The sequence below is a fragment of the Caballeronia sp. SL2Y3 genome (assembly GCF_022879575.1).
Classification (GTDB): Bacteria; Pseudomonadota; Gammaproteobacteria; order Burkholderiales; family Burkholderiaceae; genus Caballeronia.
The window spans coordinates 455507-509344 of the sequence record NZ_CP084263.1 but is presented as its reverse complement, the minus strand read 5'-3'; the positions used below and the strand labels follow the sequence as shown (position 1 = coordinate 509344).

Genomic DNA, 53838 nt, shown 5'->3' with positions numbered 1-53838 from the left:
GCGATGAGCGTCCGCCGCGCAACCGCCCACGGATTGCTGTCGCCATCACCATGCACGACAGCAATCCCCCGCCAGCCAATCACCTCTTCTCCGGCAACGCATAAGCAATCACATAATCCCCGAGCTTGGTCAAAAACGACCCATGCCCGCCGGCCGCGATCAGCACGTACTGCTTGCCGTTCGCCTCATACGTCATCGGCGTCGCCTGTCCGCCTGCCGGCAGACGCGCGTGCCACAGCTCCTCGCCGGTATCGGTGCTGAACGCGCGCAGATAATCGTCCGAGGTCGCGCCGATAAAGAACACGTGACCCGCCGTCGTCATCGGGCCGCCGAGCATCGGCATGCCCATCTTGAACGGGAGCGGGATAGGCGATGCATCGCGCGTCGTGCCGATGCGCTTCTTCCAGATCACCTTGTTTGTCTCCAGATCGAGCGCCGACACATAGCCCCAGGCCGGCTGCTTGCAAGGCAGGCGCAGCGGCGAGAGGAACGGGTTCAGCGTCACGCCGAACGGCACGCCGTACTGCGGCTGAATGCCCGTCTCCGCGCCGGTGCCCGACTGTCCGGCCTGCGGCGGCTCCATCGGATTGTTCGGCCCGCGCGGAATCAGCTTCGAAACGAACGGCAGCGCGATCGGATTCGCAATCGCAATGCGGCGGTCCGTATCGACGGCAAGACCGCCCCATTCGAACATGCCCAGATTGCCCGGGAACACGAGCGTGCCCTGCTCAGACGGCGGCGTAAACGGCCCCTCATAGCGCAGCCGATGAAAGATCACGCGGCACACGAGCTGGTCGTACATCGTTGCGCCCCACATGTCCGCGCCCGTCAGGTTCTTCTGCGGCCGGTAGGTGAGCTGCGAGAACGGCTGCGTCGGCGACAGGCGATCGCCCTGTGCCGCGCCCTGCGGCACCGGCTGCTCGGGCGCGGGAACGATCGGCTTGCCCGTGCGGCGGTCGAGCACGAAGATGTTGCCCGTCTTTGCCGGCGCATAGATCGCGGGAACGATGTTGCCGTTCGAATCCTTGATATCCGCGATGGTCGGCTGCGCGGGCAAGTCCATGTCCCACAGGTCATGGTGCACCGTCTGATAGAACCACGCGAGCTTGCCGGTCGATGCATGCAGCGCCAGCAAGCCGCTTGCATAACGTTCCTGTTCGGCCGTGCGATTGCCGCCCCAGATGTCCGGCGTCGAGACGCCCATCGGCAGATACACGATGTCGAGCTGCGCATCGTAGGCGGCGGGCGCCCACGAGTTCGGCGAATTCATCGTGTAGCTATGCTGATCGCTCGGGATCGCGTTCGGGTCGCGTGCGCCCGGATCGAACGCCCAGAGCAGCTTGCCCGTGTCCACGTCGAAGCCGCGAATCACGCCCGACGGCTCGCGCGTGCCGTAGTTGTCCGTGACCGATCCGGCCATGACGATGACCTTCGACGTGATGATCGGCGGCGAGGTCGGCTCGTACATGCCCGGCGTCTTCACCGGCTGCAGATGCTGCAAGTCGAGCATGCCATTGGCGGCAAAGCCCGCGCAACGCTGGCCGGTCGCGGCATCGAGTTCGAACAGACGCCCGTCGTTCACCGGAAGGATCACGCGGCGCGCGCACGCCGGCAGCGACGACAGGCTGTTCGTCTGACGCGCCTCTGCGACCGCAGGCGTCTCATAGTAGGAGACGCCTCGACAAGTGACGTGCTGGAAGCTCGGGTCCGGCTTCAGCTCCGGATTGAAGCGCCATTTCTCCTTGCCGGTGGCGCCGTCCAGCGCAATCGCGTTCTGGTGCGGCGTGCAGAAAAAGAGCGTGCCGTCGACGGCAAGCGGCGTGACCTCATCGGTGATTTCGAGCGGATCGTGCGGGCCTTTCATGTCGCCCGTGCGGAAGGTCCACGCTTCTTGCAGATTGCCGACGTTCTTGTCGTTGATCTGCGAAAGCGGCGAATAGCGCGTGCCGTGCTGCGAATTGCCGTAAGCGAGCCAGTCGCCCGGACGGCCGCCGCTCGCGGCAGGCGCAGCCGAACTATTCGACGCCTGCGCGCTCACCGTGCCGCTGACCTCTTGCGGATCGTTGAACGCGGCGTACACGAGCGCGATGCCGGCTAGAACGAGCGCCACGCCGAGCGCGAGGCCGCCCCGGCGCACCGGGTTCATATACAGACGATACGTGAAGGGCAGCAGCAGCCAGATGCCGACGATGACGAGCACGTCCAGACGCGGCGCGAGCGCCCAGAAGTCGAAGCCCGCTTCGGCGACCGCCCATATCAGCGTGCCGAACAGCAGCACCGCGTACACGATCAGCGCGAGCGTATTGCGCCGCCAGATGAGCCACGCGACCGCGAGCATGAGAATGCCCGCGACGACGTAATACGGCGAGCCTCCGATGGCGACGAGCCATATGCCGACGCCGCCGAGATAAAGACCCGACAACGCGAGAAACAGCACGGTCAGCCATTTGACGACGGGCGACGGCGATCGCGTGTTCGATGGCGACGACGGGCCGGCGGGCGACCGCGCTGGCGGCGAGTTCGTATTCATTCAACACCTCTGCTTAGGGCACCTTCAGGGACATGCGACGCAAACTGCGCCTGACATCGAACCTTCATCCGATGCCAGGCGCTATACGCGCTACGCGACGCAGTGCAGCAATTTATGCGCCATCGCCGTCCTTCGATCCCGGCGCGAGGATGTTCGGCAGCACCGGATTCTCCGGCTGCGTATAACGCTCTTCGACGGCCTTTCGAATGGCTTCGATGCTCTCCTTCGCCGAAAGGCCATCGTTGGCTTCGACGGCTTGCGCCTCGTCCGCCAGCGACGTATCGCCGATCACGTCGCGGAACCACGTCGAATAGTCGCCCTGGCGCAGATGGAACATCCAGGTGTCCTCATCGACGCCTTCGGCGAGTTCGAGAAAGAGCACGAGATTGTGCGCGCGCAGGTTCAGCTTGTCGTCGGGGCCGCGAAAGTAGAAGCTGCGCTCCGGAATCAGCATGCCTTCCGCATACTTGCGCACATGACGGCGGCGCTGCGTTTTCGCGGGCTCGACATGCACGACGACCGGCTCGCCCCAGCCGCCGCCGTCCGCCTCGCGACGCCACACGAGCGCCTGGCCGGGCTTGATGTCGTCGGGCAGCGCGGCGGGCGCATCGTGGCCCGCCGCGCGCGCGAACTCTTCGAGCGAAGTCTGCGCGCCCGGCCCCGCGCCGATGAACACCGTTACGCGATCCAGAAGACGCGGCGAAAGCTGCTCCGGATGCACGGTGACGAAGAGCGCGGGCGCGAGTTGATCCGGCAACACTTCGTCGGCCGGGTTGATGCTCGCGGGAAAGAAGTGATGCGCTTCGTCGAAGAGCATCCAGTGCGGGCGGCCGGTGAGCGCGCGCGACTTCTGCATGTGCGCGAGCACGCTCGCGCAGTACGCGGGCCGGTCCGCGAACGTGACGCGCATGAGGTTCACGAGCACGGACTGGCTCGGCTGATGCAAAAGCCGCGTGACGTCGTCGGCTTTCGGCGCGGTCTCGGCATCGCCGATGGGCAGCGCGTTCTCGAAGGTGTCGAAGTCGCCCTCGGGGTCGAGCGCGCAGAACTGGTAGCCGGCCGCGACGAGCCGCTCCATCAGGCCGGTGATGAGCGTGGACTTGCCCCCGCCGGATTGCCCCGCGATCAGCGCGACGGTCCGTTGCGGCGCGAGCGTTTCAGGCTCGCCTCCTTCCTGCTGCGAAGCGCCGTTGACGCGCTCTCCGAGCAGCACGTTGCGCCGCGTCACGCGCTCGCTCGCGGCGGCGAGATCGTCGGCGAGAATCGCGTCGATCAGTTCGGTCACGCCCGCGCCGCATTCGCTCTTCAGCACGATATCCGCATGCGACTTGAGCGCGGGAATCGCGTTGCTCACCGCCGCCGACATCTCGCACGCATCGAGCAGCGGGTGATCGTTCTGCGCGTCGCCGACGCCCACCGCATTGCGCGGCGACAGCGAGAGCTCATCGAGCGCCGCGAGCAGGCCGCTCGCCTTGCTGACGCCCGGCGCGAGCACCATCACCGCGTCGCCGTTATAGACGACGTGCAGATCCAGTCCGAGATCGCGGATGGCGGCGTGCGCCTGTTCGTCGTAAGGCCGCACGGTGGCGACGAGCGTCTGGCTCACACCGAGATGGCGCACGCCGGCCTTCTTCATCGCCTCGACGAACACGGGCGGCGGTGGCGGCGCGAGCAGCTTGCGCTCGCGCGTGACGGGCGAATAGATCACGCCGCCGTTTTCCGCGACGATCAGCGTGAAGCGGTCGACGCGGTCGCACAACGTGAGCAGATCGTCGAGCTCGCGGCCCGTGACGAGGATCATGTGACGCCCCGACGCGCGCAGGCGGTCGATGGCGTCCCACGTAGCCTCGGAGACGCGGCCGTTCTCGGCGAGCGTGTTGTCGTAATCGCTGGCAAGCACCATGAATCGCATGCGCGTGTCCTCTCGTTAGGCATCCTGCTCGACGAGCGACGGCGGCGTGCAACGGGCCGCGCGGGCATCGACGAGACGCTGGTAAACATCGACGTAATCGCGCGCCATGCGCTCCGCCGTGAAGCGCCGCTCGAAGGTTTCGCGGCAGCGGCGGCGATCGATCTCCGGCAGACGCGCGAGCGCTTCCACTGCTTCGTCCTCGTTGCGCACGACGAAGCCGTTCACGCCATCCTCGATGATCTCCGGCACCGAGCCGCGCCCGAACGCGATCACAGGTGTGCCGCACGCGAGCGCCTCGATCATCACGAGGCCGAACGGCTCCGGCCAGTCGATCGGAAAGAGCAGCGCGCGCGCTTGCCCGATGATGCGGCTCTTGCCCGCATCGTCTTGCTCGCCGACGTATTCGATCAGCGGCGCTTCGACGAGCGGCTCCACCGCGCTTTCGAAATACGGGCGGTCGGCTTCATCCACTTTCGCGGCGATCTTGAGCGGCATGCCCGCGCGACGCGCAATGCGAATGGCCGCATCCGGTCCCTTGGCCGGCGCGATCCGTCCGACGAACGCGAGATGTTCGCCCGCGCGTTCATGGAACGGATAGAGCGTGTCCGGCAAGCCGTGATACACGGTGCCCGCCCACGCGAGCCAAGGCAGCGGCGCGCGCTGCGCGTTCGAGATGGACACGAGCGGGATATCGGCGAAGCGGCGGTACATGGGTTCGAGCCCGGGCACGTCGAGCCGCCAGTGCAGCGTCGTCACATGCGCGCACTGCATGCGGCGCGCGAACGGAAAGCTCTGGTAATCCGTGTGGAAATGCACGATGTCGAAATGCTTCGACGCGGCGACCACGTCTTCGAGCATCGCAAAGTGAAAGGCTTGCGGATCGGCGGTGTCTTCGACGAGCCGCACCGCGCAGTCGCTTCCCGCGACGAGCTTCGCGCTCGTGCGCGAGTCCGCGCTCGCGAAAAGCGTCACGTCGTGACCCAATGCCACGAGTTCTTCGCTGAGATAGGACACGATCCGTTCGATGCCGCCGTAACGCCGGGGCGGCACGCTTTCATAGAGCGTCGAGACTTGAGCGATGCGCATGGTGGTTCGTGTGAATGGTTAGGCTTCCAGCGCGTCGGTGTCGGCAGCGGTGATGAAGGCGTCCGCGCTCGTACGGCTTTGAAGCAGATTGTGATAGACCGCGAGATAGTCGCGCGCCATGCGTTCGGACGAGAAGCGCTGCTCGAACGTCTTGCGGCAGCGCGCGCGGTCTATTGCGCCAATCTCGCGAACGGCGCGCACGGCTTCGTCCACATCGTCGACGATGAAGCCGTTCACGCCATGCTCGATGACTTCGGGCACGGCGCCGCGCCTGAACGCGACGACCGGCGTGCCAGAGGCCATCGCCTCGATCATCACGAGGCCGAACGGTTCTTCCCAGTCGATAGGAAAGACGAGCGCACGTGCGTTCGCGAAGAGCGCGCGGCGCGTCTCGCCGCCCACTTCGCCGAGATATTCGACAAAGGACTCCGATTCCGCGATAAGCGGCCAGATCGTCTCCTTGAAGTACGCGCGCTCGCCGGGATGCACCGCAGCGGCGATCTTCAGCGGCAGCCCCGCGCGACGCGCGATCTCGATGGCGCGATCGATGCGCTTCTCCGGCATCACGCGGCCGACGAAGAGCAGATAGTCGCCGCCTTCGCGCGAATAACGCATCTCATCGAGCGCGAGGCCGTGATGCACGGTGGCCCGCCAGTTCGCGTGCGGCGCGCCGCGGCGCTGGCTGTCGGAGATCGAGACGAGCGGCGCATTCGCAAAGGTCTCGAAGAGCGGACCATGATCCGCAGGAAGCAGACGCCCGTGCATGGTCGTGAGCGATGCGCACGCGAGGAAGCGCTGCATCGGCAGATGAATGGGCTCGGTGTGAAAGTGAATCACATCGAACTGCGATGAACGTTCGATGACAGCTTCGAGCTGGCGCAGATGATGGCTCGTCGTATCCCACACGCGTTCGTCGCGCCAGAGCGCCGTCGGAGTGCTCGCATGCAAGCGGGCGCGCGTTTTCGAATCCGCCGTGGCGAACAGCGTGACTTCATGCCCGAGGGCGACCAGTGCTTCCGTCAGATAAGAAATGATGCGCTCGGTGGCGCCGTATGCGATAGGAGGGACGCTCTCGTAGAGCGGTGCGACCTGTGCGATTTTCATTGTGCGTTCCGCATTGACCGTATGGGCTTCGATTAGCAATCAACAGGCCGACGCGCGCGGGCGATGAGAACGGCACGCTGCATGCTGCATCGGGAGTGCCATGAAAGCGAGGAGGAAGTCATGACCAAGGTAGCCGAAGTAATGACACGCGGCGTTCAGACCATCGCGCCGAACGAAAGCATTCGCCGCGCAGCCGAACTAATGGACGAACTCAACGTCGGCGCGCTTCCGGTGTGCGACGGCACGCGCCTGAAGGGCGTCGTGACCGACCGCGATATCGTGGTGCGCGCGGTCTCGGTGGGCAAGGAGTCGTCGTGCGCGGTGCAGGAGGTGGCGAGCGAGCCCGTCGAATGGTGCTTCGAAGACGACGAGATTCACGACGCCATGCGCAGGATGGAGCAGTTGCAGATTCGCCGCATGCCTGTCGTGGACAGCGAGAAGAACCTCGTCGGCATGCTCGCACTCGGCGATATCGCGATCTATTCCGACGGGGAAGTGTCCTCGACCATTCAGGCGATTTCGACGCCGTCCGTCCCGGACAGATAAGACGGAAGCCGCGTGCGATCTATAGCGGATTGCCGTCCTCGGGCGTCTTGAGGCGGTCGTTCTCGCTCTGCGAGCCGGGCGGCGTGCCGGGTTTGGTATCGGGCGTGGCGTCCGGCGCGCGGTCTTCGGTCGGGCCGCGCTTCGGATCGTCGGCCGGGTTCGTCGGAATGTTTTCGTTGTGACCGGGAATCGGCTGGCTTTCGATATGGCCATCTTCCGATACGGCGTTCTGCGGGTCTTGCGGTTTCTGATTCATGGTCGGGCCTCGCCAGGTCGGTTGCTTGATCTCGGACGGCAGCAAGCGACGTTCCGAGGCCGGCCTGATGCGCGCCGGTTGCGCCCTCGCGAACTGGCGCACCGCCCAGGACCTATGCCTTCACGACCCGTTCGCGTATTCGACCGCGTCAACAGTTGCCCTTCTTTCCCTGTCCCGGCGGGCAGAATCCATTGCCCGGACCGCCTTGCGGTTTGACCGTGACATAGGGTGCATCGGGTACATACACCGCGCACCCGCCGAGCATGCCGACAGTCACCAGCAATGACGTGAGAACGACGAATTTCCTCATCAAACACTCCGAAAAACGAAGGGGCGCTGCCATGCGGGCGGCCCCTTCGATGGTCATCAGAAACTGAAGTTTAGGTTCGTCTGGCTCGTCGTTGCATTGACCGGCGCCGACTGCGTTGCGCCCGACGCGGCATCCGCTTCTACCATGTACTGACCGGCTGCCGCAGGCACTGCGGCGAAGCTCAGCGGCAGCGATCCCGAATAGGTGCTGACCAGAGGCGCTGCCGCAGGCAGGAACAGCTGATATGCGCCGGTGTCGAGATTCGCATTGGCAGACGCGATCTCATAGGGGCTCGCGTCGATCGTCTGCAATGCGCGCACGAGCGCGTTCGCGGACGGAGTGGCCGTTCCGCTCACGCTGCTCATCGACGAGGCGGGCAGGGCGATAGGCGCGGCCGGCGTCGAAACCGTCGTGGTCGCGTTCACGACCACCGGCACCGCGCGCACGATGCCCGACGCAACGTTGTTCTGCACGATAACGACATCGTAGTTGCCTTGCGTCGAGCTTTGAATGAGCGGCGCAAGAACGAACTTGCCGGTGCTGTCGGCGACGGTGCCCCGGACGACCTTGCCTCCCTGCTCGGCATACACCGTGGCGCCCGCTTCGGCAGTCGCGACATAGCCGGAGATCTGCCCGCTCACCGTCGTCGGCGTGGCAGTCACGACCGGCTTCAGCGCATAAGAGCCGTTGCCGCGCGCAACGACCGATTTGCAGGCGTTGAAGTCCAGCACGAGATCCACGAGCGTCTGCGGCTGGACCGTGAAAGGCTGAATGATCTTGTAGCCGCTTTGCGTCGCACTCGGCGTAGCAAGCGGCTGTTCCGTGCCGCCCGTGGGCACGATCGAATTGGCCAGCGAGTTGCCCGAATTCTGCGCGAGCACGAGGCGCACTTGTTGATATTGACCGGCCGGCAGCGCGGCCTGACCGAGATCGGCAAGGACGCCATTGGTCAGCGAAAGCAGGTCGATCCTTTGCGGCGAGGACGGGACGATGGTGGTCCAGCCCGCGTCGCTGTCCGTGGCCTGCGCGTTTGCATTCACACGCACCTGCGAGACGGTGACGTACACATGATCGAAGCCGCATGCGGGGGCATCGGTCATCGCCACGTGCAGCGTGCCTGTCGGCGTGCCCGATCCGCCGTCACTGCCGCCTCCGCAAGCAGCGACCATCATCGAGATTGCTGCCGCCAGGCCGAGAGTTCGCCAAGATCCTCGCTTCATCGCTTCACCTTTTTTTGTAGTTGGAAGTGACGGCAGCTTAGCGCCAATTCGTTAGACGATTGTAACGGCAGGCGGGACCAACTGTAACTTGTTCGTCGATTCGTAAATGCGAAACGGAGGCTCCGATTGCGCTTGCGCAAGTAAGCGGTAGTTGTTTAGCGAGCGTTTCACCGCGAGGGAAAAGCCGTTCAGTACCACTAACAATAGCGCCAGCTGATGCGCCGGGCTCGCGTGGCATGGGAGTTGCTCGCTCAATCCACTTGCGCGCTTCGCGCTCGATTACAGATCATCGGGGAATCATGCGTCAGAGAACATCAAGCTCTTTGTCATCGGGGAAACTGCTTGCCGGCTCCGTCGCGGCTGCATCGCTCGGCGTGGCTGCGTGGGCCGCGCTGCGCGCCCGCCGCGCCGAACGCGATCATCCTGCCGTCGGACGCTTCATCGACGTGGATGGCGTGCGTCTGCATTACATCGACGAAGGCGAAGGCCCGGTCATCGTGCTCTTGCACGGCAATCTCGTCATGCTTCAAGACTATGTGGCGAGCGGACTCTTCGACCGGCTCGCGCAACGTCATCGCGTGATTGCGTTCGATCGCCCCGGCTTCGGCTTCAGCGAACGTCCGCGCGATCGCGCATGGACGCCGCAGGCGCAGGCGGCGCTCTTCCAACAGGCGCTCAAGCGCATGGGACTGTCGCGGGCGGTCGTCGTCGGGCAGTCGCTCGGCTGTCTCTCCGCGCTTTCCATGGCGCTCGATCCGAGCATCGACATTCGCGGCCTCGCGCTGATCAGCGGCTATTTCTATCCGAGCGCGCGCTTCGACGTGCTGCTGACCGCGCCCGCCGCGATACCCGTCATCGGCGATGTCATGCGCTACACGGTTTCGCCCATTGCCGCGCGGCTGATGATCAATACGAACCTGCGCCTGATGTTCGCGCCGCAGCCGGTGCCGGACGTCTTTCGCGAGATGCAGCCGCGCGAGTTGCTGCTGCGTCCGTCGCAAATGCGCGCGATCGGCGAAGACGCAGGCTACATGGTGCCGGCGGCGCATGACTTGTCGCGGCGATACGGCGAAATCAAAGTGCCGGTGCGGATCTTCGCGGGCGCGGACGACCCGATCGTCGATGCAGATTCGCAGTCGGGCAGGCTGCACCAGGATATCGCGCAGAGCACGATCGCGGTGGTGCCGAATCGCGGACACATGCTGCATTACGATGAAGCAGGCCGCATCGCCGATGCCATCGAGGGCATCGCGAGCGAGTGACGCGGATCAACGCGCCGCTTCACGCAGACGCGGCTGCCGCAGGTCGGCCCAGTCGAGTTGATCCCACGCGACATCGAGCGGCTTCTGCGCGAGCCTGTGCCGCAAGGATGCAGGCGAGACCGCCACCGCCATCCAGCGCATCACGCGACTCGCGAAGCCATGCGTCTCGATGCGCACCGCGGCGATCACGCAATCGCCGCCGCGGTCCTCGGCCAGCAGCGCGGAGATGCGGCCGACGCGCCGGCCGTCCATCGCGTTGACGCGCAGGCCGACGAGTTCATCGAGATTAACGGTCTGCATCAGCGTGCTCCGGGAATGCGATCGATAGCGCGCTCGCGCAGCCAGCGTTGCCAGTCATGCACGGGCGTGTCGTCGGAATCCACGTCGAGTTCGATATCCACGGCAACCTTGCGCACGTCCTTCCACGCGATGCGATACGGCGTGGTCTTGTGGCCCGCGCCGATGCGCGTGAGCAACGCGCACATCAGCCGATGCGCCCGCCTGCCGAAGCGCCGCGCCATCACGACCGTGCCGGCTTCGATGAACACGAGCCTCGGCAGTTCACCCTCGCGCAGTTCGGCGACGAGGCCATCCACGCGTCCCATGCGCACGCCGTTCTTGTCGACGAGCTGCTTGTCGAGAATATCGTGCACGACGTCCATCATGTGCCTCCGAAGTATTCGAGCGGTATCGTGACGATGCCGAGCACGAACGCGAGCGCGGTAATGGCGATCACCGCCACGTTCGATATCGGTCCGTTGCAGTGCTCGCCCATGTAGTGCTCGTCGTTCATCAGGACGATGAACGGCACCACCATCAACGGCAAGTTGACGGCGGTGAGCGCCATGGAGAACACCGTGAGCTTGAGCGGATCGGCGCCGGCGGCAATGGGCAACGCGGCGAGCAAGAGCGCACACGTATAGACGAGGCTGAAGCCGGGATTGGCGCGCGGCGGGCAGTCTTGCCCCCAGTTCCAGCCGAACGCCTGCGCGAAAAGATACGCTTCGAGCAGCGCCACTTCCAGCGCCGCGCCGAGCGATGCAATGCCGAGCGACGCCACGAAGAGCACGAATCCCCACATGCCGAACGCATCGACCAAAAGCAGCGGCAGTTGATGGAAGTCTTCGACATCGAGAATGCCGCGCCCGTTGAGCACTTGCGCCGAGACGAGCAGCACGGCCGCCGAGATCACGCCGCCGAACAGCATGCCCAATGCGGCGATCGCGCGATTGGGCCAGAGATAGCTGCGATCCCAGCGGTCTTCTATTGCGCCCGACGAATAGAACAGAAAGAGCGTGGGCGAAAGCGAAGCGCCGAGAATGCTCGCGGCCATGAACCAGTACGTCGCGGCGTGTCCGTGCGGGCGGCTCGGCACCGCAGCGGCGGCCACCTGCGTCCATTCGGGCCGCAGCCGGATGATGGCGACGACGAAGCACAGCGTGACGAGGCCGAGCAGCGAGATGCCTTTCTCCAGCATGCCGAAGGTGCCGCGCCACAGAAAGAGCCACGAGAGCAGTGCGACGGGCAGCGCCCACCATCGATACGAGATGCCCGTTGCGAATTCGAGCGCCACCGAGACGCCGCCTATCTCGGCGCTCAGTACGAGAAAGCTCACGATCACCGTCGAGATCAGCGGCAGCGCGAGCAGCTTGATGCCGAAGCGGTCGCGGATGCCATCGACGATGGTGTGTCCGCTCACCGCCGCGAAGCGTCCTGACATTTCGGTGAGGAACGCGATGCAGACCGTGCCGAGCACGACGGTCCACAGCAATTGATAGTGGAACGCGGCACCGGCCTGCGCGGTGGTCGACATCTCGCCCATTTCGAGGAAGCCGCCGATGCTCGTCACGATGCCGAGCGATATCTCCAGCAGCTTCTTCATGACGCGTCACCGGGTTGCGCGCGCAGCCAAGCGTCGAGGCGGGACGCGGCGTCATGCATCGTCGAGCGCGCTTCGGTAACGCGGGCGCGGTCGCCGGAATCGAGCGCGGTGCGCGCCGTATCGAAGGCGGCCTGTACCGCGTGGACTTGCGAGGCGGCATCGGCGGGCGCGTGGGCGCGTTGCAGGTCGCCCGCGATCTTGCCGATCTGCTCGCTGGCCGAATCGACGGAGCGTTTTGCGTAAGACGAGGGCGAGCTGCCGTCGAGCCACGAGTCCATCCACTGCGACGCCGAGCGTGCGTACGACAGCACGATGCGCGCATCGGAGGCGGCATCGTCGGATGACGAGCACGCGGCGCATGCCAGCGCGATCGCGACGACGAGCGGCGCAAGCGACAGTGAACGGATGGGCTTCATGGCGCCGCAGCGAGCAAGGCGCGTTCCTTCGTCGCTTCCGTTCAGAGCCAGCGCACGAGCACGGGCACGATCACCGGCACGAGAAACGAGGTGAGTATGCCGTTGAGCCCCATGCCGAGCCCGGCGAACGCGCCCATCTGCTGGCTGACCTGAAAGGCGCGCGCCGTGCCGATGCCGTGCGACGCCACGCCGAGCGCGAAGCCGCGCGCTTCCGGCTCCGCGACGCGCAGCGCGTTGAGAATCACGCGCGCGAAGATGGCGCCGAACACGCCCGTCGAGATGACGAGCACCGCCGTCAACGACGGAATGCCGCCGATGGATGTCGCCACCGCCATCGCGATGGGCGTGGTGGCGGACTTCGGCGCGAGCGATGCAATCGTCTGCCGCGATGCGCCGAGCCAAGACGCGATAGCGAGCGCCGATACGATCGCGGTCATCGACCCGGCGAAGAGCGCGACGAAAAGCGGCGCGGCGAGCCGCCTGAGGTTGCCCAGTTGCCGGTAGAGCGGCAGCGCCAGCGCAACGGTCGCGGGCCCCAGCAGGAAGTGCACGAACTGCGCGCCTTCGAAGTAAGTCGGATACGGCGTGCCGCTCACCTGAAGCACCGCGACGATCAGCGCCACCGCGATCAACACCGGATTGGCCAGCGGATTGAAACGGCATCGCGTATAGACGGACTGCGCGATCAGATACGCGAAGAGCGTGATGGTCAGGCCGAGCAGCGGCGAGGCCGCGAGGTAGACCCATATCGCGTTGAGCCGTGGAATCGCGCTCATGACGGTTCGTCTCCCGCTTGCCGGCGCATCAGCGCGCGCATCACGACGGCCGTCACGCCGATGCCGAGCGTCGTGCTCACGATGATCGCCAGCACGACCGCCACGAGATCGCCGCGCACGGCGCTCGCGGACGCCATGATGCCGACGCCCGCCGGAACGAAGAGCAGCGAGAGATGACGCAGCAGTTCGTTCGCGGTCGGCTCGATGCTGTTGGCGGCGCGCGGCCGCGCGATCAGAAACGCGAGCAGCAGCAACATGCCGACGACCGGCCCCGGCACGGGAAGCCGGAACACATACGAGACGCCTTCCCCGAAACATTGGAAGAGCAGCAGCACGGCAAGGGAAAGAAGCATGGCGGGACCTGTCGACGTTCATTGCGCGGTGTGCGATGCCAGCAAAGTGCGCTCCCGCAGGCATCGACGATCGCGCCGCCGAACGCAGTGAATGCTCCTAGAATGAATCAGGCCGCTTGCCAGCGCGGCCATCCAGAACGTTCAAACACAAGGAGACACACATGGCGCCCCGCAGACTGCTTCCGCTGATTCCGCCGCTTCTGTCCTGCCTCGTGGCCGCTTGCGGCGGCTCGGATCACCACGATGCGTACAACGATGCACCGAAGGTCATCATCGATTCCGACTTCAACACGATGGGCGATGACGGCCAGCTCTTCGCGATGACGAGCCAGTTGATGGGCCAGGGCAAAGTGAATCTGCTCGGCCTGTGCGTCGTGACGGGCAACGACTGGCTCTTGCAGGAAGAAGCCGATGCGCTGAAGGCCGTCGAGCGCATGGGCGTGCAGAACCGGGTCGGCGTGTACGGCGGCGCGAACTATCCGCTTCAGTACGATGTCGCGAGCATTCGCGCGCAGCAGGCGGCAAATCCCAACGGTTACTTCGGTGCGTGGATGCGTCCCGAGCCGACCGACGCGTCGCAGCTCACCGCGCCCCCCGACGGCTTCGCGCAGTCGACCAAGCTGCAAGCGGAAGCCGCCGCGGACTTCATGATCGACAGCATCAAGCGCTATCCGAACCAGGTGACGATCATCGAGGTAGGGCCGCCGACGAACCTCGCGACCGCCGTGAAGAAGGCGCCCGAGATCGTGCCGCTCATCAAGCAGATCGTCTACATGGGCGGCGCGATGAACGTGCCGGGCAACGCGAACGCCGTGGGCGAACTGAACTGGTGGTTCGATCCGGTGGCCGTGCGCACGCTCTTGCAGACGACCATTCCGCAGCGCGTGATTCCGCTCGATGTGACCAACACCGTGCCGCTCAACGAAAGCATCTATAACCAGATCGTCAATCCGCCGACCGGACAGACGCCCGTCACGAAGGCTTATGCGGTCGCGAACGCGAATGCTTTCGCGAGCAATACGAATATCTACGACACGCTGACAATGCCTTACTTTCTCGACCCGACTTACGCGACCGAAACGCAGAGCGCGTACCTCGATATCGACACCACGCCGGGCGAAAATCAGGGGCATGTGCGCGTGTATCCGGACGCGCCCGCGCCCGGCGCTTCACCGCTCAAGATCACTTATGTGACGAAGTACGATAACGCCAGGTTCTTCAATCTTTACGTGAACCTGCTGACGAGTCCGGTGCCCGTGAAGTTTCAATGACCGATGATCGATGACCGATGCCGATGACTGATGGCCAATGAGCGATGACCGCGTTGCGCGGTCATCAATCCATGTGCGCGTTGGGCGTGATGGCGGCGGCGACCGGCTCGGCGCTTCGCGTCATCGCGCCTTCAAGCGCGCTGCGGTAAATGTCGAGATACGCGTTCACCATCGTCTCGGGGTTGAAGGTATCGGCGTGTTTGCGCAGCCGGTCATGCACGGACGGCTCCTTCAGCAGTTCGATGGCTTCGCGGATCTTCTGGATGAGCGTCTCCGGCCGATCCATGTCGAACACGAGACCGGAACGCGGTTCGATGACTTCTGGAATGCCGCCCCGGTTCGCGCCGACGACGGGCAAGCCGTGCGAGTACGCTTCCACGATCACGCGCCCGAACGGTTCGTGCCAGATGGAAGGGACAATGAGAATGTCGATGCTGTCGAGAAAGTCGCTCGCCTTCACGTGTCCGAGAAACTGCACGCGCGGGTCGCGATACTTCGTCTTGAGCGATGCGATGTAGCCGGCCTCGCCATTGCCGCCGAACGCGAGCGTCCAGTCGAGCGTGTGATCGGCCGACAGTTGTTCGAGCACGACCTCCGAGCCTTTGTCGCGCGCCACGCGACCGAGCACGCCGAGGCGCACGGGGCCGCCTTCATAGCGCCGCTTGTTGGCGAGCGCCGCGCCGTCCGTGCTCGGGATATAGCAATTGCTCACCACCGCCGTGCGCGACGCATGCGGGAAATATCCGTTGTCCAGATGCTTTTGCAATACGAAGCGGCTGACGCCGATGGCCACTTCGACACGCGCCGACGCCCCGCGCTTCGGCGCGGAATACAGCGCGCACGATGCGCACTGCCGCTTGCAAGGCTCGGCGTCCGAGAACATTGTCGTGGACGGGCACATCAGGTAATAGTCGCGAGCGGTATGCACGATCGGCACGCCCGCGTTGCGCGCCACGCGCCATACGTCCACCGAGAGACACGCGAGGTTGCTGGTATGAATGACGTCCGGCTTTTCTTGCGCGATGATCCCGGCGAGCTTGCGCGACATCACGACGTTATAGACATCGAGCGCGTGCCAGGCGAATCTCGCCACGCGCGAGCGTTTTTTTGGCCGATGCGGCCAGTACAGATTGGCGTTACGCAGACGATAGACCTTCACCCCGTTCAATTCGGAAATGCTGTCCATGCCCGTTCCCGTCGCGCAGGCCACGCTGACTTCCATGCCGGCTCTCACGAGGCCTTCGGCGAGAAGTTGCGTCGATACCTCGGCTCCACCGACTTTGTCCGGGTAATACAACGTGTTGACGATGAGAATTTTCACGGCGTTGGAAGTGATGTTGTCGTTCTTCTAGAGGCACTCTGGCCGTCACCCGTGAGGCGATGCGGCAAGGGCGACGAGTGCGCTAACTGTGGTCGTCTTCCCCCGAAGACGATCTCGGAATCCACAGGTCCACGTTTCGCTCTTACTCGTAAGCAAGAGTTTAGGATAAGCCAAAAAGCTTGAGAAGGCTCAAAGCGAAACGTAAGGAAATGCAAGCCCTATTTAGTGGAACGAAGTCTTTTTGTCCGATGATCTCGTCGGCAAGCTTGTCTGATTGAACGGCTCCGCGATGCGCATCATTTACCCGAATATGTAACCGCTGTTACTTATGTATCTTGCTACGAAAGGACGCGACGTCGTTGGTCGTGACAGGCCGTGCGTCGTTTCCCCACGACGAGCGAATGTAAGAGAGCACCTGTCCGATCTGCAAATCTGACAGACGGCCCGCAAAGCCCGGCATGTTTTGCCGTGGTGGCCCGTGTTGAGTGTCCGGACTGTTGCCGCCTTCGACAATCAGCCGGATGAGCGAGGTCGTGTCCTCGCTGATGACCGCAGGATTGCCCGCGAGCCTCGGGAATGCCTTCGGCACGCCCTGTCCGGTATCGAGATGACATTGCGCGCAAAAGGTCGCGTAGACGGCCGCGCCCTGACCCGGCGGGGTGTCCGGCGCGCGCGTCTTGAGTCGTCCCGGCGGGGCGAGCGATGGGTCGAACGTACCATCGGCGGCGCCGGTCGCGGGCAGCGTCTTGAGATACGTGGCGATGGCAGTGAGATCGTCGTCGTTCAGGTATTGCAGGCTGTCCTCGATGGTCTGGACCATGGTGCCGAACGCGATCGTCTTGTCGCCGCCATGACCCGTCTTCAGGAACGATGCGATCTCCTCTGTCGACATGCGTCCGAGTCCCGATCCCGGATCGCCGCGCAGGTTCATCGCGTACCAGTTGTCGGTGACGGCGCCCGAGAGATATGTCTTGGACGATTCGTCGTAGCCGCGCTCCTGATACGCAAGCCCGCGCGGCGTGTGGCAGGCTCCGCAGTGGCCGGGTCCCTGCACGATATACGCGCCGCGATTCCATGTGGCATCGCGCTCGGGCCTCGGCTCGTACACCTTCTTCGGCGCGATAGCCCAGCGCCACACGCGCAGCGCCCAACGCTGATTGAACGGAAACGACACGTCCGTCGGCGGCGGCTTGTAATGCACCGGCGGGACGCCGTGCATCATGTACGCGTAGAGCGCGCGCAAGTCGTCTTCATTCATCTTCACGAAGGACGCGTAAGGCATCGCGGGATACAGTCCCTTGTTGCCGGGCGCGACGCCCTCGCGCATCACGCGGACGAAATCTTCGTAACTGTATTTGCCGATGCCGAGTTCCGGATCGGGCGTGATGTTGCTGCTGTAGATGGTGCCGAACGGCGAATTGACGCCGAGGCCGCCCGCGTACGGCGCGCCGCCTTTGGGCGCGGTGTGGCAACCGGCGCAATCGCCGATTCGCGCGACATACGCGCCGCGTGCGAGCAATTCGGGCGAGGGCGCCTGTTCCGCCGCATCCGCGACATTTGCCGCCATCGCCATGAGCATGACGAGCGATGCGGCCGCGATGCCTCGCATCGAAAGCGATCTGCGCAGGCGTCTTCTCGTGAACGAGCGCATCTCAGGACTCCTCGTGCGCCCGCAGGCGAGTGGTTGACGCCGCAGGGCGCGCGGCAGACGTGGCGGGCGCGAGCGTCGATGCCGGGCGCCTCGCCAGCCAGCGCGCGCCGACCAGCAGCCCGCCGACGAGATAGGCGAGACCGCCCGGCACCCACATCACGAGTCCGCCGAGTTGCTGATCCTGTAGCGGATCGAAGCCGAGCGCGAGCGTGCTTTCGATGAGCGACGGATACCAGACCTCGGGCGCAAGCGTCAGCAGCGCGCCGAGCGCGCCGGTGTGGACCATCGTGGTGAAGAGCGACAGCATCGCGTGCGCGCTGTGAGAACGCGAGCCGTCCTCTGAAGCGGGACGAAACACGGTCCACCAGAAGAGCAGCGCGGTGCCGAGAAAGCTCGCGTGTTGCAGCGTATGAATGCCTTCGCTGGCGAGCGCGGCTTCGAAAAAGCGCGGCGCGTGCCAGCACCACAAGGCCGCCGCATGCAGCACCCACGCGACGGCAGGCATCGTCAGCCATCGCCACGGCGTATTGATCCACGCGCTGCGCGTCGCGGCGCTGATGCCTTGGCGCGCGCGCGGAGGAAAGGCCCACAGCCACACCGCGAGCGGCCTGCCGATCACCAGCAACGGCGCGGCCACGAGCATGAAGATTTCATGCTGAAGCATGTGCGCCGAAAAGAGCGCCTCGCTCAACGTATGCAACGGCGACAGCAGCGCGATGACGAGCGCGATCCAGCCGGTCAAGAACGAGACGAGACGCAGCGCGCGGTCGCGCCGTCCGCGCGCGCCGCGAACGCGAAGCCGCGCGTAGCCCGCGAGATACAGCCCGATGCTCAACGCGAGACACGCGACGACCCACGGCTCGAACGTCCAGCCGAAGCTTGCCGGGACGCTGCTCGTGTCGGCCAGGACCACGTGCGCGAACGCGGCATCGGCGAACGTGAGGGCGGCGACGCCCGCCGCCGTCCTTGTCAACAAGCGGAGAGCAGCCATTGCGGTAGCGAGATGAAGATGATGCCGATCGACGAGAGCGTGCCCACTCCCGTCGCCACGACCGCCATGAAGCCTTCGCGCGAGCGCACCGTGGGCGCCGACGGATCGGCTTCTCGCCGCGCGCTGCGCCAGCGCCTGAAGGCGAGCAGTGTCGAAATAACGCTTACCGCGAGGCTCGCCACGCTTATGCCGTGCAACAGGAGCATGCTTTGCAAATGGCACGACGGCTCGACGAGCGCGTAGTTCACGCTTAACAGCCCGAGCAGGACGGATGGTGCGAAGAGAAGGGCGGGCCAGGTGAGCATGGTCGGAAGTCAAAAGCGGGGCGCCCAGTAAATGACGCCGTAGATCGGCAGCCAGCTTAGTACGACGAAGTACCAGTACACGGCGTTCTCGCTGACATCCACGAAGCGCTTGCCTTCGAACGGGCCGGTGAATAGCAGCACCGTCAGCACGGCCGTATCGATGAAATCGGTGACGAGGTGCGTCGTGTGCAGGCCGAGCAGCAGCCACACGACCGAGCCGTAGGCATTCGTGTACCAACTGACGTTGAGCGTCGCGAATTCGAAGCCGCGCAGCACCATGAACACGATGGTCGCGATGAGACACACCGTCATCCACAGCTTCGCGCGTCCGCGGTCAAAGCGCTCGGCGGCGCGCTTGGCGAGCTGGTTCGGCAGCATGCTCGCGAGCAGCACCACCGTATTGAGCGTGCCCCAGCGCAGCTCGGGCGCGGACGCCGCCATCGGCCACGCGGGCGCATGCGTGCGCAGATAGAAGTACATCATCACCGCGATGCCGAAGACCGTGCCTTCGATCAGCATCAGCCCCGCCGTGCTCCACCACATGACGCTGCGATGCCCGAACGCGAACGTCGGAAGCCCGCGCACGTCGAGCTCGGAGGCGTGCGCTTCGTCGGGGCGCGCCTGCGCGTTCCGAAGGTTGCTGGCGGTACTCATGGGCGCTGCTCCCGTGCGGCTGCAAACGCATTGCTCGATCGCTTCGGCCAGAACCACGCGATCATCGCCGCGGCGACCGGCGGCGAGCCCCACACGATGGCCCACGGCGAATAGATCGAGGCGATGAAAAGAATCGTCGTCGCCACTGCGCTGATGAATGGCCAGATCGAGGGCGACGGAAAGAGCGGTCGATGGTCCGGCTTCGCATCGAGCACGCTCGTCATGAGCACTTCGCGCGCATCGGCCGCCAGTCCGCCGACGAAGCGCGGCTCGCCCGCCGGTTCCCACAGCGGATCGCGCCCGTGCACGACCGGAATCGCGTCGAAGTTATGCGGCGGCGGCGGCGACGGCACGCTCCATTCGAGCGTGCCCGCGCCCCACGGATCGGCGGGCGCGGGTTGTTTGCTTCGCAGCGTCAGCACGACATTGACGATGAAGAGCAGCACGCTCACCGCGATGATCCATGCGCCGATGGTCGACATGAGGTTCATGCCGTCCCAGCCGAGCCCGTGCGGATACGTCCAGACACGGCGCGGCATGCCTTGGAGACCGAGCAGATGCATCGGAAAGAAGGTGACGTTGAAGCCGATGAAGAAGAGCCAGAACTGCCAGCGCCCGAGCCGCTCGGACAGCATGCGGCCCGCGAACTTCGGAAACCAGTAGAAGAACGCGCCGAAGAGCGGAAATACGGCGCCGCCCAGCAGCACGTAATGCAAGTGCGCGACGACGAAGTACGTGTCGTGTACTTGCAGGTCCAGCGGAACGGAGGCGACCATGATGCCGGTCATGCCGCCCATCACGAGGATAAAGAAGAACGCCAGCACGAAGAGCAGCGGCGTGCGCAGATTCAGGCGGCCGGTCCAGAGCGTGCCGATCCAGCAAAAGATCTGAATGGCCGATGGAATCGCGATGCTGAGGCTCGCCGCCGTGAAGAAGCTCTTGCCGAGCTCCGGCAGATTGGTCGCGAACATGTGATGCACCCACAGCCCGAACGCGAGAAACGCGGTGGCGATGAGCGCGAGCACCATCGCGGGATAGCCGAACACCGGGCGGCGCGCGAAGGTCGGAATGATCGACGAGATGAAGCCTAATGGCGGGATGAAGACGAGGTAGACCTCCGGATGCCCGAAGAACCAGAAGAGATGCTGCCAGAGCAGCACGTCGCCGCCCTTCGCCGGGTTATAGAAATGCGTGCCGACCAGCCGGTCGAGAATGAGCGCGGTGCTGCACAGCATGACCGAAGGCATCGCGAAGATCACCATGAACTGCGTGACCAGCGTGGCCCACACGAAAAGCGGCATGCGGTTGAGCGACATGCCGGGCGCGCGCATCTTGAAGATGGTGCTGATGAGGATGACTGCTTCGATCAGGCCGGACAGTTCGGTGAACGTGATCATCTGCGCCCAGATGTCGGAGCCTTTGCCCGGCGAATAGTCGGGGCCCGCGAGCGGCACGTAGCTGAACCAGCCGGCGGCCGGCGCGCTGTTCACCGCGAGCGAGGCGAACAGCAGGATGCCGCCGAAGAGAAACACCCAGTACGCGTAGGCGTTCATGCGCGGAAACGCGACGCTTCTCGCGCCGATCATGAGCGGCACGAGATACGCCGCGACGGCCTGCATCACCGGTACGGCGAAGAGAAACATCATCGTCGTGCCGTGCATCGTGAAGAGTTCGTTGTACAGGTTCGGGCCGATCAGCCGCAGATCGGGCCGCGCGAGCTGCATGCGCATGGCGAGCGCGAGCAGGCCCGCGAGCACGAAGAAGGCGAACGTCGTCACGATGAAGCGGCGCGCCACCGTCTTGTGATTAATTGCCGACAGCGCGCCGATGAAACCGGGCGGATCGCTCCACGTCGCGGCAAGCGTTTCGCGCACGGCGGGCGAGGCGTGCGGGCCGTCGACGGGACGGGAGCCGTTGTCATCGGCCGGGCCGAAGCGGGAAGAAGCGGGCGCGCTCATTTGAGAGTTCCGAGCCAGACGACGAGGGCCTGGAGATCGCCGGAGGCGAGTTGCGTCGCCGGCATCATGACGCCGGGCTTGAGGGCGGGCGGATTCGTGATCCACGCCGCGAGGTTGTGCGCGTTGTTGACGATGGTGCCGGCCGCTATCGTCTGCCGGCTTGCCAGATGCGTGAGGTCAGGACCTACCGAGCCGTTGGCCGGCGTGCCGCGCACGGTGTGGCAGCGGGCGCAGTCGCCGTTCAGGAAGACGTCGCGTCCGTGCATCGCGAGAGCGTCGCTCGACGTGCTCGCCGTCTGCCGTTGACGCGCGGCCCACGCTGCATATTGATCGGGCGGATCAGCCACGACGGAGAACGCCATCATTGCGTGCTCGTAGCCGCAGAATTCCGCGCACTGCCCGCGATACGTCCCCGCACGGTCGGCGCGGAACGTGATGGTCGAGTCCTGGCCGGGAATCATGTCCTTCTTCCCATGTAAATTAGGCACCCAGAATGTATGTATAACGTCCGCGGCCTTCAACGACACGACCACCGGCCGGCCAACCGGCACATGCAGCTCGTTCGCCACCGCGAATCCATCGGCGCCGCCTTCGGGCGCATAGCGCGCCTGCCACCACCATTGATAGCCGGTCATCTCCACGTGCAGCGCGTTGTCGACCGGAAGCCGCGACAAGGCGCGATCCGTGACGACATCGGCGACCAGCAGGCCGACGAGCCCCAGTGCCGACAACACGGTCCCCACGATCACGAAGCGGTTGATGCCGCTCTCGGGCCGCTCGCGCCGGCTCATGTCGGCGGGCGTCGACTGATTGCCGCGCGGCGCGCGCAGGAGCGCGAAGATGCACGCGAGCAGCACGCAGGCGAACACCACGCAACACACGGTGAGCGTGATGTGCCACAACTCCAGGACGCGGCTTGCCTGGATGCCTGCCGGACTAAGGGCGCTCTGCATGGCCGTTTTTTTCGATTGTTCGCATCATCGTTTTGATACGGCTTCGGGGACGTCTGCATCGGTCCAAGCAATAGACATTCCATGGACGGGCCGCCGTCCTTTGGTGCAGCGATTGCTTTGCACTTGGCTGCAAGCTCATCGGCAGCGGGCACAAGGAGATAGAAAACATGGACGTACCACGACAAGTCGTTTCTTTCCTCACTTCGCGCGGGCTGATGCTTGCGACAGCCGAATCGTGCACGGCGGGTTACATCGCGTCGCTCATCTCATCGGTGCCGGGCAGCGGCAGTTGCCTCGACGTGGGCTTCGTCACGTACTCGCCCACGGGCAAGGCCGGCTTTCTCGGCGTGCGCGAGGAGACGATGAAGCAATACGGCCTGACGAGCGAGGAAGTGGCGCGCGAGATGTCGGAGGGCGCGCTGAAACAGGAGCCGTGCTCTGCGAACGTCTCCGTTTCGAACACCGGCGTGGCCGATGCCCCGCCCGGAGACGGCCCCGAGGCCGGCACGCAATGCTTTGCATGGTCGTACAAGCTGCGCGATGGCCAGATCGTCACGTTCAGCGAGACGAAGGTCTTCGATGGCGAACGCAACGAAGTCCGGCGCGCGGCGGCGCTTTACGCCATCTCGCGCCTCGAGCACTACTTCGACCGTCTGCCGAGACATTGATCAATACCGTTGGGGGACGAACATGGATCAGAGCCAAAGCGAATGGAGGCAGTGGCAACAGCAGATCGCTCAAGAGCTGGGTGTCAGCCAGGACTTCGATGCCGATACCGAGCGCGAGCGGCGCGTCGCCTTCTTGTCCGACTATCTGACGTCGCAGGGACTGCGAACCTATGTGCTCGGCATCAGCGGCGGCGTGGATTCGTCCACGGCCGGGCGTCTCGCGCAACTCGCCGTCGAGCGGCTGCGCGCGCGCCGCTACGAAGCGCATTTCGTGGCGGTGCGGCTGCCTTACGGCTCGCAGCGTGACGAAGACGACGCGCAGGCCGCGCTCGAATTCGTACGCCCGGATGAGACCTTGACCGTCAACGTCAAGGGACCGTCGGACGAAATGATCGCGGCGCTCAAGCAAGGCGGCGCGCAATACACCGACGATTTCCAGGAAGACTTCGTACTCGGCAACATCAAGGCGCGCGAGCGCATGATCGCGCAGTACGCGATAGCCGGGGCGCGGCGCGGCGTCGTGATCGGCACGGACCACGCGGCGGAATCGCTGATGGGCTTCTTCACGAAGTACGGCGACGGCGGCGCGGACATCCTGCCGCTCTCCGGACTCACGAAGCGCCGCGTGCGCGCGCTCGCGCGATCGATGGGCGCGGACGATCGTCTCGTCATGAAAGTGCCGACGGCGGACCTCGAAACGCTCACGCCGCAGAAGCCGGATGAAGACAGCTACGGCATCAGCTACGAGAACATCGACGACTTTCTCGAAGGCAAGGACGTGAGTGAAGACGTGCTTACGACCATACGTCGCTTTTACATGGCCACGCGCCACAAGCGCGCGCTGCCGCTCGAAGTGCCGCGCGTCTGAGACTGGAATGGCGATTGCGCGATAGACATGCGCGGCTGGCCCACCGGCCGGTGCGAACCCACTCACCCTGAAACGGAGGCATCGATGGCATCGAAGACTATGCAGGATTTGTTCATTCACGCACTGTCCGACGTTTATAGCGCAGAGAAACAACTGACGAAGGCGCTGCCGAAGCTCGCACGCGCGAGCACGCACGAGCAACTGAAGCAGGCATTCCAGCAGCATCTGGAAGAAACCAACGGTCAGATCGAACGGATCGACAAGGTAGTCGAACTGTGTGGCGTCAAGCTCAAGCGCATCAAGTGCGTGGCGATGGAAGGGCTCGTCGAGGAAGGTCAGGAGCAGATCGAAGACTTCGAGCAAGGCCCGATTCGCGATGCCGCGCTGATCGCAGCAGCGCAGAAGGTGGAACACTACGAGATCGCGACGTACGGCACGCTCGCGACGCTGGCGAAGCAGCTCGGCCAGGAAGAAGCGATGAACCTGCTGCTCGAGACCTTGGAGGAAGAGAAATCCACCGACGAGAAGCTCACGCAACTCGCGAAGACGCAGATGGCCGAGGAAGTGAAGGCGGCTGGCTGACGAGTCCCCACACTCGTCGTCGCTACCTGAGCAGGAACGAGCGCGCCGCATCCGCGGCGCGTTTTTTTTGTCTTATAAGGGCCGCGCCGCCTTACGCGTAGTCCCTCGCCCGGCGCGAGGGCGACGGCCGCAGCATTTGCGCGACTGCAAGCGTGCCGAGCGATATCAGCGCGAGCGAAGCCAGCGGGAACGTGCCGAGCGTGTTGACCGCAATCGATGCCGGACGCTTCTGCGCGACCAGTTGCATCCTGCGCTTCGTCATCTGCTGCCCGAGTTCCGACAATCGCGAAGCCAGCGCGCGCTCGGCCGTCGGCAACAACACGGTCTCCTCGTCCGCCACATGGTGAATGACTTCGCGCATCAGCTGCATGAAGCGGGCATCGTAGGACGCGTCGTCCGGGCCCATCGCGCGCAGCTTGGCAATGTCCTCGCGCATCTTGTCGTGCTCGGGCTTGCTCTTTTCCAGCGTGTCGTCGCCCGGAATTGCTTCGCCGAGCGCGGGATAGAAGATCTCTTCTTCGAGTTGCGCATGAATTTCGAGCGCCGTACAGGCCAGCTCGACGATGGCGCGTTTGCGCCACCACGGACTATCGGCATGGTAACGATGGAATGCCGCCATGACGTGCGTGTGATCCATGCGGATCATCGTCGTGATGGAGGGCGAGCAGGATGACATGTCCACGATGACTCCTTCGCGTATTCGCGCGTGCTTCGATGGTGGGGAAAGTTGTCTTGCCGGCGGGCATCAGGCGCCTTTCGCCTTTTTGTACTGCGCATGCGTGTACGGCAGCATCTCGTCCGGCGCGCGCATGTCGCGCGGCGTTTCGAAGTCGCGCAGCGCCGTGCCTCGCATGGCCTCCGGCGAGCGCGGAAAGCCGCTGCGGTTGCGATACATCGAGGCGAACCGCTGCCCGCGCAACTGCGCTTCGCGACGCTCGTCTTCGGCGTGGGAGGAGAGCGCCGTGGCCGCGTGAATGTCGAGGGCGGTGACGCCTGCCACGTTCAACAGCGCGCCGAGCGCGCGCGGGCTCGTTCTGTCCGATGCCGTGACGAGCGTGGCTATGTCGAGCGCGTCGCCGCCGACGCGCGCCCACAGATACGGCGTGGGATCGCGCGAGGCGAGAATGCCGATGCCGCATGCGATCTCGCGCAGACCATAGAGGCGCATCAGCATCGGGCTCGTGCGCACGCCGGCCGCGCGCGCGACAGAACTCGGCGCGAGCAGTTGCGCGGCGCCGAGCGCCAGGCTGTACCAGCCGAGGCCGCGAGCGACGGCGGTGGGTTTGCTTCTTCGCGAGACGTCGTTGGCGGGAGACTTCGGAAAGGGGAAGGGGTCACTCATGATTTACCTCTTCTTAAGAAGCGGAGGAAGGTGCGGCGCTTGAGGCGCGCGCGTCGCGCCTCAAGCGCGAACATTCAAGCAAACCGCATTCCGCCGTGACGAGTGGTACGTGCAATGCTCGAACGCAGCCATGGCCAAGAGGAATAGGGGAACCGTCATGGTGGCGACGGCGAACGACATAGCAGAGCAACCGTCGATGACCGAACGGCTTGCCGCGTTCATCGGCCGCGTGCATATCGGCGATCTCGGCGACGCGGCGCTCGACAGGCTCAAGCGCAGCATCGTGGATGCGCTCGGCTGCGCGATCGGTGCGATCGGACATCCGCCGATGCTGAAGGTGCGCCGCCTCGCAACCGAGTTCGGCGGCCCGCCGCTCGTCACCTTCATCGGCGGCGGATGCGGCGCGCCGGACCGGGCCGCGCTATATAACGGCTGCCTCGTCCGCTATCTCGACTTCATGGACAACACGGCGATACGCGGCGAGGTGTGCCATCCCGCGGACAACATCGGCGCGCTCGTCGCAGCCGGCGAATATGCGGATGCGACCGGCGCCGCGTTTCTCACGGCGCTCGCCATCGCGTATCAGGTGCAGACGCGCCTGCTCGACATACCCATGATGCGCGCGGGCATCAATTACACGACGCCGCTTGCGTTCTCCGTCGCAGCGGGCGCGTCGAGCCTTCTCGCGCTCGACGAATGGCGCTGCGCGCAGGCGCTCGCGCTCGCGGGCGTCGGCGCGGTGTCGCTCGCCGCGATTCAGGCCGAGCCGGTGTCGGAGTGGAAGGGACTCGCATCCGGCGAAGCGGCGAGCCGCGCGCTTCTCAACACGTTCCTTGCGCGCAATGGCATCACCGGGCCGATGGGCGTCTTCGAAGGACCGATGGGGCTTTTTCACCTTACCGGGGCCGAGCCGCCGCTCGACTGGAGCCGCGAGCGGCTCGACGCGCCGCATCGAGTGTCCAACAAGAAGCACAACGCGGAGTTCCAGTCGCAAAGCGCCGTGGATCTCGCCATCCGCTTGCGCAACCAGCATGAGATCGATGCGCACAAGATCGCGGAGGTGAACGTGCAGGTGGCGGACGGCGCGTATCAGGTGTTGGGCGGCGGCGCATATGGTCCGAAGGATCAGTGCTGGACCAAGGAGCAGGCCGATCACAACCTGAAGTATCTGATTGCCGTCGCTTTGCTCGACGGCGAAGTGTGGCCCGAGCAGTTCGCCGATGAGCGCATACGGCGCGACGACGTCCAAAGCCTTTTGCGGCGCGTGAGCGTCGCGCCGAACGCGGACTATACGAATCGCATTCCGGATGAAATGCCGGTGTCGATGCAGATCGTGATGACGAATGACGCGATCATCGGCGGCGAGCAAGCGGACTACGAAGGCTTCCATACGCGTCCGATGGACTGGAGCGCGATCGATGCCAAGTTCGAACGCCTGACGGCGGGCCGGCTGGACGCTGGCCGCTCCACTGCTATCCGGCAAGCCGTGCGGCAACTCGAAACCATCCGCTTGCGCGAGCTGACCGGTTTGCTTGCGTGGTAAGCCTCGAAAGATTGCGGCATGCGAGGTGCTTCGTTCGCGAGACCTACAGCAAGCCACGGAGGCAAGACACATGACGAAGGAAAAGCGACGACTGGGCGGCTGGCTGCCCGACGGCGAGGAAGCGATCGCGAGCTTTCGCAGAAACTTCGCCGCCTATGCACGCGAGCGCGCCGGCAAGGCCGAGATGCATAGCGTAGTGAAAGAATTCGCCGCCTTCATACGGGAAGATCCGGTCGTGCGGATGGAATTCACGAGCGCCATCGAGCAGGCGAAGCAAGAAGGCTTCGACCTCGCGTACGCCGACATCGACGAATTCGTGGTCCTGCTCGATGCCATGCTCACCTACGCGCCGCCCTTCAGCGAAAAGAGCCTGATTCATTGCCCGGTGAACGCGTTGCTCGACTGGCCGATGGTGATGCCGTCCGGCTACTCGCTCTTTCGCGATCCCGCGTTCAACAGGCATCTGAAGCGCATTCTGAATGTGTGGTCCGGTTTCCTGAGCGGGCCGTATTCGCGCACGCATTTGAACACGTCGTCGCCGAACGGCTGGTTCAGTCCCGAGGCGGATAAGCAAATCGGCCTATCGCAGTTTCTGTGCGATCCGGACAAGCCCTACTGGGGCTTCTCGTCGTGGAACCACTTCTTCACGCGCGAGTTCAGGCCCGGCGCGAGGCCCGTCGCGGAGCCGGATAACGACAAGGTGATCGTGAGCGCATGCGAGGCATCGCCTTATGCGATCAAGCACGACGTCAAGCTCCAGGACTCGTTCTGGATCAAGTCGCAGCCTTACTCGCTACAGGAAATTTTCACCGCGAAGGAGATGGAACTGGCGAAGCGCTTCGTCGGCGGCACCATTTACCAGGCGTTCCTCAGCGCGTTCTACTATCACCGCTGGCATGCGCCGGTAAGCGGCACCATCACCAAGTCGTATCTGGTCGATGGCACCTACTATTCCGACGCCGAATCCGAAGGGGAAGAGCCGAGCAGCCTGAACGACTCGCAAGGCTACATCAGCGCGGTGGCGGCGCGGGCGGTGGTCGTGATCGAGAGCGACGACCCCGCTATCGGCGAGGTGGCCTGCGTGTTCATCGGCATGGCGGACGTGTCCTCGTGCATGATCGACGCACTGCCCGGCCAGCGCGTGAAAAAGGGCGAGGAATTGGGCTACTTCCAGTACGGCGGCTCCACGTATTGCCTGATTTTCAGGCCCGGCGTGATTCAGAGCTTCGTGCCGCAACCGCCGTTCGAGAAGAATGCAGCGCCCGTCAAGGTCAACGCGCATCTTTGCACCGCGCGATGACGAAGTGACGCGAAAGGTGCGCCGCGCGCTGACTCACGCGCGGCGCGCCGTTCAGTGATGCGCAAGGCCATGCTCGCGCGCCGGCATGAAAGCCCGGATCAGCGAATACAGTCCTGCCAGTCCCACGAGTACATACACGATGCGCGCGCCCGGCGATCCCGCGCCGAAGATGGCCGCGACCAGATCGAAATTCATCAGGCCGACGAGGCCCCAGTTCAGCGCGCCGATAATGACGAGCGCGCCTGCAAGCCAGTCCACCGGGCTGCGATGAACGGCGACCGTTCCCTTCGAAGTGACAGTTGGCATAACTAAGCTCCACGTTGACAAAAGTGCTACATTGAATGAACCGTCCATGAACGGCGTTGGAATCTCGCCGGCGCCGCCGCTCATTAAGCGACGCCGGCGTCCTGCAAGTACCGTTACTTACTCACTGCCTGTCCTGCGCCGAGGTCCGCGCCGGTCGTCGGATCGGCCGTCGGGTCGGACGCGGTGCGCGCAGCCATCGCCTGCAGCGTCTCGACGTCCTGCTCCGACACCTGCACGGTGGCCGTGCCGTCGCCGCCATCCACTGCGGGCTGCGGGTCCTCGACGAACTTCCAGTCGCCGCCTTCGTTCCACGGCCCGCGTGCGTCGTCGCCCTTGGACATGTTGAAGTAGACGCTCGTGAACTCCGGCACGCCCGGCAGCTTGCCTTGCGGGAAGTTCGGCTGAATGGAATGCAGCGCCTTCTCGAACGACTTCTGATGCGCGATTTCACGCGTCATCAGAAAGCCGAGCGCGTCCTTGATGCCGGGGTCGTCCGTCACGTTGATGAGGCGCTCATAGACGATCTTCGCGCGCGCTTCGGCTGCGATGTTCGAGCGCAAGTCGGCCGTCGGCTCGCCGATGGTGTCGATATACGCCGCCGTCCACGGCACGCCGGCCGAGTTCGTAAGCGGCGTGCCCGCGCCGTACAGAATCGCGGTCGTGTGCGAATCGTTGCCGTTGCCCGTCATCGAGCGATACAACTCGGCTTCCTGCTCCACCGCTTCGGCGAGCGCGCCCTTCGCGCCCTTGTTCAGCATCGCGACGATGCTGCCGATCACTTCGAGGTGGCTCATCTCTTCGGTCGCGATATCGAACAGCATGTCCTTGCGGCCCGGATCGTCTTCGGTCACTGCTTGCGTGAAGTAGCGCATGGCGGCGGCAAGCTCGCCTTGCGGGCCGCCGAACTGCTCGAGGAGCAGATTGGCTAAGCCGGGATTCGGGGCTGCCACGCGGACGGTATATTGCAGGCGTTTGTTATGTACGAACATATCAACGGCTCCTGGTTATGGACGAGCGGCGCTTGCGGCGCAAGCGGCACCCGAACGAGGTTTCAAGAGGCTTCTAACTCGCAGCGACAGTGAGGGCGTCGTGACGTCACTTGCAGTCGTGCTGCTGCGAGCCTCAGCGCAGAAGATTCGCGCTGGCGTGATGCGGCGTGGAGTTGCCGCGGTATCGAGTGAAGCCTGCCCGTCGCATGCTCGGACATACGAACGGGCGGGCGTTTTCCTTTCAGCAACGGACGTGCCACTCAACGGTCGCGACGCGCGTCGCTTATTTCTTTGCTTCCTGACCTGCGGCGGAACGCTCAAGATATTGCGTCGAGATGGACGGAATATGTTCGAGCAGCCACTGCGCCATCGCCTGTTCCTGCGGAAGGATGCGCTCGCAGGCGGCCTTGGTCTGCGCGTCGCCGCAACGCTCGGCTGCCGCGATCAACGACGTGTACGACGCAATCTCGAGGTTCTCGAACACATAGCTCATGATCGCGCCCTTCACCACTTCGTCGGTTTGCGTCATGCCGCCGGCGGCTTGCCCGAAGGCCATCATCTTCGCGGTCAGGTCCTTCATGATCGAGGTCGAGCCGCCGAGGCGCTCGATACATTCCTGCACGATCTTCTGCTGCCCGAGCGTTTCTTCCAGATGCTGGTCGATACGAGCCTTCAGTTGCGGATAGTTTTCGAGGCGGCCGGATTGCGCGCGCAGCATCTGTTCGGCTTGCTGCTCCATGGCGTGCGCATCGCGTAGCCAGTCCAACAAATGTTCAGCGGGTTCGGTCATCACGTGCTCCTTAGCGAGTCAAACGCGCATCACCGCGCGTAACGGATCACGCGCAATCGCTGTGCCGCGAGGCCTCCATCAATCGGAATAACGCTTGCTCAAGACATAGAAAGCATGGAGTCCGAAGCGGAGGCAACCATGTCAGCGCATTCAGGCGAGAAGGCCGAGAAGACCGGCGATTTCCGCTGCGCCAAGTGCCATCACTCGACGCATGTCACGAAAGGCCACACCATTCCGAAGTGCCCGAAATGCGGCAACGACACGTACTCGACGCGCGTTCGCGAGCCGGGTAACAAGAGCAGTTAGACACCCCTTGAGCGGAGGTAGAACGCATGTATTCGAGATCGGATAGCGCACTGATGCGCGCGCTTGCTTCGGGCGGCGCGGCAGGACTCGCGTCGGCTGCGGTGGCTGCGGCGCTCGCGGCCAAGTCGGGGCATCGTCCCTATGCGGTGATGAACGCGGTCACGCATTGTCTGTGGCCGGATACCGCGCCGCGCGAGGAGCGTCTCAGCGCGAGATACACGGGAACGGGCGCGGGCATTCACCTGGGCAGCGCGGTCTTCTGGGGCGTGCTGTTCGAGACGCTGTGCGGCCGCCGTCCGTCGCCGGCGAAGGTCGCGGCTTCGGCGGCCACGACGAGCGCCGTCGCGTATGTCGTCGACTACCATGTCGTGCCGAAGCGCCTGACGCCGGGCTACGAAGCGCACTTGTCGAATCAGGAGCTCGCGCTTACTTACGTGGCGCTCGGCGCGGGCTTCGCGCTCGCGGGGCTGTTGCGCAGCGCATCGCGCTGATTTCGATCGCGCGTTGCGAGCCACGCGCTCAGGCGCTCGACGTCGGCCTGGCTCGCGTGCATGCCGAGCTTCGTGCGGCGCCAGAGAATGTCGTCGGCCGTTTGCGCCCACTCGTGCGCGACGAGATACGCGGCTTCCGCCTCATGGAGTCCCGGCGCGAGCAGCGGTCCCATGGCGGACATCGTGTCGATGCCATCGAGCATGGCGTCGGCGCGCGTGCCGTATGCGCGGGCATAGCGTTCGGCCAGTTCCGCAGGCAGGAAGCGATGCCGCTCGCGAAACGCTTGCAAAAAACGCGCGAAGTCCGCATTCGGCATGTCGCCGCCGGGAAGCGGCGCGGCGTGCGTCCACGCAGGCGCTGTCAGCGAAAGCGGCGCGGCGAGCTGCTCCGCCGCTTCTTCCGCGAGCCGGCGATAGGTCGTGATCTTGCCGCCCAATACGGTGACGAGCGGCGCGCCGCGCGCATCGAGTTCGAGCCGATAGTCGCGCGTGGCCGAAGCCGCATCGTCCGCGCCGTCGGCCAGCAACGGCCGCACGCCTGCGTACGACCAGACGACGTCCGCGGCCGTCACCGGCTGGCGGAAATAGCGGTTCACGGCGGCGCACAGATACTCGATCTCGTCGTCGGCGATGCGCACGTCCGCGAGCGGGCCTTGATAGTCGACGTCCGTCGTGCCGATCAGCGTGTACTCGCGTTGCCACGGAATGGCGAACACGATGCGCCGGTCGTCGTTTTGCAGAATGTACGCGTGATCGTGATCGAACAGCTTGCGCGTGACGATGTGGCTGCCCTTCACGAGCCGCATCGGGCGCGCGGCGGAATCGCCGGCGGCGAGCGCGCCGACCCACGGGCCCGCCGCGTTGACGATGGCGCGCGCCGCCACTTCCCGCCGATGACCGGACGCATCGCTCAGTTCGACGCGCCATTCGCGCTCGCCCCGCGATGCCGCCACGAAGCGCGTGCGCGTCGCGATCTGCGCGCCCCGTTCTTGAGCGTCCAGCGCGTTGAGGACGACGAGCCGCGCGTCGTCGACGGCGGCATCGGAATAGATGAAGCCGCGCGTGATCGAATCGACGAGCGGCGCGCCCGCGAAATGCGTGCGCAAATCGACGCCGCGCGAGCCTTCGAGCACCGCGCGTCGGCTCAAATGATCGTAGAGAAAGAGGCCCGCGCGAATCATCCATGCGGGGCGCAGCGCGGGAACGTGCGGCATCACGAAGCGCAGCGGCGCGATCAGATGCGGCGCGATGGAAAGCAGGACCTCGCGTTCCTTGAGCGCCTTGCGGACCAGCCCGAACTCGCGGTATTCCAGATAGCGCAGACCGCCGTGGATGAGCTTGGTGCTCGCGGACGACGTGTGCTGCGCGAGATCGTCCTGTTCGACGAGCATGACGCGCGCGCCGCGCCCGGCCAGATCCCGCGCGATGCCCGCGCCGTTGATGCCGCCGCCCACTACGAGAACGTCCCACTGCGAAGGCTCGACCATGCTGTCTCCGTTTGATGCAGCTAGTTTAGTCTGCGTCGGCGGGCTACCGGCGACTTGCGGGCCCGTTCAGTTAGACACCGCGCGTCGCGGCATGGTTATGGCTAACGGATTGTGCAAGGAAATCGGCGCGGCGCCAATGTGCCGCCGCGCGCTGCCGCCAAGCCGGAACGCCCGACGACGATGAAAGAGAGAGCGACCATCATCTGCACGCGCGACACGAAGATTCTGCTCGTCGCGCGCAAGCGTTCGCGCTGGGCGTTGCCGGGCGGCACGATCTGGCGCAAGGAGTCGCCGGAGGAGGCGGCGCGGCGCGAGCTGGAGGAAGAGACCGGACTGGTCGTCGGCGAACTGCGGTATCTGTTTTTGTTCGGCGGCGTGAACAAGCATCATCACGTGTTCGGCGCGGTGATCGGCGATCTCGCGATTCCGTTGCCGCGCAACGAGATCACGCGCTGCGACTGGTTCAGCGCGAGGCAGGTCGCGACGCTCGCGACCAGCATTCCCACGCGCGAGATCGTCGCGCTGACGATGCATCGCGCGGGCGGCCTGCGGCGGCCCCATTTTGCGTTCGGGGAGAGCGGCGCGCGCGCCTAAGAGCGCCACGCGCACGGCGCCGGTTACTTGCCGTACATGTCGAAGTCGAAGTACTTCGCCTCGATCTTGCGATACGAGCCGTCGCGCAACATGCCCGCGATCGCGCCGTTGAGCGCGTCGCGCAGGTCGGCGTCGGACTTGCGCACGCCGGCGGCGTCGCCGTCGCCCATGATCTTCGGGTCATACACCACGTCGCCCGCGAACGCGAAGCCCTTGCCGCGCGGCGTCGCGAGAAACCCGAGCTGGCCCTGCACGGCGTCCATCAACACGGCATCGACCCGGCCCGCCACGAGATCGGCGTACGCCTGATCGTAGCTCGGATACGGCACCACCTCGACGCCTGCGGCCGCCCATTTCTCGCGTGCATACGTCTCCTGCACGGTGCCTTGCTCCACGGCGACGCGCTTGCCCGCGAGCTTCGCGGCTTCCGGGAGCAAGTGCGCATCGGCGCGGGCGATGAGGCGCGTCTGATTGCGATACAGCCGGTCCGTGAAGTCGATCTGCTCGCGGCGCTTGGCCGTCGCCGCCATCGACGAGAGAATCACGTCGAACTTGCGCGCCTGCAGGCCGGGGATCAGGCCGTCGAAGCTGCTTTGCACCCAGACGCATTTCGCCTTGAGACGCTCGCAGAGCGCGTTGCCGAGGTCGATGTCGAAGCCCTGCACCGCGCCGTCCTTCGCGACCGATTCGAACGGCGGATACGTCGGATCGACGCCCATGCGGATCGTGCTCCATTCCTTCGCGGACGCGGAAAGCGAGGCGGCCGCCGTCATCATGGCGAGCGCCGCGGCGGCGAGAATCTTCCTCGAGTGTGGGGTCATCGTGTTGGCTCCGTGTGGTGTGGTTGACTAGCTTGGAAAGTCGCCGCGAGCGAAGTCGTCGTCGAGCGTGATGGAATCGGCCAGTTGTTCGACCGTGACCGGCTTGATCGGCGCGCGGATGCGGTAATAGCCGACATCGCCGACGCTGCGCTGCTGCACCTCCGCGATCAGTTCGCCCACGATCGCGCCGCACCAGCGGCCCTGGCACGGCCCCATGCCGCAGCGCGAGAACGCTTTCATCTGATTCGGCCCCTGGCAGCCGAGCGCGGCGATGCGGCGGATTTCGCCCGCGCTGACCTCCTCGCAGCGGCAGACGATCACGTCGCCGTCAGCGGGACGGCGCAGCGCGGCGGGCGGCGTGTAGAGCGCGTCGAGCAGCGGGCGCACCGCGAGATGGCGGCGCAGCGCGCGTTGCGCCGGGCGGCTCTGCGCGGCGTGCGTCGCGTCGTCGATTGCATCGAGCCGCCGCGCGATGTCGAGCGCCGCGAGCGCGCCCGCGTGCGCGGCCGCCTTCGCGCCGCCGATGCCCGCGCCGTCGCCGGCGATCCACACGCGGTCGATGCTGCTGCGGCCACTCGCATCGGTGCGCGGACGCCAGCAGGCGCTCGCCGCGTCCCACTCGTGCTCGCAGCCGAGCGAGCGCGCGAGTTGCGTCGACGGAATCACGCCCTGATGCAGCAGCACGAGCGATGTATCGATGGCATGGCGCGCGCCGCGCGCATCGCGAAACTGCACGCGTTGCGCTTCGGTCTCGCCTTCGATGGACACATCGCTCACGCCGCGATGCACGGCGATTCCCGCTTTTGCGACCGTGCGCATCATGCGCAGGCCTTTGGCGAGGTAGTCGGCGGCACAGAGCGCGGGCAGGGCGTGCGGCAGCGCGCGCCTGAACGCGCCCGCAGGCGTCGTATCGAGAATGGCGCGAACGCTGCGTCCCGCGGCGATCAGTTGCGAAGCGAAGAGCCACAGCAGCGGTCCGCTGCCCGCGAGCACCGCGTCTTGCGAAGGCGCAAGTCCCGCCGATTTCAAAAGCGTCTGCGCCGCGCCGACGCCCATCACGCCCGGCAGCGTCCAGCCGCGCACCGGCCACGGACGCTCCTGCGCGCCGGTCGCGATCAGCACGGCGCGCGCCTTCAGTTCCAGCGTGCCGCCCGCTTCCGCGCCGCTTGCGCTGCGCGTGAGCATCGCGACGACGCCCTCTTCGAACGCGATCTGCCACACGACGCACCGCGCGAGATGCCGCGCGCCGCTTGCCGTGAAACGTTCGACGAGCGCGCGTCCGGCCGCGTAGTCGTCACCGAGCACGCGTGCGTCGGCGAGCGGCGATTCGGCGACATTGCGATAAATCTGTCCGCCGGGCGCTTCGCCTTCATCCGCGACGGCGACGGACAGGCCCGCCGCGCGGGCTTCGATCGCGGCGGCCATGCCGGCCGGCCCCGCGCCGACGATCAGCAGATCGCAGGTCGTCTGCGTCATGCGAGCCTCGCGCGGCCGGCCATCGAGCGCACGCGCATGCCTTCGCGCACGCGCGTCATGCACGCCTGCTGGTTCGGCACGTCGTCGATTTCGACGAGGCAGTCGAAGCACACGCCCATCATGCAGAACGGGCCGCGCGCCGCGCCGGTGACGGGCGTCGCGCGACAAGCGGCCTGGCCGCTTTCCAGCAGCGCGGCGGCGACGGAGTAATGGCTGGGAACGTGCCGCGCGGCGCCGTCGATATGAATGCGGACAGTCGCGGCAGGGCGAGCGGTGAGAGGTTCAAACATGGTGTGCATCGGTCGAATTCGAAAAGCGCGTGGCGACGAACGGCTGCAGGACCGGCGGCTTTGCGCCGCCCGCGATCCACGGCGCGATGACGTCGGCGTGCGCGGCGGCGAGCGTGACGCCGCTGTGGCAGATGGCGAGAAACGCGCCGGGATGCGCGCGCGATTCCTCGTAGACCGGCAGGCCGTCGGGCGTCATGATCCGCAGCGCGCCCCACGCCCGCACGATGCGCGCGTGCGCGAGCACCGGAAACGCCGTGCGGGCGCGGCGCGCGATGTCGGCCATGACGGCGCGCGTCTGGCCGTCGTCGAAGCCGGCGTGCTCTGCCGAGTCGCCGAGCAGCACGGAGCCTTCGGGCGTCTGCCGCACGACGAGCGTCGGATAGTCGAGGAACGGGGCGAGGCGCTCCGTCACCATGATCTGTCCGCGCAGCGGCGTGATCGGCGCGTGCATGCCGATCATCGGCGCGAGACGCAGATTGTCGAGACCGGCAGCGAGCACGACCCGCCCCGCGTCCAGCACGCCCGACGCGGCGGCCACCTCGAAGCCGCCCGCGCGCGGACGGATTTCGCGCACTTCGTTGCGCGGCAGGTAGACGCCGCCGTGGCGCTGAAACGCCTGCTGCATCGCGCGCAGCGTGTAGAGCGGACTCGCGTGGCCGTCGTTCGGCGAATAGAGGCCGCCCGCCAGCGCGCTCGATGCCGCCGGAATGCGCTGCTTGAGCGCGTGGCGGTCGAGCACGTGATAGTCGAGCGAGGCGTCCTGAGCGCGCAGCGATTCGAGCAGGCGCTGGCCGGCTTCGAGTTCTTCGACCGTCTCGCATAGCTCGATACCGCCCGGCCGCTCGAACCCCGTCTCGACGCCCGTTTCGCGGCGCAACTGCGCGGCAAACGCGCCCCAGCGTTCGGACGATTCGCGCGACCACTGCGCATACGGCAGGCATCGCCCGCCCTTGCCCTGCACCCACACGAGGCCGAAGTTGCCGCGCGCCGCGCGGAACGCTGAATCCGCGCCGTCGCAGACGGCCACGCGCTGGCCGCCACGCGCGAGCCCGTAGGCGATCGACATGCCGACGAGCCCGCCGCCGATCACGACGACATCGAAGGCGAGTCGTCCGGTGTTATGGGGCGTCGATTCCTGCATTCGCTGCGTTTCCTGCATCCGTTATGTATCGGATGCCAAGAGTGCGGCGGGCAAAAAACGGCGTCAAATGCCGAATGTTTCGTCATCTATAATCCAGTGTTATGACCGCCACCGACCTCCGCCTGCGCCAGATCGAAGCCTTTCGCGCCGTGATGCTGCGCCATACGGTGACGCGCGCCGCCGCGTCGCTGCATGTGTCGCAGCCCGCCGTGAGCCGTCTGATCGCCGATCTCGAAAGCCGCGTCGGCTTCGTGCTGTTCGAGCGCCAGCAGGGCAGGCTCGTGCCGACCGCCGAGGCGCGCGTGCTCTTCGAGGAAGTCGAGCGCGCGTTCGTCGGACTGGACCGCATCACGCAGGCCGCGCAGCAGATTCGCGCGATGCGGCGCGGGTCGCTGCGCGTGGCCGGGTCGCCCGCGGTCGCGCTCGATCTTCTGCCCGCCGTGATCGCGCGCTTCGTCGAGACGCATCCGGGCATCGACGTGACGCTGCTCGCGCACAGCGCGACCACGGTGGTCGACAAAGTGGCGTCCGGACAGTGCGATGTCGGGCTCATCGCGGAGCCGATTCCGCATCACGCGGTGCGCAGCGAGCGTCTTGCCGATGCCGTCATGCGCTGCATCGTGCCGCGCGGGCATCGGCTGGCGCGCAAGCCCGCGTTACGCCCCGCCGATCTGCGCGGCGAGCGCTTCATTTCGTTTCCACTGAGCTTCGATGCGCGAAGCGCGATCGACCGCGTCTTCGTCGATCATGACGTGAGCCGCGATCTCGTCATCGAGGCGCAGCTTTCGCAGGCCATCGTCGCGCTCGTGGCGAACGGCGCAGGCGTCGCGCTCATCGATCCCGTCACCGCTGCGTATGCGCGTCAACGCGTGGCCGTCAAGCCGTTCGTGCCCGCCGTGCCGGATCATTTCTACATCGTCACGCCTGCTTCGCAGCCGCTTTCCGTCGCATGCGATGCATTCGTCAGCGCCATGCGCGAAGCCTTTTCAGCGCTCATTGCGGGCTGACGCGTCGACCATCAGACCTGCCAAGGAACGCGGGATGCTGCATGCAACCGGATACCCACCTTCCGGACCTGCCATGCGAATCAAACTCAAGCCTCTCGATCAACAGACGATTGTCCTCACCGGCGCGACGAGCGGGATCGGTCTCGCCACCGCCCGGCGCGCGGCGAAGGCCGGCGCGCGTCTCATGCTCGTCGCGCGCGACGAAACCGCGCTTGCCGTGCTCGCCGACGAACTCACGAGCGCGGGCGCGCCCGCCGTCGCGTACACGGCCGCCGACGTCGCCGACGAAAGCCAGCTTCAGGCCGCCGCCGATGCCGCCATCGACCGCTTCGGCGGCTTCGATACGTGGATCAACAACGCGGGCGTTTCGGTCTACGGCCGCATCGCCGATGTGTCGCTCGAAGACCAGCGCAAGCTCTTCGAGACGAACTACTGGGGCGTCGTGAACGGCTCGCGCGTGGCGCTGAAACATTTGCGCGAACGCGGCGGCGCGCTCATCAATCTGGGCAGCGAACTATCCGATGTCGCGGTGCCGCTGCAAGGGCCGTATGTCGCTTCGAAGCACGCGGTGAAGGGCTTCACGAACTCGCTGCGCCTCGAACTGAAGAACGAGAAGGCGCCGGTGTCGGTGACGCTCATCAAGCCCGCAGGCATCGACACGCTGTTCGTCGAACACGCGAAGAACTATCTCGACGAAGAGCCGAAGCTGCCGCCGCCGGTCTATGCGCCCGACGTGGCCGCGAAGGCGATTCTTCACGCGGCCGTGCATCCGGAGCGCGATATCTACGTCGGCGGCGCGTCGCGGGCGATGGCGAGCTTCGGCCAGAGCGCGCCGCGTCTTTACGACGCGATCACGAGCCTGCTCGGCGTGAAGGCGCAAGTGAAGGGCGAACCGAAGCAAAGCGGCGATGCGCTTTACGAAGGCGGCGGCGATCTGGGCGAACGCTCGGGCAAGAACGGCCGCGTGCGCGAATTCAGCCTGTACACCGGCGCGCGCCTGCAACCGCCGGGCGCGCGCGCGGCATTGACAGGCGCGGCTGCCGTGCTGCTCGTGATGATGGCGCGGCGCTACGTGCGCCAGACGCGCGACGCTTATTGACTAAGCAGGAGCCGACCATGTACCGACTGAGCCGCTGTGTCGCCGCCGCAAGCCTCGCCTTTGCATTGGTCGCGCAATCCGCGCTCGCAGAGGACCCATCGGGCGATGTCGCCGCGAGCGAGCACCACGGCGGCGCGCGGCTGCAACTCGTCGCGCGGTTCGAGCATCAGGTCACGGGCGTGACCGTCTCGCCGACCGGCCGCACCTTCGTCAATTTCCCGCGCTGGACGGAGGACGCGCCGATCTCGGTGGCGGAACTCGGCGCGAGCGGCGACCTGCGGCCGTTCCCGGATGCCGAGTGGAACGCGTGGCGCAATGCGCGCCGCGACGAAGTTTCGCCTGAGGATCATTGGGTGTGCGTGCAGTCGGTCGTGGCGGATAAACAGGGCAATCTCTGGGTGCTGGACCCCGGCGCGCCGGCGCAGTCGCTCGTCGTGCCGGGCGCGCCGAAGCTCGCGCAGATCGATCTCGCGACGAACCAGATCGCGCATGTGTTCCACTTCGATGAGAGCATCGCGCCGCAGGGCAGCTATCTGAACGACGTGCGATTAAGCCCGGATGGCCGCTTCGTCTATATCACCGACTCCGGGGCGCGCGGCGCGATCGTCGTGATCGACCGGACGACGGGCGTCGCGCGGCGGCTGCTCGACGGCGATCCGAGCACGCAGGCGGACAAGACCGTGACCGTGACCGTCGACGGCAAGCCGCTGCGTCAGACCGATGGCCGCGGCGTGAACTTCTCCGCCGATGGCATCGCGCTCACGCCCGACGGCCGCTATCTGTACTGGCAGGCGGTGAAGGGCAAGACGCTGTATCGCGTCGCCACGGACGCACTGCAGAATCCGCAATTGAGCGCGCAGCAGGTGTCGTCGCGCGTGGAGACGGTGGGCATCGACGGTCCGGCGGACGGGCTGCTCTTCGACCGGCGCGGCCGGCTGTACGTGTCGGGCGTCGAGGATCACGCGGTGCGCGTGCGCGAGGGCGACCGGCTCTGGACGCTGCTGCGCGATCCGCAACTGCGCTGGCCCGACACGTTCACGCAAGGACCGGACGGCACAGTGTATGTGACCGACTCGCGCATTCCGGACATGAGCTGGTTCAAGCCCGATAACCCGATCGCGCTGCCGACTTCGTTGTATGCGATTCGGCGGAGGTAGGTCGGTGTGGCGCGTTGCATCGAGCCGCTTTGCAATTCGGTGGCAGCGAGCTTGGCGAGGGCGACTTATGGCATGAGTCGCCGCATTGGCCGCACTGGGTTTGCGGTAGCGCTTGGGATATACGCCTGCGGTAGGCCTTGATCACTTTGATGATGCGGCTCGCCGGACGCGAAGCTCTGCGACTGAGCTCGCGTATTCCAGCCGTTCGCGCCGGTCGCTGACGGCCCGAAGCGCCCGCTGATGCGAGAACATTAGGTGGTAAGTCGCTGTGGTAAGGCTGCTCGCCGCACGCGCCGATCCGCAACCGGTTTCGCGTACCGGAAACGTTCGCGCGTGCTGTTCGCACGTTCGCCACGTCCTTGAGGCACGATCGCACCGCATGCCGCCTTCTGCGCGTCGCGTCGCATAGAAAGCTCGCGCACGGAATCGCGGAACCTAGAGCCAGACGCCCACAAGCCAACGCCCGCCCTTCGAACTCCTCAAACGCCTCTGGTTCGACATTTGCTTGACATCCCCACATGGGCCGCAAAACAAGCCCGGCCCAAAACCACAACAAAAAGGGAGAACGACCATGGGGCTGATGCCGCTCACCCTCGAATGGCGCGACGTCTTCATCCGCCTGCTGTTGGCCGCGGTGGCAGGCATCCTGATCGGCTTCGACCGGGGCGAATCCGGCAAGGTCGCGGGCCTGCGCACGACGCTGCTCGTCTGCCTCGCCGCGTGCCTCTCCATGCTCGAAGTCAACGCGCTGCTGTCCCAGTCCGGCAAGACGCCGGAGTCCTTCGTTCAATTGGACGTGATGCGCCTGCCGCTCGGCATTCTGTCGGGCGTCGGGTTCATCGGTGCGGGCGCGATCATGCGCAAGGACGGGCTCGTCAAAGGCGTGACGACGGCGGCGACGCTGTGGTTCGTGACGGTCGTCGGCCTGTGCTTCGGCGGCGGGCAACTCGGGCTCGGCGTCGCGGGCGTCGTGCTCGGCATCATCGTGCTGTGGTTCATGAAGGCAATCGAAGTGCGGATTCCGCGCGAAAATCAGGCACAACTGAAGATCACCTACGAGCCAGGACGCTTCTCGAAGGAAGCGCTCGTCGAATCGATGCGCGCGCGGCTGCCGTCTCGCCGCCGTGGCGGGCGCGTCGGGACAGCCGGGGGATCGCGTCGAAGAGCGTTACGAGGTCCGCTGGTACGGCGCGCCGAATGCGCGCGAATTGCCGCCGTTCGCCGAATGGGCGATGAAGGCGGGCGCGGCGCAGACCGAATGGTCCCTCACGCGCTGATGCACCACGCGGCGCGCGGCGTCGTTCAGAGTTCGGGCGTCTTGAGATCCGCGTCGACGATCTGCTTGCCGCGCGTCTGCGCGGCGTTCTTCGCGGCATCCTTCGAATTAAACGGACCGAGTTCCTCGGCGCCGTCGAAGGGATAGAGCAGGCGCGCATCCGTCAGCCGCACGACCTTCAGCGTTCCGACGAAGCCGCCGCTCACGTGCGGCCGATACGACGCGTACACCGCGTAGTCGTCTTCGTTGAGGCCGGGCTTGGCCGCATGGTCCTTCTTCCACGGGAACAAGACGAGCTTCGCGCGTCGCGAGACCGGTTCTTTCATGGCCGGGATCATTGAGAAAGGAGTCGACGCAGGTTCTAAGCATTCCCTGTGCCGAACTCCGAGGACCACGCGGCGCAGTGCGAACCGGCCGCGAGAGGCGTCAGCTCTTGAGGTCGTCCGGCACCTTGCCGCCGTTCTCGGCGAGCTTCTTCATCACTTCCTTGTGCAGCCAGATGTTCATCGATGCGGAGTCGTCCGTGTTGCCCGTGTAGTGCAGCTCGGATGCGAGTTCCTTGCGCGCCTGAAGACTGCTGTCGAGGTCGAGCAGCTTCATCAGGTCGACGATGGACGTGCGCCAGTTCAGATTCGCGCCGTTCTGCTGCTGCTTCTGCGAGAGGATGGCTTCGACGTCCACTTCAGGCATCGGCGTGACGGGCGGACGCGCGGGCTCGGCGCCCGACGTGGCCGGCGCCGCCGACGTCGCGGCAGGGCTCGCCTGCGCCGCTGCGGGTGCGCCGCCCGCGGCATTGTTCGCGGCAGGCGGTGTCGCGCCGCCCGATGCGGTGGCGGCCGGGTGATCGTGCGGGAAGATCTTGTTCAGAATGGTCGAAAAAATGCTCATCGGGTTCTCCTATCGAAAGAATAAAAATGCGCGCCGGCCGCGCTGCGGCAGCCGCGGCCGACGCGGCGGAGGAAAGAATTTCAACTCTCCTGACCCACCGCCTTCGATACGGCTGCGGGACTTTCGTATTCCTGATCGGGCAACGCGTCGAGCGCGTTCGTAACCTCCTCGCTCGCGCCGTTGCTGCGAGCGGTGTCGAGGAGCGTCTGCTTGTCGGCGGGATAGTCGATGCCTTTCAGCGCCTTCTGCATGTCGATGAACATGCTGTTCGATCCGCCGGACTGGTTGTTCGCCATTCTCATTTCTCCTTTGCAGTGTGTTTGCAGCCGCGACTGACGCCGCAGCCGCCTGACTACTGGCTCGCGCCTGCGGGTGCGTCGCTCGCGGCGGTCGCGGGGAAGCTCGCCGCAGCCGGCGCCGAGGCCATCGGTGCCGAGCCCATCGACGCCGATGCGGCCGCGGCCGACGTATCGCTTGCCGCGCCGCCGCCCGCTGTGCTGCCCGATCCGCTGCCCGCTCCGCTGCCCGCGTCGTCGCCGCGCTTGCAGCCCGCCGTGAGCGACAGCGCGATGAGCAGCGCGGCGAGCGTCGCAACCCGGGTTGTGCTGTTCCTGTTCCTGACCATGCTTTCGTCCTCCGTGCTTCGTGCTTCGTTATGGAATCACGACGACCCGCTCACGTCCCTGAACGGGACTTCGACGAGCGTCGTCTGCACCGACGTGCCGCTTTCCCACGCATTCGCGCCCTCCGCGATGTCCGGCACCGGAATGCCGTAGCGTCTGCGCTTGCGGTCCTCGGACGAGACGCCGAGACGCGCGTCGCGTTCGGCGACCATCGCCTCGTTCACCTGACCGTCCTGCGTGAAGCCCATCATCAGTTGCGGCGGGCCGTACGGGAATTCATCCCGGTCGATCTGCCACGTATGAAACGTCTTGCCGTACGTCGACACGAGGTCCTGAAAATAGGCGCGCTCCGCGAGTTCCGGAATGCCCGGCGCAATCAGAGTGCCGGACTTCACTTCGTAGTGGTGGCTGTGCCAGAGGCGCTTTTCTTCCGCCGGCAACTGCCTGAACCGCTCTTCCGAAATGATGTATTCGATGCCGATGAGACGCGCGTCCGGCCGGTTCGAATCGAAGATCACGCATTGATGCAGGTCGTGCCGAAGATGAATGCAGAAGTGATGCGCCTCGACCTGACGGCCCATGTCGTCCGCATACATGTGAAAGCCGTTGAGCCACGTACTCATGGCCGTAAGCGGATACTTCGGCTGCATCACGCCCGATGCGAGATCGAGCAGCCGATGCTTGGCGGAATGACCTTCGCCCACGCGCGCGATGGCATTCGCGCGGCGTCCGATCAGAACGCCGGCCGCCGCCGCGAGACCGGCCACGACGCCCGCCGCGAGCGGCATGAAGGCGTCCGAGCCACGCGATCCGCACGATTCGCACGCTCCGCTCAATTCGTTCGACAGTTCACGCCGGTTGCGCATCGATGCCTCCGTTCGCTCGCATGGCTCCCCGGGTGAACGAAGCAATCACCGTTCCGGCGCCATGCGTTGCGCCCGCTGCAAACCAAGGCACTGGGATTGCTTGACGGTGGCCGTGCGGCGCGGGCCGCTTCTCGCGACGCCGACACGAACGCCGCGACGGCCCGCTGCATCGAGCACTTCCCGACACCGAACCATCAGGAGATCGACATGAGCACGTCATCGCAAAACGGCAAGCCGGAACAGTCGCAAGACGGCAACGAAGAAGCGCAAGGCGGCAGCGACGAAACTTTCACGACCGATATTTCCGAGACCGACGACGAAGGCACGACTGTGCGCGAAGCCGAAGTCAAGGCGGACGACTTGTCCGAAGTGAAACCCGCGGGCGGCGGACAGTCGTAAGCGCCGCGCGACCGGTCAACGCGGGGATCGAGCCGCCATGCGCGTTCATCATCTGAATTGCATTTCGAGTTGTCCGCTCGGCGGCAAGCTCTTCGACGGGCGCACGCCGAGCCTTTTGCGTCGCGGCGAACTGACCTGCCATTGCCTGCTGATCGAAACGAACGACGGCCTCGTGCTCGTCGATACAGGCTTCGGCCTGCGCGATGTCGCCAATCCGCAGAGCCGCCTGAGCACGTTCTTCCTGTTCATGCTGAAGCCCGATTTCCGCGAGGAAATGACGGCGGTGCGCCAGATCGAACGGCTCGGCTTCAGAGCGAGCGATGTGCGCCACATTCTGATGAGTCATCTGGACTTCGATCACGCGGGAGGACTTGACGATTTTCCGCAGGCGACCGTTCATATGCTCCAGATCGAGCGCGACTATGCGCTCGCGCAGAAGACGTGGCTCGACCGGCAGCGGTTTCGTCCGCAGCAGTGGTCGACGCGCGGCAACTGGAAGGTGCATCGCGCGGACGGCGAGAAGTGGCGCGGCTTCGACAGCGTGCGGCCGCTGCCGGGCTTTCGCGACGACATCGCGTTCGTGCCGCTGCCCGGCCACACGTTCGGGCATGCGGGCATTGCCGTGCGCAAGGATGACCGGTGGCTGTTGCTCGCCGCCGATGCGTATTTCTTCCACACCGAAATGGACGCCGAGCGGCCGCACTGCACGCCCGGTCTCGCGTTCTATCAGTGGATGCTGGAGAAGGACCGCGCGGCTCGCCTGCGCAATCAGGCGCGGCTGCGGGAACTGTGCCGCACGGCCGGTTCCGAGCTGACGGTGTTTTGCAGCCACGATCCGTTCGAATTCGAGCGGCTCGCCGGACGCTCGCCCGGCATTCCGGCGGAGCATCTCGTGATGGCGTGAAGTGATGACGTGAAGCGATGGCGTGAAATGATGGCGTGAAGTGATGGCGTGAAGCGATGACGTGAAGCGGGCACGCGATTCGCTCGTCGAGGGCATGACACGACGCGTTCGATCACACGCATCCGCACACGTTGCGCGATCCGCACGCTCCGCCTGGCCTGCGCTCGCGGTAGCGGGCACGTGCGCGCTCGCGGCATGGGCGGCCGTCGAATGGAAGCGGCTCAAGCGCACGCCCGCGCTCTCCGAAACCAGCGCGAACGCCGGCATCACCGCGCGCACGACGCAGGCCGGTCCTTACCGCATGTTCTCGCGGCAGGCGTTGCGCGAGGGGCGGGCTTCGCGCGTAGCGATGGTGCCGATGGTGCCAGTGGTGCTGGTACACGGCCTCGTCATTTCCAGCCGCTACATGGAGCCGCTCGCGCTCGCCCTGCGCGATGCCATCGACGGCCTCGACGTTCACGCGCCCGATCTTCCCGGCTTCGGCGAAAGCCCGACGCGCGAGCGCGCGCTCACGGTGCCCGAACTCGCCGATGCGCTGCGCCTGTGGCTCGCGGCGCGCGGCATCGACAAAGCCGTGTTCATCGGCAATTCGTTCGGCTGTCAGATACTCGCGGATTTCGCGGCGCGCTTTCCCGGCTGCGTCGACAAGCTCGTGCTGCAAGGGCCGACGGTCGATCGCGCGGCGCGTTTTCTGCCCGTGCAGATGCTGCGCGACTGGCGCAACGGGCGGCTGGAAAGGGCGCGGTCGGCGGCGGCGCTCGGGCGCATCGACTATGCGAAAGCCGGCATCACACGCGCGTTCGCGACGATGCGCGAGCTCGTGCGCGACCGCATCGAGGACAAGCTCGCGCGGGTGCAGGCGCCGACGCTCGTCGTCGTGGGTTCGCGCGATCCTGTGGTGCCGCTCGCATGGGCGCGCGAAGTGGCGGAGCGCCTGCCGCATGGCGAGCTGCTCGTCATCGAAGGCGGCACGCATACGCTCAACTATGTGTATCCGCATAGCATGGCGCTCGCTATTCGCCCGTTCCTGCTCGATGGCGTCGAGAGCCACAACGGAGCCGCGCGCGCATGACGAGACCTCCACCCGGCATCGCGCGTTTCGATTCCGCCGCCGGCATGGTGCAGGCGCTCGCGGCGTCGCTGCACGGCGAGGGGTTCACGAGTCCGAGCCAGTCGCCGCTCTTCGACAGCCTGATGCCCGCGCTGAACCAGCTGCCGCGTCGGCCGCGCGAATGGGCGTATTCGATCGGCGGCATGACCGAGGGCATCGCGCCGCACGCGGCCCGCAAGCTGGATGTGGAAGGCATCGGTGAATGGATCGCGGGCCTGTATCCGCAACGGACGTTCGATGCGGCGTTTATCGGCTCGTCGAATGGCGCGCTCATGCATCTGGCCGCCGCGATGGGCGTGCCGTGGCTGCCGCAGACGTTCATGTGTCCGGTGCGCGCGCCGTTTTCCGATCCCGACGACGCGGAGCGCGGCTTTCGCGAAGGCTTGCGCATCGTCGAGGACTTGCTCGCCGCCGATCCGCGCATCGCCGTGCATCACATGCAGGACCCGAACCAGGACCGGCTGATGTTGTCCGCGATGAGCTACTTCCGGCTGAAGATGCGCGCGTTGCCGCTGGCGTACCGCGAATTCCTGCTGCGCAGCCTTGCGCCGAACGCGACCATCTATATCGACACCTGCACGCGCGACTGGCCGGTCACGCGCACGAGCGAGCGGTCTGTCTATCAGTTCGGCGCGCTCGGCGGCGCGACCGAGGCCGAGTATTTCGAAGGAAGCCCGCGCGTGACAGAGTATCTGCGTCGTTACCGCTCGCGCTGGCCGCGATGGCAACCGCCCGCGCCGACCGAGCGCGCGCCCGAAGCCGAATGGGGCTTCGATGCCGCGCTGACCGCGAGCATCGTGGCGCTCGCCCGCGAGAGGAACTGGCGCGTCGTGGAAATGCGCTTCGAAGAGCCGGAGTCGTTGAGCTTCGTCGCGGCGCGGATGATTCGCGACTGGTATCGCAGCATGAACGTGGATGCGGCGCGGCTCGTCGTCGATTCGTTCATTCTGATGGACCCGTACACGACCCTGCGCCTGCGCGCGATTCCGCTATGGCTCGTGTTCTGCACGGACCCGTCCGCCGAAACGCTGCGGCGCTTCCTTGAAACCGAATCGTTCGATGAGATCGACCTGATGCTGTTCTCGCACGGCACCGAAGGCGTCGGCGTGACGCCGATTGCAAGGTGGCGCGCGTTGATCGAACGAAGCAGGCGAGAAGGGCGCTTTCTCGGCGTGGACACGCGCCGTTATCCGCGCGACTTCGCAACGTTCGCGCGCTTTGGCCGGGCGCTTGCCGAACTCGGTCCGCAAACGGAACCGCCGCCGCCGATGACCCTATCGCAATTCGAAGCCGGCCTGCGCGCACACGGCCCGCGTCACGGCGTGCAGATGCGTACGTTGTGACGGGGCACGCAGCTTGCATGGACAAGACACGTTAACAGACATCGCAGGAGGAAGCGGCCATGAAAGGACAACCGACCGAAAACGCGCAGCGTCAGGATGATCAGGATGCTCAGGACGATCAGAGCGATCCGCGTATCGACAACCCGAAGGCGTCGCCGACATCGAATGCCGAGAAGGACCCCGACGAGTGGGTGACCGGTGACGAGCCGATGACGGGCGCGCAGGCGTCGTATCTGAAGACGCTTTCGGAAGAGGCGAAGGAGCCGTTCGACGCATCGCTTTCGAAGGCGGATGCGTCGCGCAGGATCGACGAGCTTCAGGCGAAAACGGGCAGGGGACAGAAGTCCTGACCGCCCGCCGCGCCGCCCGCAGCGCCGCCCCGCGCGAGAGCGCGGCGGCGCGTCGTCAGAACTTGTAGCCGACCGAGAGGAAGCTCACGATCGGGTTCAGCTTGATCTTCGATTCGCTGCGCACGGTGCCGACGGCCGATTGCGTTTCCAGACGCGCGCGCGCCGACAGCCACATGTACGACAGCGAGAACGACGCCGACCAGTGGTCCGTGAAGTTGTACGTGAAGCCGGCGTTGGCCACGGGCGCGAACGAACTGCTGAAGCTCACGGTCGTCGGCCCGGTCAGCGCATTGCCGAACTGGCTCGAATAGAGGAATGCGCCGTTCGCCATCGGCGAGGTGAGCTTCTCATCCGTGAACCACACGTACGCGCCGCCCGCCCCGATGTACGGGCGGAAGCGGCTTTGCGCGCTGCCGAAGTAGTACTTCAACAGAAGCGTCGGGCTCCATTCGCGCGTCGAGCCGAGTTTGCCGATGGCGCCGAGCGAGCCAGTGCCGTCGAGATTGAACTTCGGCGGCACGCCCATCGCAACTTCAGCGGCGATGTGGTCCGTGAAGAAGTAGGTCGTCGTGATCGCGAAGGTGTCGGCGTTGCTGATCGATGCGCCCGCGTTAGGTGCGGTCATCGTCTGCCCCAGCGCGTTGATCTTGAACGGGCCGCTGGAATCTTGCGGCGCGAAGTGCATCCACCCCGCGTTGACGACGATATTTCCCGCCGCCTGTGCGTGAGCGCCGCCGACACCGCCGCCGACACATAAGGCAGCGGCCGCCGCACACGCGATTTGCTTCGTTTTCATTCTTCTTGTCCAGATAGGGTACAGGTCCCGCGCAGCGCGCCTTCGCGCTGCGCGGGCCGTCATTTGCCGTAACGGCGATGCTCGCGGTTACAGGCAGCAGTCGAGGCTCATCTTGAAGTACTCGTAGCTCATCGCGATGCTGCGCTTGACCGCATGCACTTCGTCGACGCCCGGCGCATTGCCGAGCAGCGTCGCGACGATTTCGAGCGCTTCCCACGGATGCGCGTCGTCGTAGTGCGCGTGCAGGCTGAGCCAGCGCATCGCCTTGCGGCGGATCGACACCGGGAAGCTGTTCGCGTACGTGTCCGTGCTGCACACGAGCGTGGACCATTCGCCGGTCACGCCTTCGATCGCGAAGTTCGTCGCCGCGATGCTCGCCGCGAGCGCGTCCGTGCTGCTGCTCTTCCAGCACCAGTGGCTGAGCGCGTAAGCGAGCGACGGACCGTTGGCCTTCATCAGGTCGCGCTTGCTCACGTCGTGCGCGGCGGCCCAGTCGACCCAGTAATCCGCGTGGTTCTGCTCGACGCGGATATTGCGCGTGAGATAGCGCCGCGCGAGGTCTTCGCCGCGCGAGTGCCCGTAGCGGACCTTTTGCAGATTCATCGCCATGTATTGCGGAAACTGCTCGACGACGGGCCAGCCGTTGACGAGGAACGCTTCTGCCTGACGCGGTTCGAGCTTGGCTTCGCGCATCGCCGCGAAGATGGGATGCGAGACGACGGCCAGCTTTGCTTCTTTGGTTTCGGCCAGCACATCGCCGAGCCAGGCCGGGTAACTTGCGATGTCTTTCAAATCGCCCACCCGCTGAAAAGTCGGATCCAACGTGTTCTCCTGATTAGATGTTGATAGGTTCGACATGCTGTGCCCAAGGCGCGGGGCGCCCAACATGGAAACCCTGAACGAAATCGACGCCCATCTCGCGCAATGCGCGCAGAATCGCTTCGCTTTCGACGTACTCCGCGATCGTCAGACGGCCCATCGAATGGCCGATGTCGTTGATCGCGGCGACCATGTCGCGATTAACGGCATCTTTGAGCATGTCCTTGATGAAACCGCCGTCGATCTTGATGTAGTCGACCGGCAAGTGCTTCAGATAGCCGAACGACGACATGCCCGCGCCGAAGTCGTCGAGCGCGAACTTGCAGCCGCGCTTCTTCAACTCGCGGATGAAGCGCGCGGCCGCGGCGAGATTGGCGACGGCGGTGGTTTCGGTCACTTCGAAGCAGATCGCCGAGGGCGGGACGCCGGTGATGGCGAACTGCTCGTTGAGGAACTGCAGGAAGCGTTCGTCGCCGATCGACGCGCCCGACAGATTGATCGCGTACTGCATGCGCTCGGTGGGCGGCGTGTTCGCGAGCGTCGAGAAGACCGCGCGCACGACCCAGCGGTCGATGGCCGACATGAGGCCGTAGCGTTCGGCGGCCGGCATGAACAGGCCCGGCGGCACGATATCGCCGCGTTCGCCGACCATGCGCAAGAGAATCTCCACGTGCTGCGGTTCTTGGCGTCGGCCCGCGCGCGGGTCGGCGGCCTGAATGTCCTGCGCATAGAGGCAGAAGCGGTCGTTCGCGAGCGCGTCCTTGATGCGGCCGCACCACGACATCTCGCTCGCATGGCGCGTCAGCTCCTTGTCGCCGGGCACGGCCAGATGCACGCGGTCGCGGCCGCGCTCCTTCGCGAGATAGCAGGCGATATCGCCGTAACGCATCGCGGTTTCCACGTCGAGCCCGGTCTGCCGCAGATCGACCACGCCGATGCTCACGCTCGTCGACAGGCGATGCGTCTCCCACGACCATTCGAACGCCGCGACGTCCTTGCGCAAGCGCTCGGCAATCTGCATCGCGCGATGCTTGTCGCAATTGCAGAGCAGCGCGCCGAACTCGTCGCCGCCCAGGCGGCCGAGCACGTCTTCTTCGCGCAGGCATTGTTCGATGAAGAGCGCGACTTCGCGCAGCATCGCGTCGCCGGCGGCGTGACCGTACGTGTCGTTCACGACCTTGAACTGGTCGAGGTCGAGCATCATCAGCATTTGCGCGCGATGCGAGTCGTCCATATCCGACTCGGGATCGAGCGCGGTGCTCAGGCGCCGTTCGAATTCGGTGCGGTTCAAGAGTCCGGTGAGGCCGTCGTGCGTCGCCTGCCACGCGAGGTTCGAGACATACTCGCGCTCGCGCGTCATGTTTCTCAGCAGCAGCACGACGCCCGTCAACGTGTCCGACGTGTCGCGCACGAGCGACGTGATCGCCTGCACGACGATATCCTTGCCCAGCGCGTTCGTGAGAATGAGGTCGCCGCCGGCTTCCTCCGGTTCTGCGCCCTTGAGCGCTTCGTCGATCACATCGACCGGGCGCCGGTCCCATTCGCGTGCTACGGTGACGAGCGCGCCCAGCGGCCGGTTCACGCACGCGGCGGCTTCGCGGCAGAAGAGCTTCTCGGCGGCGGGGTTGATGAACTCGACGAGGCCCGACGGCCCCACGGAAATCACCGCTTCGCCGATGGAACCGAGCGTCGCCTTCGCGCGCGCCTCGCTCCTGCGCAGCGCGTTCTCTGTTTCCAGCCGCGCAAGGATGAAGCGTCGCGCATACCACGCCGAAAGGCACACGAGCAGCACCGCGATCACCACGTTCACGGTGAAGAGAAGCATCGCCGTCTGACGGAACGCCGAGCCGAGCACATCGGCGAATGCGCGCGAGATCGGCGCAATCGAACCGTTGATGTTCCACACTTCGGTGGTGAGGCGGTCCACTTCGGCGCGCGCCGCAGGGCCGCTTCTGACGGCGGCGCGCAGCTTCCGGCCGGCGTCGGTGAGCTGGTCGACGAGCAGATCGCCCGCCGTCCAGTACGCGACGGCTTCCTGGAAGTAGCTCGCGCGCCGGAACGTGCGGAACACCCAGATCACCGCGCCGACGTCGGCGGGATAGACGCCGCTTGCAAGCAGCGCGGCGCGCGCCTCGGGCACGTTCGGGTCGGGCCGGTCGAGCGCGAGCCGCGCGCGCTTCAGGTTCAGCGGATACGCGATCGCGTCTTCGTATTGACGGAACGCCTGTTCCTCGCCGGTCTGCGCATAGCGCGCGAGATAGAAAACGGCGTCCTTCTGTCCTTTCGACCAGGTGCTCTCACCGCCGATATACGCGCGCACCGACGACATGATGGCGAGGCTCGTCGCCGCCATCGCCAAAAGGGAGATGACGACGGCTAGAAACGGCCAGATCGTATTGAACAGTTGCCGATTTGTCGTCTTGGGGGCAACGCGCATATTTACCTTCTTGTTGTTCGCTTGAAACGACTTGAGCGATGCGACTGTTGGCCCCGAGTTCACGACCACGCCGACCGGACGATCCGGTTAATTCACCCTCATCCGGAATATCGGCAGGTGAGCTCCGGCCTTGAGGGCAAAGCGTCGAGAAGCAAACGTTTGGTGCGTTGAATGTTAATTATCGAATAGCGGCTGCCGATAAAAGTCTGTGAGGTAAAAAGCGGCTTTCGCCGCGAAGAGAATCGGAAACAAAGGGATTACCCGCGCGTGTCGATCCACTCGCGCGCCCATTGGCGCGAGTACTCGATAGCGTCGGATTCGTTGGCGAAGTAGTCCAGCGAGTAGAACTGGTATTGCGCGTCGTTCTCGCTCGCGGAGTCGCGTTCGAGAAGCAGATCGGCGGAGAAGGTTTCGTCGCGAAGCGGATGCGCGAACGCGTGCACCGCATAACCGCGGTAGTGTTGAGTCGTGTTCATTTTAGTTTTAAGGTCGGGGGCTTTCCGTTTATGCGGAAGAAGCCGGAGGACAATGCGCCCTCGATAGACGCCAGAAAAAATCGTCTGGGCCGAAAGATCTGGCCGGTTTGGCCGAGAGATAAGCGGAGGACGGAGAGAGGCGAAGCGAGGAAAGCGGACAAAAACGCGGATAAAACGCGGGGGCCTCGTGGCCCCCGCGCATGCTGCGTGTTACTGCGAACTACTGAATCAAGACTTACAGCGGCTTGATGTTCGAAGCTTGCATGCCCTTCGGGCCGCGCTTCGTTTCGAAGCTCACCTTTTGGCCTTCGGCCAGGGTCTTGAAGCCGTCGGCACGAATCTCCGAGAAGTGCGCGAAGAGGTCGTCGCCGCCATTGTCGGGGGTGATGAAGCCGAAGCCCTTGGTGTCGTTAAACCACTTGACGGTACCGGTGTCCATGAAAATCCTGAAATAAAAATTGAAGATGCTCGAATAGAGCGGGGTGAAGCGGCAAGGAGGGAGTGGACAACGAATACCGGAGGAATATCGGACTATT

General features: G+C 65.2%; 59 protein-coding genes and 1 pseudogene. 20 read left to right on the top strand and 40 right to left on the bottom strand.

Features of this window, described 5'->3' with window-relative positions; genetic code table 11:
- Nucleotides 1-79 precede the first annotated feature (79 nt).
- The 4 genes from LDZ26_RS24705 to LDZ26_RS24690 all read right to left on the bottom strand — a co-directional run bounded on the left by LDZ26_RS24705 (nt 80) and on the right by LDZ26_RS24690 (nt 6632).
- On the bottom strand, nt 80-2530 hold the full coding sequence (locus tag LDZ26_RS24705; RefSeq protein WP_244851323.1) for a glucose/quinate/shikimate family membrane-bound PQQ-dependent dehydrogenase: 2451 nt from the start codon (nt 2528-2530) through the stop codon (nt 80-82).
- A 112-nt stretch (nt 2531-2642) separates the two neighbouring features.
- Nucleotides 2643-4442 carry an HAD family hydrolase gene (locus tag LDZ26_RS24700; RefSeq protein ID WP_244851321.1) on the bottom strand — a complete coding sequence of 600 codons (1800 nt, stop codon included), beginning with the start codon at nt 4440-4442 and terminating at the stop codon, nt 2643-2645.
- Between the two features lie 15 nt (nt 4443-4457).
- On the bottom strand, nt 4458-5528 hold the full coding sequence (locus tag LDZ26_RS24695) for a glycosyltransferase family 4 protein (protein ID WP_244851320.1): 1071 nt from the start codon (nt 5526-5528) through the stop codon (nt 4458-4460).
- An 18-nt stretch (nt 5529-5546) separates the two neighbouring features.
- Nucleotides 5547-6632 carry a glycosyltransferase family 4 protein gene (locus tag LDZ26_RS24690; RefSeq protein ID WP_244851319.1) on the bottom strand — a complete coding sequence of 362 codons (1086 nt, stop codon included), beginning with the start codon at nt 6630-6632 and terminating at the stop codon, nt 5547-5549.
- 120 nt (nt 6633-6752) lie between these two features.
- On the opposite strand from LDZ26_RS24690, the gene LDZ26_RS24685 reads away from it, so the two are divergent.
- The gene (locus LDZ26_RS24685) at nt 6753-7178 is read left to right on the top strand and encodes a CBS domain-containing protein (protein ID WP_244851318.1); all 426 of its coding nucleotides are present in this window, start codon (nt 6753-6755) and stop codon (nt 7176-7178) included.
- A gap of 19 nt (nt 7179-7197) precedes the next feature.
- Here the strand turns inward: LDZ26_RS24685 and LDZ26_RS24680 are convergent, their stop codons facing one another.
- The 3 genes from LDZ26_RS24680 to LDZ26_RS24670 all read right to left on the bottom strand — a co-directional run bounded on the left by LDZ26_RS24680 (nt 7198) and on the right by LDZ26_RS24670 (nt 8916).
- Complete coding sequence (locus LDZ26_RS24680; protein WP_244851316.1) at nt 7198-7434, bottom strand: MARCKS-like protein; 237 nt, start codon at nt 7432-7434, stop codon at nt 7198-7200.
- Nucleotides 7435-7582: 148 nt separating this feature from the next.
- Nucleotides 7583-7744 (bottom strand): hypothetical protein, encoded by a 162-nt coding sequence (locus tag LDZ26_RS24675; protein ID WP_244851314.1) that lies wholly within the window; start codon nt 7742-7744, stop codon nt 7583-7585.
- A 56-nt stretch (nt 7745-7800) separates the two neighbouring features.
- Nucleotides 7801-8916 (bottom strand): DUF4382 domain-containing protein, encoded by a 1116-nt coding sequence (locus tag LDZ26_RS24670; RefSeq protein WP_370650766.1) that lies wholly within the window; start codon nt 8914-8916, stop codon nt 7801-7803.
- A 371-nt stretch (nt 8917-9287) separates the two neighbouring features.
- Here LDZ26_RS24670 and LDZ26_RS24665 point away from each other — a divergent pair, with 371 nt between their 5' ends.
- Nucleotides 9288-10226 (top strand): alpha/beta fold hydrolase, encoded by a 939-nt coding sequence (locus tag LDZ26_RS24665; RefSeq protein ID WP_244851311.1) that lies wholly within the window; start codon nt 9288-9290, stop codon nt 10224-10226.
- 6 nt (nt 10227-10232) lie between these two features.
- Here the strand turns inward: LDZ26_RS24665 and LDZ26_RS24660 are convergent, their stop codons facing one another.
- The 6 genes from LDZ26_RS24660 to LDZ26_RS24635 are packed head-to-tail and all read right to left on the bottom strand — an operon-like array spanning nt 10233 to nt 13653.
- A complete protein-coding gene (locus tag LDZ26_RS24660; protein ID WP_244851309.1) occupies nt 10233-10526 on the bottom strand; it encodes a PRC-barrel domain-containing protein in 294 nt (97 codons plus the stop codon).
- Complete coding sequence (locus tag LDZ26_RS24655) at nt 10526-10891, bottom strand: hypothetical protein (RefSeq protein WP_244851308.1); 366 nt, start codon at nt 10889-10891, stop codon at nt 10526-10528. The genes LDZ26_RS24660 and LDZ26_RS24655 overlap by 1 nt, the downstream gene beginning before the upstream one ends.
- Nucleotides 10888-12108 carry an Nramp family divalent metal transporter gene (locus tag LDZ26_RS24650; protein ID WP_244851307.1) on the bottom strand — a complete coding sequence of 407 codons (1221 nt, stop codon included), beginning with the start codon at nt 12106-12108 and terminating at the stop codon, nt 10888-10890. Before LDZ26_RS24650 ends, LDZ26_RS24655 begins: the two co-directional genes overlap by 4 nt.
- Nucleotides 12105-12524, bottom strand: coding sequence for a hypothetical protein (locus tag LDZ26_RS24645; RefSeq protein WP_244851306.1), 420 nt, complete (start codon nt 12522-12524; stop codon nt 12105-12107). Before LDZ26_RS24645 ends, LDZ26_RS24650 begins: the two co-directional genes overlap by 4 nt.
- 41 nt (nt 12525-12565) lie before the next feature.
- Nucleotides 12566-13300 carry an LrgB family protein gene (locus LDZ26_RS24640; RefSeq protein ID WP_244851305.1) on the bottom strand — a complete coding sequence of 245 codons (735 nt, stop codon included), beginning with the start codon at nt 13298-13300 and terminating at the stop codon, nt 12566-12568.
- Nucleotides 13297-13653 (bottom strand): CidA/LrgA family protein, encoded by a 357-nt coding sequence (locus LDZ26_RS24635; protein ID WP_244851304.1) that lies wholly within the window; start codon nt 13651-13653, stop codon nt 13297-13299. Before LDZ26_RS24635 ends, LDZ26_RS24640 begins: the two co-directional genes overlap by 4 nt.
- Nucleotides 13654-13814: 161 nt before the next feature.
- Here LDZ26_RS24635 and LDZ26_RS24630 point away from each other — a divergent pair, with 161 nt between their 5' ends.
- A complete protein-coding gene (locus LDZ26_RS24630) occupies nt 13815-14924 on the top strand; it encodes a nucleoside hydrolase (RefSeq protein ID WP_244851303.1) in 1110 nt (369 codons plus the stop codon).
- A gap of 64 nt (nt 14925-14988) precedes the next feature.
- Here the strand turns inward: LDZ26_RS24630 and LDZ26_RS24625 are convergent, their stop codons facing one another.
- The 7 genes from LDZ26_RS24625 to coxB form a co-directional block, all read right to left on the bottom strand.
- Nucleotides 14989-16245, bottom strand: coding sequence for a glycosyltransferase family 4 protein (locus LDZ26_RS24625; RefSeq protein WP_244851301.1), 1257 nt, complete (start codon nt 16243-16245; stop codon nt 14989-14991).
- 322 nt (nt 16246-16567) lie between these two features.
- Nucleotides 16568-17854, bottom strand: coding sequence for a cytochrome c (locus LDZ26_RS24620; protein ID WP_244851299.1), 1287 nt, complete (start codon nt 17852-17854; stop codon nt 16568-16570).
- Between the two features lie 43 nt (nt 17855-17897).
- Nucleotides 17898-18887 carry a cytochrome c oxidase assembly protein gene (locus LDZ26_RS24615; RefSeq protein ID WP_370650765.1) on the bottom strand — a complete coding sequence of 330 codons (990 nt, stop codon included), beginning with the start codon at nt 18885-18887 and terminating at the stop codon, nt 17898-17900.
- Nucleotides 18866-19192, bottom strand: a complete 327-nt coding sequence (locus tag LDZ26_RS24610; RefSeq protein ID WP_244851295.1) for a hypothetical protein — start codon at nt 19190-19192, stop codon at nt 18866-18868. Before LDZ26_RS24610 ends, LDZ26_RS24615 begins: the two co-directional genes overlap by 22 nt.
- A 9-nt stretch (nt 19193-19201) precedes the next feature.
- Nucleotides 19202-19846: a cytochrome c oxidase subunit 3 gene (locus tag LDZ26_RS24605; protein WP_244851294.1), complete on the bottom strand. Its 645-nt coding sequence runs from the start codon at nt 19844-19846 to the stop codon at nt 19202-19204.
- Nucleotides 19843-21804: a cytochrome c oxidase subunit I gene (gene ctaD, locus LDZ26_RS24600; protein WP_244851292.1), complete on the bottom strand. Its 1962-nt coding sequence runs from the start codon at nt 21802-21804 to the stop codon at nt 19843-19845. Before ctaD ends, LDZ26_RS24605 begins: the two co-directional genes overlap by 4 nt.
- Nucleotides 21801-22757, bottom strand: coding sequence for a cytochrome c oxidase subunit II (gene coxB, locus LDZ26_RS24595; protein ID WP_244851290.1), 957 nt, complete (start codon nt 22755-22757; stop codon nt 21801-21803). The genes ctaD and coxB overlap by 4 nt, the downstream gene beginning before the upstream one ends.
- A 167-nt stretch (nt 22758-22924) precedes the next feature.
- Here coxB and LDZ26_RS24590 point away from each other — a divergent pair, with 167 nt between their 5' ends.
- From LDZ26_RS24590 to LDZ26_RS24580, 3 genes are all read left to right on the top strand, one after another.
- Nucleotides 22925-23425 carry a CinA family protein gene (locus tag LDZ26_RS24590; protein ID WP_244851288.1) on the top strand — a complete coding sequence of 167 codons (501 nt, stop codon included), beginning with the start codon at nt 22925-22927 and terminating at the stop codon, nt 23423-23425.
- Nucleotides 23426-23447: 22 nt separating this feature from the next.
- Nucleotides 23448-24293 carry an ammonia-dependent NAD(+) synthetase gene (nadE, locus tag LDZ26_RS24585; RefSeq protein WP_175943709.1) on the top strand — a complete coding sequence of 282 codons (846 nt, stop codon included), beginning with the start codon at nt 23448-23450 and terminating at the stop codon, nt 24291-24293.
- 84 nt (nt 24294-24377) lie between these two features.
- Nucleotides 24378-24875 carry a ferritin-like domain-containing protein gene (locus LDZ26_RS24580; RefSeq protein WP_244851286.1) on the top strand — a complete coding sequence of 166 codons (498 nt, stop codon included), beginning with the start codon at nt 24378-24380 and terminating at the stop codon, nt 24873-24875.
- Nucleotides 24876-24966: 91 nt separating this feature from the next.
- Here LDZ26_RS24580 and LDZ26_RS24575 read toward each other — a convergent pair whose 3' ends face one another.
- Together LDZ26_RS24575 and LDZ26_RS24570 are read right to left on the bottom strand one after the other, a co-directional pair.
- Nucleotides 24967-25551: a hemerythrin domain-containing protein gene (locus tag LDZ26_RS24575; RefSeq protein WP_244851783.1), complete on the bottom strand. Its 585-nt coding sequence runs from the start codon at nt 25549-25551 to the stop codon at nt 24967-24969.
- A 69-nt stretch (nt 25552-25620) separates the two neighbouring features.
- A complete protein-coding gene (locus LDZ26_RS24570; protein ID WP_244851284.1) occupies nt 25621-26217 on the bottom strand; it encodes a hypothetical protein in 597 nt (198 codons plus the stop codon).
- Nucleotides 26218-26347: 130 nt separating this feature from the next.
- On the opposite strand from LDZ26_RS24570, the gene LDZ26_RS24565 reads away from it, so the two are divergent.
- Together LDZ26_RS24565 and LDZ26_RS24560 are read left to right on the top strand one after the other, a co-directional pair.
- Nucleotides 26348-27760 carry an MmgE/PrpD family protein gene (locus tag LDZ26_RS24565; RefSeq protein WP_244851282.1) on the top strand — a complete coding sequence of 471 codons (1413 nt, stop codon included), beginning with the start codon at nt 26348-26350 and terminating at the stop codon, nt 27758-27760.
- A gap of 70 nt (nt 27761-27830) precedes the next feature.
- Entirely contained in the window at nt 27831-29060 is a 1230-nt protein-coding gene (locus LDZ26_RS24560) for a phosphatidylserine decarboxylase family protein (protein WP_244851281.1), read from the top strand.
- A gap of 51 nt (nt 29061-29111) precedes the next feature.
- On the opposite strand, the gene LDZ26_RS24555 is transcribed toward LDZ26_RS24560, so the two are convergent.
- The 3 genes from LDZ26_RS24555 to LDZ26_RS24545 all read right to left on the bottom strand — a co-directional run bounded on the left by LDZ26_RS24555 (nt 29112) and on the right by LDZ26_RS24545 (nt 31145).
- Nucleotides 29112-29366 (bottom strand): DUF378 domain-containing protein, encoded by a 255-nt coding sequence (locus tag LDZ26_RS24555; RefSeq protein ID WP_175943701.1) that lies wholly within the window; start codon nt 29364-29366, stop codon nt 29112-29114.
- Nucleotides 29367-29479: 113 nt separating this feature from the next.
- On the bottom strand, nt 29480-30355 hold the full coding sequence (locus LDZ26_RS24550; protein WP_244851279.1) for a manganese catalase family protein: 876 nt from the start codon (nt 30353-30355) through the stop codon (nt 29480-29482).
- Nucleotides 30356-30638: 283 nt separating this feature from the next.
- On the bottom strand, nt 30639-31145 hold the full coding sequence (locus tag LDZ26_RS24545; RefSeq protein WP_175943696.1) for a ferritin-like domain-containing protein: 507 nt from the start codon (nt 31143-31145) through the stop codon (nt 30639-30641).
- Between the two features lie 138 nt (nt 31146-31283).
- Between LDZ26_RS24545 and LDZ26_RS24540 the strand changes: the two genes are divergently transcribed.
- Nucleotides 31284-31451, top strand: coding sequence for a zinc ribbon-containing protein (locus LDZ26_RS24540; RefSeq protein WP_244140183.1), 168 nt, complete (start codon nt 31284-31286; stop codon nt 31449-31451).
- Between the two features lie 26 nt (nt 31452-31477).
- Nucleotides 31478-31942 (top strand): hypothetical protein, encoded by a 465-nt coding sequence (locus LDZ26_RS24535; protein ID WP_244851277.1) that lies wholly within the window; start codon nt 31478-31480, stop codon nt 31940-31942.
- Here the strand turns inward: LDZ26_RS24535 and glpD are convergent.
- Nucleotides 31882-33429 (bottom strand): glycerol-3-phosphate dehydrogenase, encoded by a 1548-nt coding sequence (gene glpD / locus LDZ26_RS24530; protein ID WP_244851275.1) that lies wholly within the window; start codon nt 33427-33429, stop codon nt 31882-31884. The genes LDZ26_RS24535 and glpD overlap by 61 nt on opposite strands.
- 180 nt (nt 33430-33609) lie before the next feature.
- On the opposite strand from glpD, the gene LDZ26_RS24525 reads away from it, so the two are divergent.
- On the top strand, nt 33610-34023 hold the full coding sequence (locus tag LDZ26_RS24525; protein WP_244851273.1) for an NUDIX domain-containing protein: 414 nt from the start codon (nt 33610-33612) through the stop codon (nt 34021-34023).
- A 23-nt stretch (nt 34024-34046) separates the two neighbouring features.
- Here LDZ26_RS24525 and LDZ26_RS24520 read toward each other — a convergent pair whose 3' ends face one another.
- The 4 genes from LDZ26_RS24520 to LDZ26_RS24505 are packed head-to-tail and all read right to left on the bottom strand — an operon-like array spanning nt 34047 to nt 37751.
- Nucleotides 34047-34844: an ABC transporter substrate-binding protein gene (locus LDZ26_RS24520; protein ID WP_244851272.1), complete on the bottom strand. Its 798-nt coding sequence runs from the start codon at nt 34842-34844 to the stop codon at nt 34047-34049.
- Nucleotides 34845-34871: 27 nt separating this feature from the next.
- The gene (locus LDZ26_RS24515) at nt 34872-36320 is read right to left on the bottom strand and encodes an NAD(P)/FAD-dependent oxidoreductase (protein ID WP_244851271.1); all 1449 of its coding nucleotides are present in this window, start codon (nt 36318-36320) and stop codon (nt 34872-34874) included.
- Nucleotides 36317-36610 (bottom strand): (2Fe-2S)-binding protein, encoded by a 294-nt coding sequence (locus LDZ26_RS24510; RefSeq protein ID WP_244851269.1) that lies wholly within the window; start codon nt 36608-36610, stop codon nt 36317-36319. The genes LDZ26_RS24515 and LDZ26_RS24510 overlap by 4 nt, the downstream gene beginning before the upstream one ends.
- Nucleotides 36603-37751, bottom strand: coding sequence for an FAD-binding oxidoreductase (locus LDZ26_RS24505; protein WP_244851267.1), 1149 nt, complete (start codon nt 37749-37751; stop codon nt 36603-36605). The genes LDZ26_RS24510 and LDZ26_RS24505 overlap by 8 nt, the downstream gene beginning before the upstream one ends.
- 101 nt (nt 37752-37852) lie before the next feature.
- Between LDZ26_RS24505 and LDZ26_RS24500 the strand changes: the two genes are divergently transcribed.
- The 4 genes from LDZ26_RS24500 to LDZ26_RS24485 all read left to right on the top strand — a co-directional run bounded on the left by LDZ26_RS24500 (nt 37853) and on the right by LDZ26_RS24485 (nt 42437).
- Complete coding sequence (locus tag LDZ26_RS24500) at nt 37853-38758, top strand: LysR substrate-binding domain-containing protein (RefSeq protein WP_244851265.1); 906 nt, start codon at nt 37853-37855, stop codon at nt 38756-38758.
- 73 nt (nt 38759-38831) lie between these two features.
- Entirely contained in the window at nt 38832-39857 is a 1026-nt protein-coding gene (locus LDZ26_RS24495) for an SDR family oxidoreductase (protein WP_244851264.1), read from the top strand.
- Nucleotides 39858-39874: 17 nt separating this feature from the next.
- On the top strand, nt 39875-41014 hold the full coding sequence (locus LDZ26_RS24490; RefSeq protein ID WP_244851262.1) for a major royal jelly family protein: 1140 nt from the start codon (nt 39875-39877) through the stop codon (nt 41012-41014).
- A 571-nt stretch (nt 41015-41585) separates the two neighbouring features.
- The gene (locus LDZ26_RS24485; RefSeq protein ID WP_244851261.1) at nt 41586-42437 is read left to right on the top strand and encodes an MgtC/SapB family protein; all 852 of its coding nucleotides are present in this window, start codon (nt 41586-41588) and stop codon (nt 42435-42437) included.
- Here LDZ26_RS24485 and LDZ26_RS25725 read toward each other — a convergent pair.
- The 5 genes and pseudogenes from LDZ26_RS25725 to LDZ26_RS24465 all read right to left on the bottom strand — a co-directional run.
- Nucleotides 42383-42616: pseudogene (locus LDZ26_RS25725) on the bottom strand (DUF6723 family protein); the annotation flags it as partial. The gene LDZ26_RS24485 and the pseudogene LDZ26_RS25725 sit on opposite strands and share 55 nt — an antisense overlap.
- A gap of 100 nt (nt 42617-42716) precedes the next feature.
- Nucleotides 42717-43178: a DUF3597 domain-containing protein gene (locus LDZ26_RS24480; RefSeq protein WP_244851260.1), complete on the bottom strand. Its 462-nt coding sequence runs from the start codon at nt 43176-43178 to the stop codon at nt 42717-42719.
- A gap of 80 nt (nt 43179-43258) precedes the next feature.
- Nucleotides 43259-43480, bottom strand: coding sequence for a DUF2795 domain-containing protein (locus LDZ26_RS24475; protein ID WP_175943669.1), 222 nt, complete (start codon nt 43478-43480; stop codon nt 43259-43261).
- Between the two features lie 50 nt (nt 43481-43530).
- Nucleotides 43531-43803 carry a hypothetical protein gene (locus tag LDZ26_RS24470; RefSeq protein ID WP_244851259.1) on the bottom strand — a complete coding sequence of 91 codons (273 nt, stop codon included), beginning with the start codon at nt 43801-43803 and terminating at the stop codon, nt 43531-43533.
- A 36-nt stretch (nt 43804-43839) separates the two neighbouring features.
- On the bottom strand, nt 43840-44667 hold the full coding sequence (locus LDZ26_RS24465) for an OBAP family protein (RefSeq protein ID WP_244851258.1): 828 nt from the start codon (nt 44665-44667) through the stop codon (nt 43840-43842).
- A 207-nt stretch (nt 44668-44874) separates the two neighbouring features.
- Here LDZ26_RS24465 and LDZ26_RS24460 point away from each other — a divergent pair, with 207 nt between their 5' ends.
- From LDZ26_RS24460 to LDZ26_RS24440, 5 genes are all read left to right on the top strand, one after another.
- Nucleotides 44875-45066 carry a hypothetical protein gene (locus LDZ26_RS24460; protein ID WP_244851257.1) on the top strand — a complete coding sequence of 64 codons (192 nt, stop codon included), beginning with the start codon at nt 44875-44877 and terminating at the stop codon, nt 45064-45066.
- 37 nt (nt 45067-45103) lie between these two features.
- On the top strand, nt 45104-45970 hold the full coding sequence (locus tag LDZ26_RS24455; protein WP_244851256.1) for an MBL fold metallo-hydrolase: 867 nt from the start codon (nt 45104-45106) through the stop codon (nt 45968-45970).
- A 61-nt stretch (nt 45971-46031) separates the two neighbouring features.
- Nucleotides 46032-47042 carry an alpha/beta fold hydrolase gene (locus tag LDZ26_RS24450; RefSeq protein WP_244851255.1) on the top strand — a complete coding sequence of 337 codons (1011 nt, stop codon included), beginning with the start codon at nt 46032-46034 and terminating at the stop codon, nt 47040-47042.
- Entirely contained in the window at nt 47039-48424 is a 1386-nt protein-coding gene (locus tag LDZ26_RS24445) for a hypothetical protein (RefSeq protein WP_244851254.1), read from the top strand. Before LDZ26_RS24450 ends, LDZ26_RS24445 begins: the two co-directional genes overlap by 4 nt.
- Nucleotides 48425-48483: 59 nt before the next feature.
- Entirely contained in the window at nt 48484-48774 is a 291-nt protein-coding gene (locus LDZ26_RS24440) for a DUF3072 domain-containing protein (RefSeq protein WP_244851253.1), read from the top strand.
- 55 nt (nt 48775-48829) lie between these two features.
- Here the strand turns inward: LDZ26_RS24440 and LDZ26_RS24435 are convergent, their stop codons facing one another.
- The 5 genes from LDZ26_RS24435 to LDZ26_RS24415 form a co-directional block, all read right to left on the bottom strand.
- Nucleotides 48830-49570 carry an OmpW family protein gene (locus LDZ26_RS24435; protein ID WP_244851252.1) on the bottom strand — a complete coding sequence of 247 codons (741 nt, stop codon included), beginning with the start codon at nt 49568-49570 and terminating at the stop codon, nt 48830-48832.
- An 87-nt stretch (nt 49571-49657) separates the two neighbouring features.
- Nucleotides 49658-50392, bottom strand: coding sequence for a TenA family transcriptional regulator (locus tag LDZ26_RS24430; protein WP_206469728.1), 735 nt, complete (start codon nt 50390-50392; stop codon nt 49658-49660).
- 13 nt (nt 50393-50405) lie between these two features.
- Entirely contained in the window at nt 50406-52826 is a 2421-nt protein-coding gene (locus LDZ26_RS24425) for an EAL domain-containing protein (RefSeq protein ID WP_244851251.1), read from the bottom strand.
- A gap of 257 nt (nt 52827-53083) precedes the next feature.
- Complete coding sequence (locus LDZ26_RS24420) at nt 53084-53302, bottom strand: hypothetical protein (RefSeq protein ID WP_244851250.1); 219 nt, start codon at nt 53300-53302, stop codon at nt 53084-53086.
- 235 nt (nt 53303-53537) lie between these two features.
- Nucleotides 53538-53741, bottom strand: coding sequence for a cold-shock protein (locus tag LDZ26_RS24415; RefSeq protein ID WP_159834819.1), 204 nt, complete (start codon nt 53739-53741; stop codon nt 53538-53540).
- Nucleotides 53742-53838: the final 97 nt, after the last annotated feature.

Bases quoted from the DNA above. Each gene is read 5' to 3' on its own strand.
- LDZ26_RS24525 (WP_244851273.1), top strand. From the start codon at position 33,610: ATGAAAGAGAGAGCGACCATCATCTGCACGCGCGACACGAAGATTCTG.
- LDZ26_RS24575 (WP_244851783.1), bottom strand. From the start codon at position 25,551: ATGTCATCCTGCTCGCCCTCCATCACGACGATGATCCGCATGGATCAC.
- LDZ26_RS24650 (WP_244851307.1), bottom strand. From the start codon at position 12,108: ATGAAGAAGCTGCTGGAGATATCGCTCGGCATCGTGACGAGCATCGGC.
- LDZ26_RS24550 (WP_244851279.1), bottom strand. From the start codon at position 30,355: ATGTTCGTACATAACAAACGCCTGCAATATACCGTCCGCGTGGCAGCC.
- LDZ26_RS24620 (WP_244851299.1), bottom strand. From the start codon at position 17,854: ATGCGAGGCATCGCGGCCGCATCGCTCGTCATGCTCATGGCGATGGCG.
- LDZ26_RS24700 (WP_244851321.1), bottom strand. From the start codon at position 4,442: ATGCGATTCATGGTGCTTGCCAGCGATTACGACAACACGCTCGCCGAG.
- LDZ26_RS24660 (WP_244851309.1), bottom strand. From the start codon at position 10,526: ATGCAGACCGTTAATCTCGATGAACTCGTCGGCCTGCGCGTCAACGCG.
- LDZ26_RS24485 (WP_244851261.1), top strand. From the start codon at position 41,586: ATGGGGCTGATGCCGCTCACCCTCGAATGGCGCGACGTCTTCATCCGC.
- LDZ26_RS24675 (WP_244851314.1), bottom strand. From the start codon at position 7,744: ATGAGGAAATTCGTCGTTCTCACGTCATTGCTGGTGACTGTCGGCATG.
- LDZ26_RS24615 (WP_370650765.1), bottom strand. From the start codon at position 18,887: ATGGCTGCTCTCCGCTTGTTGACAAGGACGGCGGCGGGCGTCGCCGCC.
- LDZ26_RS24520 (WP_244851272.1), bottom strand. From the start codon at position 34,844: ATGACCCCACACTCGAGGAAGATTCTCGCCGCCGCGGCGCTCGCCATG.
- LDZ26_RS24490 (WP_244851262.1), top strand. From the start codon at position 39,875: ATGTACCGACTGAGCCGCTGTGTCGCCGCCGCAAGCCTCGCCTTTGCA.
- LDZ26_RS24670 (WP_370650766.1), bottom strand. From the start codon at position 8,916: ATGATGGTCGCTGCTTGCGGAGGCGGCAGTGACGGCGGATCGGGCACG.
- LDZ26_RS24440 (WP_244851253.1), top strand. From the start codon at position 48,484: ATGAAAGGACAACCGACCGAAAACGCGCAGCGTCAGGATGATCAGGAT.
- LDZ26_RS24685 (WP_244851318.1), top strand. From the start codon at position 6,753: ATGACCAAGGTAGCCGAAGTAATGACACGCGGCGTTCAGACCATCGCG.
- LDZ26_RS24630 (WP_244851303.1), top strand. From the start codon at position 13,815: ATGGCGCCCCGCAGACTGCTTCCGCTGATTCCGCCGCTTCTGTCCTGC.
- LDZ26_RS24480 (WP_244851260.1), bottom strand. From the start codon at position 43,178: ATGAGCATTTTTTCGACCATTCTGAACAAGATCTTCCCGCACGATCAC.
- LDZ26_RS24465 (WP_244851258.1), bottom strand. From the start codon at position 44,667: ATGCGCAACCGGCGTGAACTGTCGAACGAATTGAGCGGAGCGTGCGAA.
- LDZ26_RS24590 (WP_244851288.1), top strand. From the start codon at position 22,925: ATGGACGTACCACGACAAGTCGTTTCTTTCCTCACTTCGCGCGGGCTG.
- nadE (WP_175943709.1), top strand. From the start codon at position 23,448: ATGGATCAGAGCCAAAGCGAATGGAGGCAGTGGCAACAGCAGATCGCT.
- LDZ26_RS24515 (WP_244851271.1), bottom strand. From the start codon at position 36,320: ATGACGCAGACGACCTGCGATCTGCTGATCGTCGGCGCGGGGCCGGCC.
- LDZ26_RS24605 (WP_244851294.1), bottom strand. From the start codon at position 19,846: ATGAGTACCGCCAGCAACCTTCGGAACGCGCAGGCGCGCCCCGACGAA.
- LDZ26_RS24540 (WP_244140183.1), top strand. From the start codon at position 31,284: ATGTCAGCGCATTCAGGCGAGAAGGCCGAGAAGACCGGCGATTTCCGC.
- LDZ26_RS24500 (WP_244851265.1), top strand. From the start codon at position 37,853: ATGACCGCCACCGACCTCCGCCTGCGCCAGATCGAAGCCTTTCGCGCC.
- ctaD (WP_244851292.1), bottom strand. From the start codon at position 21,804: ATGAGCGCGCCCGCTTCTTCCCGCTTCGGCCCGGCCGATGACAACGGC.
- LDZ26_RS24560 (WP_244851281.1), top strand. From the start codon at position 27,831: ATGACGAAGGAAAAGCGACGACTGGGCGGCTGGCTGCCCGACGGCGAG.
- LDZ26_RS24565 (WP_244851282.1), top strand. From the start codon at position 26,348: ATGGCCAAGAGGAATAGGGGAACCGTCATGGTGGCGACGGCGAACGAC.
- LDZ26_RS24445 (WP_244851254.1), top strand. From the start codon at position 47,039: ATGACGAGACCTCCACCCGGCATCGCGCGTTTCGATTCCGCCGCCGGC.
- LDZ26_RS24475 (WP_175943669.1), bottom strand. From the start codon at position 43,480: ATGAGAATGGCGAACAACCAGTCCGGCGGATCGAACAGCATGTTCATC.
- LDZ26_RS24420 (WP_244851250.1), bottom strand. From the start codon at position 53,302: ATGAACACGACTCAACACTACCGCGGTTATGCGGTGCACGCGTTCGCG.
- LDZ26_RS24580 (WP_244851286.1), top strand. From the start codon at position 24,378: ATGGCATCGAAGACTATGCAGGATTTGTTCATTCACGCACTGTCCGAC.
- LDZ26_RS24570 (WP_244851284.1), bottom strand. From the start codon at position 26,217: ATGAGTGACCCCTTCCCCTTTCCGAAGTCTCCCGCCAACGACGTCTCG.
- LDZ26_RS24415 (WP_159834819.1), bottom strand. From the start codon at position 53,741: ATGGACACCGGTACCGTCAAGTGGTTTAACGACACCAAGGGCTTCGGC.
- LDZ26_RS24535 (WP_244851277.1), top strand. From the start codon at position 31,478: ATGTATTCGAGATCGGATAGCGCACTGATGCGCGCGCTTGCTTCGGGC.
- LDZ26_RS24455 (WP_244851256.1), top strand. From the start codon at position 45,104: ATGCGCGTTCATCATCTGAATTGCATTTCGAGTTGTCCGCTCGGCGGC.
- LDZ26_RS24495 (WP_244851264.1), top strand. From the start codon at position 38,832: ATGCGAATCAAACTCAAGCCTCTCGATCAACAGACGATTGTCCTCACC.
- LDZ26_RS24635 (WP_244851304.1), bottom strand. From the start codon at position 13,653: ATGCTTCTTTCCCTTGCCGTGCTGCTGCTCTTCCAATGTTTCGGGGAA.
- LDZ26_RS24690 (WP_244851319.1), bottom strand. From the start codon at position 6,632: ATGAAAATCGCACAGGTCGCACCGCTCTACGAGAGCGTCCCTCCTATC.
- LDZ26_RS24505 (WP_244851267.1), bottom strand. From the start codon at position 37,751: ATGCAGGAATCGACGCCCCATAACACCGGACGACTCGCCTTCGATGTC.
- LDZ26_RS24680 (WP_244851316.1), bottom strand. From the start codon at position 7,434: ATGAATCAGAAACCGCAAGACCCGCAGAACGCCGTATCGGAAGATGGC.
- LDZ26_RS24555 (WP_175943701.1), bottom strand. From the start codon at position 29,366: ATGCCAACTGTCACTTCGAAGGGAACGGTCGCCGTTCATCGCAGCCCG.
- LDZ26_RS24695 (WP_244851320.1), bottom strand. From the start codon at position 5,528: ATGCGCATCGCTCAAGTCTCGACGCTCTATGAAAGCGTGCCGCCCCGG.
- LDZ26_RS24460 (WP_244851257.1), top strand. From the start codon at position 44,875: ATGAGCACGTCATCGCAAAACGGCAAGCCGGAACAGTCGCAAGACGGC.
- LDZ26_RS24640 (WP_244851305.1), bottom strand. From the start codon at position 13,300: ATGAGCGCGATTCCACGGCTCAACGCGATATGGGTCTACCTCGCGGCC.
- coxB (WP_244851290.1), bottom strand. From the start codon at position 22,757: ATGCAGAGCGCCCTTAGTCCGGCAGGCATCCAGGCAAGCCGCGTCCTG.
- LDZ26_RS24705 (WP_244851323.1), bottom strand. From the start codon at position 2,530: ATGAATACGAACTCGCCGCCAGCGCGGTCGCCCGCCGGCCCGTCGTCG.
- LDZ26_RS24610 (WP_244851295.1), bottom strand. From the start codon at position 19,192: ATGCTCACCTGGCCCGCCCTTCTCTTCGCACCATCCGTCCTGCTCGGG.
- LDZ26_RS24435 (WP_244851252.1), bottom strand. From the start codon at position 49,570: ATGAAAACGAAGCAAATCGCGTGTGCGGCGGCCGCTGCCTTATGTGTC.
- LDZ26_RS24655 (WP_244851308.1), bottom strand. From the start codon at position 10,891: ATGATGGACGTCGTGCACGATATTCTCGACAAGCAGCTCGTCGACAAG.
- LDZ26_RS24425 (WP_244851251.1), bottom strand. From the start codon at position 52,826: ATGCGCGTTGCCCCCAAGACGACAAATCGGCAACTGTTCAATACGATC.
- glpD (WP_244851275.1), bottom strand. From the start codon at position 33,429: ATGGTCGAGCCTTCGCAGTGGGACGTTCTCGTAGTGGGCGGCGGCATC.
- LDZ26_RS24510 (WP_244851269.1), bottom strand. From the start codon at position 36,610: ATGTTTGAACCTCTCACCGCTCGCCCTGCCGCGACTGTCCGCATTCAT.
- LDZ26_RS24645 (WP_244851306.1), bottom strand. From the start codon at position 12,524: ATGAAGCCCATCCGTTCACTGTCGCTTGCGCCGCTCGTCGTCGCGATC.
- LDZ26_RS24470 (WP_244851259.1), bottom strand. From the start codon at position 43,803: ATGGTCAGGAACAGGAACAGCACAACCCGGGTTGCGACGCTCGCCGCG.
- LDZ26_RS24545 (WP_175943696.1), bottom strand. From the start codon at position 31,145: ATGACCGAACCCGCTGAACATTTGTTGGACTGGCTACGCGATGCGCAC.